The 47,097-nt window shown below is 42.3% G+C and carries 54 protein-coding genes; 20 read left to right on the top strand and 34 right to left on the bottom strand.

Going from position 1 to position 47,097, the window contains the following annotated elements:
* Nucleotides 1-83: 83 nt before the first annotated feature.
* The 12 genes from H6G79_RS30175 to H6G79_RS30120 all read right to left on the bottom strand — a co-directional run bounded on the left by H6G79_RS30175 (nt 84) and on the right by H6G79_RS30120 (nt 7,837).
* On the bottom strand, nt 84-422 hold the full coding sequence (locus H6G79_RS30175; protein WP_191049386.1) for a hypothetical protein: 339 nt from the start codon (nt 420-422) through the stop codon (nt 84-86).
* 5 nt (nt 423-427) lie between these two features.
* Nucleotides 428-1,042: a hypothetical protein gene (locus H6G79_RS30170; protein ID WP_190593800.1), complete on the bottom strand. Its 615-nt coding sequence runs from the start codon at nt 1,040-1,042 to the stop codon at nt 428-430.
* Nucleotides 1,039-1,512, bottom strand: a complete 474-nt coding sequence (locus H6G79_RS30165) for a hypothetical protein (RefSeq protein ID WP_190593802.1) — start codon at nt 1,510-1,512, stop codon at nt 1,039-1,041. The genes H6G79_RS30170 and H6G79_RS30165 overlap by 4 nt, the downstream gene beginning before the upstream one ends.
* Nucleotides 1,499-1,807, bottom strand: coding sequence for an HK97 gp10 family phage protein (locus H6G79_RS30160; RefSeq protein WP_190593804.1), 309 nt, complete (start codon nt 1,805-1,807; stop codon nt 1,499-1,501). Before H6G79_RS30160 ends, H6G79_RS30165 begins: the two co-directional genes overlap by 14 nt.
* Nucleotides 1,808-1,812: 5 nt before the next feature.
* Entirely contained in the window at nt 1,813-2,163 is a 351-nt protein-coding gene (locus H6G79_RS30155) for a hypothetical protein (protein ID WP_190593806.1), read from the bottom strand.
* Between the two features lie 4 nt (nt 2,164-2,167).
* On the bottom strand, nt 2,168-3,139 hold the full coding sequence (locus H6G79_RS30150) for a phage major capsid protein (RefSeq protein WP_190593808.1): 972 nt from the start codon (nt 3,137-3,139) through the stop codon (nt 2,168-2,170).
* Nucleotides 3,140-3,145: 6 nt separating this feature from the next.
* Nucleotides 3,146-3,739 carry a hypothetical protein gene (locus tag H6G79_RS30145; protein WP_190593809.1) on the bottom strand — a complete coding sequence of 198 codons (594 nt, stop codon included), beginning with the start codon at nt 3,737-3,739 and terminating at the stop codon, nt 3,146-3,148.
* A 105-nt stretch (nt 3,740-3,844) separates the two neighbouring features.
* Nucleotides 3,845-5,314 (bottom strand): hypothetical protein, encoded by a 1,470-nt coding sequence (locus tag H6G79_RS30140; protein WP_190593811.1) that lies wholly within the window; start codon nt 5,312-5,314, stop codon nt 3,845-3,847.
* A 1-nt stretch (nt 5,315) separates the two neighbouring features.
* Complete coding sequence (locus H6G79_RS30135) at nt 5,316-6,389, bottom strand: hypothetical protein (RefSeq protein WP_190593813.1); 1,074 nt, start codon at nt 6,387-6,389, stop codon at nt 5,316-5,318.
* 175 nt (nt 6,390-6,564) lie between these two features.
* On the bottom strand, nt 6,565-6,975 hold the full coding sequence (locus tag H6G79_RS30130) for a hypothetical protein (RefSeq protein ID WP_190593815.1): 411 nt from the start codon (nt 6,973-6,975) through the stop codon (nt 6,565-6,567).
* 105 nt (nt 6,976-7,080) lie between these two features.
* On the bottom strand, nt 7,081-7,281 hold the full coding sequence (locus H6G79_RS30125; protein WP_190593816.1) for a hypothetical protein: 201 nt from the start codon (nt 7,279-7,281) through the stop codon (nt 7,081-7,083).
* A 121-nt stretch (nt 7,282-7,402) separates the two neighbouring features.
* Nucleotides 7,403-7,837, bottom strand: coding sequence for a helix-turn-helix domain-containing protein (locus H6G79_RS30120; protein ID WP_190593818.1), 435 nt, complete (start codon nt 7,835-7,837; stop codon nt 7,403-7,405).
* 313 nt (nt 7,838-8,150) lie between these two features.
* Between H6G79_RS30120 and H6G79_RS37790 the strand changes: the two genes are divergently transcribed.
* Nucleotides 8,151-8,288 carry a ribbon-helix-helix protein, CopG family gene (locus H6G79_RS37790; protein ID WP_190593820.1) on the top strand — a complete coding sequence of 46 codons (138 nt, stop codon included), beginning with the start codon at nt 8,151-8,153 and terminating at the stop codon, nt 8,286-8,288.
* Between the two features lie 59 nt (nt 8,289-8,347).
* Here H6G79_RS37790 and H6G79_RS30110 read toward each other — a convergent pair whose 3' ends face one another.
* A complete protein-coding gene (locus H6G79_RS30110; protein WP_190593822.1) occupies nt 8,348-8,947 on the bottom strand; it encodes a hypothetical protein in 600 nt (199 codons plus the stop codon).
* A gap of 138 nt (nt 8,948-9,085) precedes the next feature.
* Between H6G79_RS30110 and H6G79_RS30105 the strand changes: the two genes are divergently transcribed.
* Together H6G79_RS30105 and H6G79_RS30100 are read left to right on the top strand one after the other, a co-directional pair.
* The gene (locus H6G79_RS30105) at nt 9,086-9,298 is read left to right on the top strand and encodes a hypothetical protein (protein ID WP_190593824.1); all 213 of its coding nucleotides are present in this window, start codon (nt 9,086-9,088) and stop codon (nt 9,296-9,298) included.
* Nucleotides 9,299-9,324: 26 nt separating this feature from the next.
* Nucleotides 9,325-9,720 carry a hypothetical protein gene (locus H6G79_RS30100; RefSeq protein WP_190593826.1) on the top strand — a complete coding sequence of 132 codons (396 nt, stop codon included), beginning with the start codon at nt 9,325-9,327 and terminating at the stop codon, nt 9,718-9,720.
* A 53-nt stretch (nt 9,721-9,773) separates the two neighbouring features.
* Here the strand turns inward: H6G79_RS30100 and H6G79_RS30095 are convergent, their stop codons facing one another.
* Together H6G79_RS30095 and H6G79_RS30090 are read right to left on the bottom strand one after the other, a co-directional pair.
* On the bottom strand, nt 9,774-12,176 hold the full coding sequence (locus tag H6G79_RS30095) for a hypothetical protein (RefSeq protein WP_190593828.1): 2,403 nt from the start codon (nt 12,174-12,176) through the stop codon (nt 9,774-9,776).
* Between the two features lie 536 nt (nt 12,177-12,712).
* Nucleotides 12,713-12,979, bottom strand: coding sequence for a GIY-YIG nuclease family protein (locus tag H6G79_RS30090; RefSeq protein ID WP_190593830.1), 267 nt, complete (start codon nt 12,977-12,979; stop codon nt 12,713-12,715).
* A 169-nt stretch (nt 12,980-13,148) separates the two neighbouring features.
* Between H6G79_RS30090 and H6G79_RS30085 the strand changes: the two genes are divergently transcribed.
* From H6G79_RS30085 to H6G79_RS37025, 9 genes are all read left to right on the top strand, one after another.
* Nucleotides 13,149-13,364, top strand: a complete 216-nt coding sequence (locus H6G79_RS30085; RefSeq protein ID WP_190593832.1) for a hypothetical protein — start codon at nt 13,149-13,151, stop codon at nt 13,362-13,364.
* A gap of 195 nt (nt 13,365-13,559) precedes the next feature.
* Nucleotides 13,560-14,357, top strand: coding sequence for a phage antirepressor KilAC domain-containing protein (locus H6G79_RS30080; RefSeq protein WP_190593834.1), 798 nt, complete (start codon nt 13,560-13,562; stop codon nt 14,355-14,357).
* Nucleotides 14,357-14,521 (top strand): hypothetical protein, encoded by a 165-nt coding sequence (locus tag H6G79_RS30075; protein WP_190593836.1) that lies wholly within the window; start codon nt 14,357-14,359, stop codon nt 14,519-14,521. The genes H6G79_RS30080 and H6G79_RS30075 overlap by 1 nt, the downstream gene beginning before the upstream one ends.
* Nucleotides 14,521-14,856, top strand: a complete 336-nt coding sequence (locus H6G79_RS30070; RefSeq protein ID WP_190593838.1) for a hypothetical protein — start codon at nt 14,521-14,523, stop codon at nt 14,854-14,856. Before H6G79_RS30075 ends, H6G79_RS30070 begins: the two co-directional genes overlap by 1 nt.
* A 67-nt stretch (nt 14,857-14,923) precedes the next feature.
* Complete coding sequence (locus tag H6G79_RS30065) at nt 14,924-15,202, top strand: hypothetical protein (RefSeq protein ID WP_190593840.1); 279 nt, start codon at nt 14,924-14,926, stop codon at nt 15,200-15,202.
* A 607-nt stretch (nt 15,203-15,809) separates the two neighbouring features.
* Nucleotides 15,810-16,415 carry a hypothetical protein gene (locus tag H6G79_RS30060; RefSeq protein ID WP_190593843.1) on the top strand — a complete coding sequence of 202 codons (606 nt, stop codon included), beginning with the start codon at nt 15,810-15,812 and terminating at the stop codon, nt 16,413-16,415.
* Nucleotides 16,416-16,567: 152 nt separating this feature from the next.
* Nucleotides 16,568-16,867 (top strand): hypothetical protein, encoded by a 300-nt coding sequence (locus H6G79_RS30055; RefSeq protein ID WP_190593845.1) that lies wholly within the window; start codon nt 16,568-16,570, stop codon nt 16,865-16,867.
* Entirely contained in the window at nt 16,864-17,523 is a 660-nt protein-coding gene (locus tag H6G79_RS30050; protein WP_190593847.1) for a hypothetical protein, read from the top strand. The genes H6G79_RS30055 and H6G79_RS30050 overlap by 4 nt, the downstream gene beginning before the upstream one ends.
* 54 nt (nt 17,524-17,577) lie before the next feature.
* Entirely contained in the window at nt 17,578-18,639 is a 1,062-nt protein-coding gene (locus tag H6G79_RS37025; RefSeq protein WP_242048625.1) for a hypothetical protein, read from the top strand.
* A gap of 424 nt (nt 18,640-19,063) precedes the next feature.
* Here H6G79_RS37025 and H6G79_RS30040 read toward each other — a convergent pair whose 3' ends face one another.
* From H6G79_RS30040 to H6G79_RS29995, 10 genes are all read right to left on the bottom strand, one after another.
* Nucleotides 19,064-19,633 carry a TIGR02281 family clan AA aspartic protease gene (locus H6G79_RS30040; protein ID WP_190593849.1) on the bottom strand — a complete coding sequence of 190 codons (570 nt, stop codon included), beginning with the start codon at nt 19,631-19,633 and terminating at the stop codon, nt 19,064-19,066.
* 252 nt (nt 19,634-19,885) lie between these two features.
* The gene (locus H6G79_RS30035) at nt 19,886-20,662 is read right to left on the bottom strand and encodes a nucleoside phosphorylase (RefSeq protein ID WP_190593851.1); all 777 of its coding nucleotides are present in this window, start codon (nt 20,660-20,662) and stop codon (nt 19,886-19,888) included.
* A 221-nt stretch (nt 20,663-20,883) separates the two neighbouring features.
* A complete protein-coding gene (locus H6G79_RS30030; protein ID WP_190593853.1) occupies nt 20,884-21,804 on the bottom strand; it encodes an NAD(+) kinase in 921 nt (306 codons plus the stop codon).
* Between the two features lie 6 nt (nt 21,805-21,810).
* Nucleotides 21,811-22,116: an NADH-quinone oxidoreductase subunit NuoK gene (gene nuoK / locus H6G79_RS30025; protein ID WP_006199065.1), complete on the bottom strand. Its 306-nt coding sequence runs from the start codon at nt 22,114-22,116 to the stop codon at nt 21,811-21,813.
* Between the two features lie 143 nt (nt 22,117-22,259).
* Entirely contained in the window at nt 22,260-22,859 is a 600-nt protein-coding gene (locus H6G79_RS30020; RefSeq protein ID WP_190593855.1) for an NADH-quinone oxidoreductase subunit J, read from the bottom strand.
* 237 nt (nt 22,860-23,096) lie between these two features.
* Nucleotides 23,097-23,672 (bottom strand): NAD(P)H-quinone oxidoreductase subunit I, encoded by a 576-nt coding sequence (gene ndhI, locus H6G79_RS30015; protein ID WP_190593857.1) that lies wholly within the window; start codon nt 23,670-23,672, stop codon nt 23,097-23,099.
* 93 nt (nt 23,673-23,765) lie between these two features.
* Nucleotides 23,766-24,884 (bottom strand): NADH-quinone oxidoreductase subunit NuoH, encoded by a 1,119-nt coding sequence (nuoH, locus tag H6G79_RS30010; protein ID WP_190593859.1) that lies wholly within the window; start codon nt 24,882-24,884, stop codon nt 23,766-23,768.
* A 610-nt stretch (nt 24,885-25,494) separates the two neighbouring features.
* Entirely contained in the window at nt 25,495-26,631 is a 1,137-nt protein-coding gene (locus H6G79_RS30005; RefSeq protein WP_190593861.1) for a citrate synthase, read from the bottom strand.
* A gap of 112 nt (nt 26,632-26,743) precedes the next feature.
* Nucleotides 26,744-27,238 (bottom strand): phosphohistidine phosphatase SixA, encoded by a 495-nt coding sequence (gene sixA / locus H6G79_RS30000; RefSeq protein WP_190593863.1) that lies wholly within the window; start codon nt 27,236-27,238, stop codon nt 26,744-26,746.
* A gap of 144 nt (nt 27,239-27,382) precedes the next feature.
* Nucleotides 27,383-29,824, bottom strand: a complete 2,442-nt coding sequence (locus H6G79_RS29995; protein ID WP_190593865.1) for a 26S protease regulatory subunit — start codon at nt 29,822-29,824, stop codon at nt 27,383-27,385.
* A gap of 159 nt (nt 29,825-29,983) precedes the next feature.
* On the opposite strand from H6G79_RS29995, the gene H6G79_RS29990 reads away from it, so the two are divergent.
* The 6 genes from H6G79_RS29990 (at nt 29,984) to petJ (ending at nt 34,105) form a co-directional block, all read left to right on the top strand.
* A complete protein-coding gene (locus H6G79_RS29990; protein WP_190593867.1) occupies nt 29,984-30,892 on the top strand; it encodes an ABC transporter permease subunit in 909 nt (302 codons plus the stop codon).
* 41 nt (nt 30,893-30,933) lie between these two features.
* Nucleotides 30,934-31,725: a carbohydrate ABC transporter permease gene (locus H6G79_RS29985; RefSeq protein ID WP_199334099.1), complete on the top strand. Its 792-nt coding sequence runs from the start codon at nt 30,934-30,936 to the stop codon at nt 31,723-31,725.
* 159 nt (nt 31,726-31,884) lie between these two features.
* Entirely contained in the window at nt 31,885-32,151 is a 267-nt protein-coding gene (locus tag H6G79_RS29980; protein WP_190593871.1) for a hypothetical protein, read from the top strand.
* A 64-nt stretch (nt 32,152-32,215) separates the two neighbouring features.
* The gene (psbV, locus tag H6G79_RS29975; protein ID WP_190593873.1) at nt 32,216-32,707 is read left to right on the top strand and encodes a photosystem II cytochrome c-550; all 492 of its coding nucleotides are present in this window, start codon (nt 32,216-32,218) and stop codon (nt 32,705-32,707) included.
* Between the two features lie 373 nt (nt 32,708-33,080).
* On the top strand, nt 33,081-33,497 hold the full coding sequence (gene petE / locus H6G79_RS29970) for a plastocyanin (protein WP_190593875.1): 417 nt from the start codon (nt 33,081-33,083) through the stop codon (nt 33,495-33,497).
* Between the two features lie 263 nt (nt 33,498-33,760).
* Nucleotides 33,761-34,105, top strand: coding sequence for a cytochrome c6 PetJ (petJ, locus tag H6G79_RS29965; RefSeq protein ID WP_190593877.1), 345 nt, complete (start codon nt 33,761-33,763; stop codon nt 34,103-34,105).
* A 126-nt stretch (nt 34,106-34,231) separates the two neighbouring features.
* On the opposite strand, the gene H6G79_RS29960 is transcribed toward petJ, so the two are convergent.
* The 3 genes from H6G79_RS29960 to H6G79_RS29950 form a co-directional block, all read right to left on the bottom strand.
* A complete protein-coding gene (locus tag H6G79_RS29960) occupies nt 34,232-36,934 on the bottom strand; it encodes a peptidase domain-containing ABC transporter (protein WP_190593879.1) in 2,703 nt (900 codons plus the stop codon).
* Nucleotides 36,883-37,641, bottom strand: a complete 759-nt coding sequence (locus H6G79_RS29955; RefSeq protein ID WP_190593880.1) for a peptidylprolyl isomerase — start codon at nt 37,639-37,641, stop codon at nt 36,883-36,885. The genes H6G79_RS29960 and H6G79_RS29955 overlap by 52 nt, the downstream gene beginning before the upstream one ends.
* Nucleotides 37,642-37,974: 333 nt before the next feature.
* Nucleotides 37,975-38,772: a TIGR00297 family protein gene (locus tag H6G79_RS29950; protein ID WP_190593882.1), complete on the bottom strand. Its 798-nt coding sequence runs from the start codon at nt 38,770-38,772 to the stop codon at nt 37,975-37,977.
* A gap of 511 nt (nt 38,773-39,283) precedes the next feature.
* On the opposite strand from H6G79_RS29950, the gene H6G79_RS29945 reads away from it, so the two are divergent.
* Nucleotides 39,284-39,718 carry a VOC family protein gene (locus tag H6G79_RS29945; RefSeq protein ID WP_190593884.1) on the top strand — a complete coding sequence of 145 codons (435 nt, stop codon included), beginning with the start codon at nt 39,284-39,286 and terminating at the stop codon, nt 39,716-39,718.
* A gap of 90 nt (nt 39,719-39,808) precedes the next feature.
* Here the strand turns inward: H6G79_RS29945 and H6G79_RS29940 are convergent, their stop codons facing one another.
* Nucleotides 39,809-40,465, bottom strand: a complete 657-nt coding sequence (locus H6G79_RS29940; protein WP_190593886.1) for a triacylglycerol lipase — start codon at nt 40,463-40,465, stop codon at nt 39,809-39,811.
* 637 nt (nt 40,466-41,102) lie between these two features.
* Here H6G79_RS29940 and H6G79_RS29935 point away from each other — a divergent pair.
* Nucleotides 41,103-41,540, top strand: a complete 438-nt coding sequence (locus H6G79_RS29935; protein WP_190593888.1) for a hypothetical protein — start codon at nt 41,103-41,105, stop codon at nt 41,538-41,540.
* 4 nt (nt 41,541-41,544) lie between these two features.
* Here H6G79_RS29935 and H6G79_RS29930 read toward each other — a convergent pair whose 3' ends face one another.
* The 5 genes from H6G79_RS29930 to cofG form a co-directional block, all read right to left on the bottom strand.
* On the bottom strand, nt 41,545-42,636 hold the full coding sequence (locus tag H6G79_RS29930) for a tol-pal system YbgF family protein (RefSeq protein ID WP_190593890.1): 1,092 nt from the start codon (nt 42,634-42,636) through the stop codon (nt 41,545-41,547).
* Between the two features lie 51 nt (nt 42,637-42,687).
* A complete protein-coding gene (locus H6G79_RS29925) occupies nt 42,688-43,407 on the bottom strand; it encodes a 16S rRNA (uracil(1498)-N(3))-methyltransferase (protein WP_190593892.1) in 720 nt (239 codons plus the stop codon).
* Between the two features lie 91 nt (nt 43,408-43,498).
* Complete coding sequence (locus H6G79_RS29920) at nt 43,499-44,866, bottom strand: cytochrome P450 (RefSeq protein ID WP_190593894.1); 1,368 nt, start codon at nt 44,864-44,866, stop codon at nt 43,499-43,501.
* Nucleotides 44,867-45,242: 376 nt separating this feature from the next.
* Nucleotides 45,243-45,737: a peptide-methionine (R)-S-oxide reductase MsrB gene (msrB, locus tag H6G79_RS29915; protein WP_190593896.1), complete on the bottom strand. Its 495-nt coding sequence runs from the start codon at nt 45,735-45,737 to the stop codon at nt 45,243-45,245.
* 224 nt (nt 45,738-45,961) lie between these two features.
* Nucleotides 45,962-46,927, bottom strand: a complete 966-nt coding sequence (gene cofG, locus H6G79_RS29910; protein ID WP_190593898.1) for a 7,8-didemethyl-8-hydroxy-5-deazariboflavin synthase subunit CofG — start codon at nt 46,925-46,927, stop codon at nt 45,962-45,964.
* Nucleotides 46,928-47,097: the final 170 nt, after the last annotated feature.

Genomic DNA, 47,097 nt, shown 5'->3' with positions numbered 1-47,097 from the left:
GGTCAAAAATTTTGAAAGAACTTTGGAGAATGCGACGACTAAAATTCATCTCTGTTTTGTCAGACTTATGCTCAAACGGTTAGCTACTTCATAGATCCCAAATGGGTTCTATAAGCACCAGCCGCCGCGCTACTAATAGTAATTTCATTTCGCTGGGCAATCTGTGTACGTACAAAGTACAGGATGCCCCGGCGGTTGTTTCTGAAGAATAGCTTTACTTCATCAGTACTAGGACTAGCCCCAAAAACATTGGTGAAGTCAGCCAGGCTAGTAACCTGAGTGGGGGTGTTGAAACTACCAGACGCACCAGAGCCAATCATGTATACGTGGCTGTGGCTGGCGATTTCTAAATTTCTGTATCCTTGGGCACTTTCACTTACCTTAACGCCCGGAGAAAGGAAGTTAGCAAAAACATTAACCATTATTTTTACGGTTCGATATTTATAGTGTTGTCGAGCTTGAACGTTGTGTTATTGGTGCGGTCAAAACCTTGCTCTGCCTTATGTACCTTAATGGAGATGTCGTTAACTACTGGCTCATCTCCTAAATCAAAGTAGCCGGGGGAGGTGAGGTCTGAGGTGTCCGCCAGCGTGGTAACCCTAAACGTGGCATCAAAGCTGAAGTTAGCACTCAATAACCAATCTTTAGATTCATCCTCTGTATTAGAGATGGTTACAGTGTCTGGTTCTTGGTAAGGAGTAAACTGTGTAAAGTCTGGGCTTGGTCTTCTGATGAGCGCCAGGACTTGAATATTAGCCACCACAGCTTCCACAGCTTTAAATGGCAGGGAGTTAATTGGCTGGTCACCGTTGAATATCCACGTAACGCGGTAAGGGAAGCGCACGCTGGCAACCACGCCGTTATTACCTTCCCTAACAGAAACTAACTCCTGCAAAGGTAACTCTATTGCCGTATTAGCAAAAATGTTGAAGCCACCACGGTTGTAGTAAAGTACATCCGGCACATCCATATCCCATCGGTAGATAGGGATGTTTGCATCAACGAAAGCTCTAATAGCCTCGCGGGCGGTGATAATATTCATCTCTTATCAGTCTCCTGCCTCAGCACCAAAAGCCACCTAGTAGGGTCATTGTCCGACAGGTAGATTAAGTTATGGAAATAACCATTAATGGTCTTAGTAGTTGGGTTTATATACGAAATTGCCCCGCCTGAAGTAAGTGGGGGGTCTATCATATATATTGTTTTTAATGACCCAACGGTAAGGAAGAAGTTTTTAGGATAGGTGCGGGGGATTTCAACCTGCGTGTCACTTGCGGCAATAAACACCTGATCAACACCCTCAGACGCTACCTGTAGGTTAACCAGCCGGGGCGCGACGTTAGTAATGTACGGCTTAGGCGTGATTAAGTGGTCTGTTATAACTGAGGTTTTGGCAATATGGTTGTTTACAATTTGGCGTACCAGCAGGTTCTTACGCTGTGGTAAGCCTAATTTTGTTTCTATTTGTCCAACCTTTGCCTCAACCTCAGCGAGTTTACTATAAAGAGTCATATATGCTTCTTAACTCCTGCCTCAGCCTTTGCTCAGCCATTGGTATGGTTTTGCCGTAGAGCCCGACGCGGCGTGAAACGATATCGGCATAAGGCACATTATTAGTAATAAACAACTCCCGGCGCTGAGGCGTGGCAGTCCAACCATCACGCATCCTTCCACTACGTACCGGAGTTGCAGATTTAAACCTATTCTGCGCCCAGTCTGCTGTGTTTTCTATCGCTTGCGTGATGGATTTATTGGTGATATCACGCTCAAAGATTTTGCCCCTGAACGTGACACTAGATGAAATCATCTTTGTTACCAGTAGGAGATGTTTGTGTAATCGCCGGGGAGGTAGCGATTCTTTAACAGAGTAATGCCGAGGATGCTGGCCAGTTCCTTCAATAAGTTAAGCCCGGACAACCTCAACTGCTTTGTGTGATAAGCATAGTTAAGCTTAGTACCCCGGCTCTCTGTTACATAGTTATCTTCTCTAACCTGAACCAACTGAGCATCAATAGTGTCAAGCTGGGAAAGGATTTCTGCCACGCGGTCAACCACAGACTGGGTGAAATCAAGCTGCAATTGTGATCTGGTTAATGATTGAAATTGAGCGTATCCACACAGTAGTTCAATACGCTCAATCTGGTCTTGACTGAGTACAGCCATATTATCAGGTGATGTCCGCTAATTGTGCGAGGTCTTTGGGACGGTTGAAAACCTGCAACTGGGGTTTGATGTAAACTGTGTAGCGCAGAGCGTCAGGGTTGTCGCTCGGAAGCTGCTCGAAGCAGAACTGGAACCCTTCTTGAGCCTGAGAGTTGCTTTGCCCGTAGGTATGTAAGAAGATATCGCGCTCATCAACCCAGAATAATCGGTTGGCTGGGCAATATGGGTCTTGGATGATCGGACGACCAGCGTAGGCTACACCCGTGTAACCTAAGTCAACAGTCATGGAAGGAATTGCAGCCGGTTGGACGTTAGCCTGTGCAGCAAACAATGCCTTATAAGTAGCTACGATGGCTGGAGTGGTATAAATTGCGGTGAAATTACCACCACGGTTATATATACCTACCTCCATACCTGTGAGTAGAGCTAAAGTGAGGGCGCGGTTTGTACCCGCGTTAGCACTGCGGAAGCTTGCCCAGCTTGTGTAGGTGGCGCTGTTAATGTTGGCATAAGTTGCAGCTGTGACAGCTTCTTGCAGTCCTACAACACCACCGTTGGCGGCTAAACCTGTACCAGTGTATATCTGTGTTTGAAGTGTTTCCAGACAGATTCTAATACCACTTCTGATGTCAGCAGTGAATAAATCGCGTAGAACTCCTTTACCGGCGGAGGCGGCCTCAGCAATCAACTCCTTTTGAATACTAAAGGAGTGCCGGATTCTATTCTCTCCGATCGCTAGAGTAGCAGGTACGTAAGTATCAGCACTGAATGCAGAAATAGACGCGCTAGTAGCTTCACCAGTTGCAGTTGCACCACCAGCATTAACATTCCATTTAATTTGGCGTTGGCGCGCAACACGTATATTACCAGCTGCACGGAGTCTGTCGAGCATCGGATACATATCCAATGGAGTTGAAGCCACCTCCTCCTGAACTAGAAGCTGAAGTGCATCAACTGGGGAAATAATCGTTGCCATATTTGTCTATGTAAAGTTTGAAAAAGCTTGGGGATTACTAAAAGCTTGAACCAGTAAATCTTCAGCTTTTGGTGATTCACTGGTAGCTGGGATGGGCTTACTCTCGGTAGCACCACTCCCGTTTATGCCAGAAGGAGGCACGAATAACTTGCCATCATCAGTCTTTAGGAAATCACTGAGAACAGTGGCTAATGGCTTCACGCCAACAGTGGGAGATTCTACATACCACACGCCGCTATCTTGCTTCAAAGCATCTCCATACTCTGTAAGGATTAACTTTTGGAGAATGCCGGGGGAGAGAGCTTTTAATTGTCCGATCGCCTCAGCAACCCCAGACCGCTTCATTGCATCAAGTGCTTGTCTATCTTTGGCAGCTAATTGCTCTTGCATATCTGACAACTGCTGCTTCAAAGACTTAAGGGTTAACGATTCCTTCTCAGGTTCTTCTTGGGTAGCAGGCGCGGGCTGCGAAAGCTTCTTAATCTCTTTGGTTAAGCTTGCGGCTAGACCTTGGTTAGCTGTGGTAATCTGTTGGGTGAGTTCAGCTTTAACTGCTTCGATTTGCTGACTAACTAAAGCTGTGATTTCTTCTGGTGTCATTGTTTAATTTATCCATTTAAATATATGGTTTCCGTTTTGCCCTACGGTACGGGTATCTGGTTTGTGGCTTATCCAGTTGCCCCTATAAATGTGGAAAACCAAAAATCAGGCGGGGGAAGTGATTCTTGCCTCAATCTCAGCATTAATTACCTGTTGCTGTTCTGCGGACAAGTTGCCTACCAGCAGTGAGACAAGCTGGCTATAAACCAACTTGTATGCTGTGGGTGGTAAATTATTAGCAAGCGTGGCAAAATCAATGCCTGATAATTCAGTTACTTTGGTAATGAGTGATTCCAACGTGTCAGTCTCAAAGTTTTGGAATCCCGTGACAGATATAAGTTCTGGATTAGCAATACCAGCTGACTTGGCAACCATCTGTAATAGAATCTGGTAGCCTTGCGTCAGGATTGAACCATACTGTCTCAAGATGGCTTCTTGCTTAACAAAGTCCATTGCCTTGGATTCACCAGATTGCCGGACGGCTTCATTAGTAGTTGAGCCACCGCCGAGGCTAACCAAATCACGCACCTCATCCTTAATAGACTGCAAGGTGTTGTTGATATGCTCAATAATGCCACCGTTCGGTTCGTTCCACTTGAAGTCTTCTAGTTCAAGGACGTGCTGCAAACCTGTCTTTATAGGTTCTACATCAGAGTAGGTTTCATCTAAATCCTGATCTGGAATCTGAACCTTCTTATATGTGCGCTGGAAGTAAGCCAACGTCAGCATGTCGTGTCTGGTGTGTTCGGTTTTTAAGTGTTCCAGGGCTTTGGGATAAGCTTGATCGGCAACCCAAAGCGTATCAGGTATCTCCAGCTTGATAACTGGAATCTCGCCTAAACCGTGCAGAACTTCAGGCTGCAAAGCCACGGGCGTATCATCGTTAACACCTTTGCCATTTAGCTCTTCAATCTCTCCACCCCTAAGCTTAACTACAGCAGAGTATGTAGCAATGCTGGTGTTGTCAATAAATACCCAGCGCGCGATTGTCTGTGGTTCTTTGGTGGGGTCGGGCTGCGCGGTAACTATCTGCCTAATCTTTATCCATTGCAGTTTACCAGCTTCCTCATGCCAGTTAGTTACCTGGAAGGGAGAATAAGCAACAACGTAAGGTCTTAATCCTAATGATTGTTCTTGCGCTCTGTTGAGTGGAGTAGCCGAGGCGCGTGGCTTATCAACGTGCAGGTAAATCTTCTTAAACTTGAGCAACTCTGCAAAAACATAAGATAGTAAATCACGTTCCGATCGCCCGGCACGGTCTGTATCTTCCCTAAACTCTTCCCAGAATGGTTCCTCACCAATACCTGACACACTAAGCGCGGCGCTTGATAACTTGGCTACTTGTTGATTGATTGCAGAACCAAGCAAGTTTAAATAGTTGTACTTGCGGCGGCGGGCTTCATAGACCACATTTTCTTCACCAGGACGCTGTGGTAGAAACTCCTCAATATTTTTCTCTAATTTATGACCGCCAGCCGTTAATAGGTCAATGCGGCGCAGCGTATCAGCAGTGTACAAGTATTCTTCATGGCAGGATTCTAATACCTTGAAGGTTAAACTAACTGGATAAGGCATATTAATATAAATTACGTTTTTGAATAGCGGCGTATAAGGTTGCAAGGACGTACATACTCGCATCTACAAGGTGGTCTTGTTGACCATCGGCTGGTTCATTAAGTATGTTTCCATTACGATCTTGCTTACGGTGGTAGGACTGGAATTGGTCTATCAGCGTGCGTTCTGAAGACTTAATAAATAGGTTGTCTTGATAGAATAGGTTGTTTGCTATCTGGCAACGCTCAACTACACCAATAGCCCGGCGGTCAACGCTAACCGCTTTCTCCATACCTCTAATATCTTGCTTCCGTCCATACTCACGGGCTGATTTAATAGAAGCCGGGCGGTCATCAGGCATGTAGCAGCGGAAGACATTGTATTTATTACAGTATTGGGCCAGCCGGGACATAAAGTCATCTTGAGTGATTGCTTGTCCGCTGGTATTAAGCCACGAATCCACTATATAGAATTTTCCATAGTCCTTAGACAGCCCTACAACCACGATGCCGGGATTGACATCACCCCAATCTACACCACAGTAGTAAGTAAGTTCGGCAGGGAAGTTGTTGATTAGATGTCTGTCATGTAGCTGGTCAAATATCTGACCCTCAAAATCTTCCCAGCCAGCTTTAAATTCTTGATTGTAAATCTTAGGTGGGAGGTTGCGTTTCGCTTCCCTTAGTTTAGCGATCGGAAAGAAAGGATTATCCCTCGTGCAAAAATGATAGTAAGCCCATTCTTCACTGGACAGGGCATCAAGGTGAAAATTATATAACGGGTGTGCCTTACCTTTTGGTGTTGCAGTTAGTATTGAGCTAGAGCCGGGGGTGTCACTAAGCGCGGGCAACAACACATCAGTCCATACACTTGGCTTTACATCCTGCCATTCATCACCAGCAACGTAATAGACCTTCAAGCCACGCATGGAGTCACCATTATCATCATTAGCGCCACGCACCAAGATGTCTGGTTTATTGCCCTTCAGTACTATGCGATTCTCACTACGGTTGATTGAATCTACAAATGGTGCATCTGACAATAAGTTAATCAGCGGGCGCCAGAAGATTTGCTTTGCCTGTTTTAACGTAGGCATTGTAATTAGTACAACCGGGGGTGAGGCGGGGTCATAGTGCTGGTCAAAGGATATAGCACGCTCTATTGTTCTGGTGAGCTGTAATCTGGACTTACCCCACCTTCTTCCGCAGACCAACAGCTTAAATGGCTTTGGATCTAAGAAAACCTGCATCTGTGAAGCGTGCAGGCTTAAATCAAAGGTCTTCGTCTTCTGGGGTGAGATCATCGTCTTGTTGTGGCGGGGGCGTGGCGGTGCCAATAACTAGTTGTACGCTGGGCGCTTCCTGTGCGATATTAAACTCTTCCTTAATAAGCTTAATGGCGGCAACCGCAGCAGCTTCGTGTCCATTATTGATTGAGTTCTCTACAATGCGTTCTAGTTGCTGGATGCGGTGAATCCTGTGTGAAATCTTAAAAAAACAACAATCTTTAGCTATCTGTAAGCAAAGATTGTCGTCGTTTTTTAGCCTCTCAATGATTGGCTTTATTTTCTCTTTAGCGGTAAGAAATTGCTTATAGGTTAGTTCTAATTGGAATTGCTCTTTAATGAGCTTGGTAATCTGCGGTCGAGTAAGGCTAGGATTTAGTACATAGTGAAGTGCCATGAAGTCGTACTCTGCCGACGTTAGGCATCTATTTCTTTCCATGAGTAACGGGGCTGAGGTAACTGAAGGTAATTTAAGCTCCTAATATAGTGGAAAACCAAATAGCTAAAGTAACTTCAGTATGATTTCACTGAGATTTTCTAAAGCCAGGCGCAATTCATTCGCTTGCCACTCATCTACTTTTAAGGTGCTAGAGGTTAATACATAGCAATCTACTATATATTGATATGCCTCATCACTTGGGCGATACTCTTGGGTAATTACAGCCCGGTGCAGATATGAAAGCTTATCAAGAGCTGCATACATATCATCGGCGCATAGAACACCCCATAAGCTGTTGCTTGGATGTAGTAAAACCAGGGGCAACGCCAAGCGACTTAAATCAGTGAAATAATCAAGCGTACCAGCAAAGTACTGAACGAGGCATTCATTTAAATCGGCTACGTTGATATAGCACGATCTGGTTAAAGGTGGATTGATCGTAGGCATTTTCTAATTCTCCTCGTGCGCTAATGGCACCTGCAATTAATTTGGCATTATCACGTTTAATGTTTTGATTTAACTTGTGTTCTACAAAAGCCGGGCGGGCGTTCCCTCTGCCTTCTGCCACCAAGTTAAATAGGTTTTGGCTGTACCATTCTTGAATAATCTGTTTATTCCTCTTGGAAACTGATCTACTAGCCAGGTACTCTTCAATTACCGGGCAGAGATTATTGTTTCTACCTTTTCGGTACCCAAAGTGACGGCGGAACCAATATTCAATAGTTTGGGGTTTGAGGTTGTGGCGGCGGGCGATAGCCGCAATAGACTCACCTCTTAAGTGAGCTTTGAATAATTCTTCTTTATTTATGGTGGTTATCATTGCTTTATATGGCTATATATCTATATTGTAATATATTTATCAATAAAATAGAAACAGCGCCCGCGCTACAAATTAAGTACATATACGCAGGATTTTAAGGCATTATTTCCTTTTGTGCCTTGCTGGGAATAGATAGTATTAAGGTATGAAACGTTAATCGAACAAAGGACGAATGTAATGGTTGAGGCAATTATGATTGGGTATGCCGTAAGTATGACCGCACACGTAGCATACAACTTGGGCAAAGCAATAGCTGAGGAAGATAATTCTAAATCTGAAAGTGACAATAAATCTAATTCTGAGGGCTCTAAGGATGCAAAGTAAGATCGAGATTTCCTTACCTGCCGAGCTACTGAAGGAAGTTAAGGCGGAGGCAGCACGCAGCGGGCGAACAATGGACAAACTAATACGCGCTAGTATCAGGGTTTATCTCTACAACAAAAATCTATAGTAACCAAATATATTTAATTACTCACAAATAGCCCCCGGCGTAATGCTGGGGGTTTTATTTTAATAACGTTCGGTATTTAAATAATGTTTTCTGCAGTACTCATCCCGGACTCGTATAGACTCCTCTAACCCACAGAACAGCCCAAGGTATTTGCCATTTACCGATACTTGATATCTGTTTTTCTTTAAGCTTATGAATTTACCATAAGGTGAGCGTTTCCTACTGGTTGGATTTGGTGTAGGTGCCAGGGCGCTCTCCGCGTATGTTAAGGACAAGTTTTTGGATCTGGCACCCTCTTTCTTTATTACATATTTATCCCTGTGAATAGCAGCTTCCTCTTCAGTTTTGAAAGTGCCCAGGTATAAACCTTTGTAGTAAGCACTCCATCTACCATATGAGTTTTGTACTCCTAAGTATTCTGATTTTTGTTGAACACGGGGAAGGCGGGATTTAGGTCTTGGCATCGGCACAGCACGCCAAGGGAAATTAGTAGTGAGATTTGCCTTGCGGGCGTGGTAATCATAGTGCAGTGCAGCTTCTAGGTCACTATTGAAGAATCCTAAATGCCTATCATTAATTACGGCTTCCCAGGCGTTGTATTGTATGTTCCAGTTGACTCCTTTGAACTGGTGGTGAGGGGTTGGTTGTTTATTTTTCATACTCGAAAAGTAATATATAATCTTATATTTTTACCTATGTAAAAAGAATAAATATACCAAACCAAGAAAAACAGGTAAGTGTTTATTGGCAATTTGTATTGTATGATTCTAACTTAGGAATTAAACAGGAGGTCAGCCGTGCGTAAGAGGCTTTCTAAGTTATGGGAAACAGTCGATGGTATTTTTGGTTGTTTTATCTTAGCTTTAAAGTTTTTTGCAATTACCATAGTTATTAGTAAGTCGATAGTATTTATTTTTCCTTTTGCAGAAGTATTCGGGTTATGGTTGGTTGGAACTGTAGCTGTGGTTTTGGCAGTTTCGTTCTATTTAACTATTACTAATAAGAGTTAATTAGCGCGTTTGGAGAGAGTCTGGTGATGTGTCATCAATCGGAGTTTAAAGTGGAGTTTCAATTGTTCGTAAATCGATTGGAGAAGGATATAAAAGGAATCTGGGATGCTTATAACGGTATAGAATCTGAGGAAAAGAGGGGAAAATTAAATCCAAGGCCAGCATTAGGCTCAAGTTGGATTAACAGTCAAGACCCTAATTCTAGTTACTACATTCAATACCAAGCCAAGGAAGTATTAAACAGGTACGGCATAAACGATAGTTGGGTGTTGGAGTGGGTAAGTGAAATAATTTTAGTAGCTAGGAACTCACCAACTAAAAATATAGTAGGGTTTGGAAGAGTGGGTACTTATGAAGAGGTTTTGGAAGTAGTCAGGGCTTGGGAACATTACTTTAATAAAGCCAATAAATTAAACCCCTAGTGATTAGCGTTGATGCCCCCAATGGCGGGGGCGTGAGCTTAAATTATAAGGGTTTAGATAAAAGATACAGGTTCAGTTTCAACCGAGGATTTTGGTTCCTTGAATGGTTTCTCAGACAAGCATCCCTGAACACCACTTCTTTCACTTGCTTTAGCAGAAATCTCCGCCAGCTTATATTCTAAGTTGCTGTCATCATCTACCAGGGCAATGAAACCATCGTGCATATTTAGCGAGATGTGAATACCATAATCCTTGGCAATAACTTCTGCTTCAGTGATGAATCTTGCCTCTGCACCTTGCAGTAAAAACGGAACTACTTCTCTAATAAGATTTCCACCTTTCAAGCCATCGATGTTATCTACACAGCCCATCTTGTTCCTGCAACTTGGCTTGCCGAGATTCTTATCCAATTGAGATTTTTGAACTGAATTTCTAATTAGCCAAGCCGGGGCGGCGACTTTACCAGCGACAGCAAGATTGATGTGTTTGTGCCATGCACTAATATCATTTATTAAAGGTAAGCAATGGCTGTACCAACGCGCGAATGCCTCATAAGCTTTAGAAAATGTATTGTACAAACTGAATAAGATATCTCTAATTGCGGAAGGGCGTACTGGCTTTTTATCTATGAATTTAGCTTTCCAAGCTTCTTCCCATTCAGTGCGGAGTTTATCACTTGGTGCGGTAACAGCAGCACCCATAAGGTAAGCATGTAAGCAATCTTTAAACGTCTTTACTCTTGCGTCGGAATCCGCATCAGGGAAGCAAGCCGCCGCGTGAACTTTCTTGGCGTTAGGATCATCAATGTAATTCTTAAGCCAAGCGGATTCCAGACCATCTTCCTTGAGCAATTGGTAAGCGATTTTGCTCTGTGCTGATACCATATCGAAGTTGCGATACTCGGTGAAGTAGAATGCAACGTCTTGCAGCTCACGAGGTAAGTTCTGGAAGCCTCCTCGGTACATTGTGATTCTTCCTGATTTTTGAGGTGAATAAGCCGGGCGAATCATAGCCATACCGTTTGGTAAATTAACAGCCCCAGCATCAACAGTTGCAGCCTTATAGGAATTAAAAGCAGATATAAATCTCTCTTTCTCTTTAAGCTTGGCAGTGCGTTGCTCCTCAGTATCCTCCGGCATAGCCTTGTATTTATATCTCCATTCCTTAAGAGCTTTACAGAGAAGTACTTTAGGGAATACGTTTGTGGTATTGCTATTGAATTTAATGTGGTTGTGCTGCAACTCGGCTATCTTCTGCCCATCCAATGTGTATTCACTGCGGGGAGCATCTTTAGCTTTGCGTTGCTTCATTAAGTCGTAGCGATCGGAATGCAACTCTACATCATCTGATAGTAAATCTTCAAGCGTAAGCTCTATAATGCGTTCCTGGATTTCAAATGGGATGCGATAACGTTTACTCTTTTCGCCTGGGATATAATCTTCTTGACACTCTAAAAGCCCGGCAGCGATGAGGTTTTTCTTGCCTTCCTTTGCGCCGGGGCACTTATCAGCAATGAAATCTCTACAAATTGGAACAAAGTAGTTTGCATCGTGGTATGTGTGAACCGTGCAGGCATTTAGCATGTGCAAGTAAAATCTAAGGCTGTCGTGATTCACACGAAGCGGCTCTAACAATGAATTGATGTATATAGCTACAGATTTGGTGCAGGCATATGTAGAAGCCATGTAAGCTGTGCCAAGGTAGTTGCGTTGCTTCTCATTACCTTTAACACCTCTCCTACGAAGCTTCATTATATATAAGTTACTTAGGTCTTTAGCCGGGGCGGGTGCAGCAACTTCATCATCTATATATATAGATGCAATTTCCTTGCCGAATGCTCTCTCAAGGTGGTTGATTGCTTGGGCCAGCTTCGCATTAGTCTTAGCTTTGTTCTCTACTGCTTCCCAGCCATCATCTGTAAGAGCAGCAAGTCCTTCTAAGGCTTCACGTAACTCTGGAGGGAACAGATTTAAGTATGGTATAGGTGGCTCCGCAACTGGTTGGGATTGCTCTGTTGCTATTTCTGCTTGAACTGGCTCTAGTGCGGCTTGTGGAGGCTCTACAGTAGCTTCTGGAGAGGCTTCTAAGAGTGCAGTTACATTAGCACCAACAGTATTAATACGTTCGAGATATTCAGGTACTAAGCCTTGCAAAATATCGAGACTGATTCTCTCATCCCAACCTATTTGCTGTTCGAGGGAAAAGGTGAGAGAAGTTAGACTAGCAACCTTCTTACACAGTTCATTGCTTCTGTATGAGAAGATTTCAAGCTTTTGTCTGTTGCGGGCGCGCTCTGCTAGGTAACTGATGTCTGTCTTGATGTCCCAGCCTTCCTGGGCTGATAGACATATCCATTGAAGCTCAGCGAGTTTGTTGAGGATCGAATGAAGCTGCTCCTGGATCTTGATGGATAATTCTTGGGTGGTTTGTACTGAAGCGGTGTTTTGTGTTATCATAGTTATATATGTAGGAAAGAAATTTTGTGTTATTGATTCCTTCTTGGCGGTGGGCGCTGGGGAGGAAATTTATTTTTGGGGGAAAATCGCAGTGGGTGGGACTTCCTATTTCTATACTAGCACAATACCAAAGAGTACGGTAGATATAAAGCCGCGTTTATGTTAGGGTATTACGCTTAATTTTTACCCTGCCAGGGAACAAGGGCTAACTAACCTATTACGGGTTTGCTGCTTCGCAGAAATATGGGACTGATTTCTAATTGCCGAAAAAGCTGAAATCAAAATTTTGCAGCTTCGCGGGGGCTCGCTCCTGTCCTGTTGGGTGGCTGGTTGGGTGGTTCTCTGCTTGGTGGTGGCTGGTTCTCCCTTCCCCTGGTGTGGGTGGTGCCCTCCGCCCTCTGGGCTTCCTCCTTCCCTGCTGCTTTCCCCTCCCTTGCCTCTCTTTATAAGTGGTAAGTACAGCCTCTACAAGCCATACATAGCAAGGGTTTCCAGCGTTCAATTTTTCGTCACCGGGAGAACTAAATTGAGTACATTTACTCACCCAAAAACCCCTCCAAGTTTTCCTTATCTAGCTCGATATCAGCGAGGTGCGCCCGTGGTTTATTATTTAATTCTGGTTTGAAAGCGCGTATGTAATAGTCTTCTAAAGCAGCCAATCTTGACTCCTGGCACCTCAGCCAAGCCAGGTATACGCCTTTGATAAAAACTATTTCATCCATCCGCTGATGACGTTGCCAGCGCCTCCGCAGATCAACCGTAGCCCCAATATATAAAAGGATATCGCCGCCTGGGTAAGGCATGTACACAAAGTACACGCAGCTTACGTTGGGGAAGTTCGCGCGTGCGCTTAAAGGCATTTGCCCGTCAAAAACAATATCCACTGCACCTTGATTACTAAGATGTAGTGGATACTAGCACGTTAACGTGTGCATTGGGTAGGATATTTATAGTTGATGGAGAAAAAATATTATGAGTACAAGATATGTAGGCAAGCTTGGTACCAGCGATAATCAGCGCCCGGTTGCGGTGAAGTTGCCGCCGCTTATGAACGAAAAGCTCAAACAATTACCCAATAAATCTGATTTCCTACGCAGGGTGATAGCTGAGGGGATGCAGCGCGCCGGTATGTTCACCGAAGAGGAAATATTACACCTGGTAAGTATTGGTGTATTGGATAAAAAATAAAGATTTCAAAATACCTATTGACAATTGCACAGTTCGCTGACTTGTGATACAATGGTACTATGAACAGCATAAATGCGCGACACTACCAATGCCGCACATTTAAAAATCCTTCTTATTAGTCTTTGACGGTCGCTGTTTATCTGTCCCTCATTTCTGAGGAATCTTCTAACTTACCCCAATCAACTGGAGTTTTTAATGTATACAGACAGTTTAGCACGTTCCGCACAATTTACTCAAACATTAGCAAATCAAATCTATCAATCGGCCGAGCAGTTCCCTGTAAGCTTCGATGATGCCTGGGTATGGCTCGGTTACAGCCGCAAGGACAACGCCAAATTAAACTTTTCCAAGTGCCAGTTCATTGAAGGTATTGACTATATAGTTCTCCTGAAGTCTCAGGAAAACCCCTATGGGGGTAGGCCTGCTGAGGATATTTATCTCGCTGCCGAGTGCTTAAAGCGGTGGGCCATGAGAGCTGGCACCACACAGGGCGAACAGGTAAGGAGCTACTTCCTGGAGTGTGAAAGAGTAGCCAAAGCTGCAATATCCCAACCCCAGCCCCAACTCCCAGGTAACTTTATAGAAGCTCTTGAATTTCTATTAGCTAGTGAGAAGCAGAAGCTTGCACTATCAGCCAAAGTTGAAGAACAAGAGGCTGAGATTGCTGTGCTGACGCCAAAGGCGGAAATCCATGATTTGCTTATTGAAGCCGCAGATAAAACATTTGATCTAAGCTCTGCCGCTAAACTAATGGGCTTTAAAGATTTAGGTCAAAAACGACTATTCAGCTTGCTGCGCGACCTTGATATCCTGATGTGGAATAACACACCTTTCCAGCAATATATGGAAAGTGGTTACTTCGTTGTTAAGGAATCACATAGTTGGGATGGTCGTCACATTTCATTGCAGCCACGACTCACACAAAAAGGATTAAGTTGGTTGACTCGTAAACTAATCAACCTCGGATATGAACAACGTGAGGCATCAGCATAATGGCAAGCACACGCGCTTATAGCGTAAGAATCCCTGATGGATTGATGGAGGAGTTCAATATTAATAGAGCAAAATTAGGCTTTAATCGCACAGATGCACTCCTCTCAGCAATCGCACTTTTCAATATTTACGTCACCTTAACAGAAACGCAGGAGCATCAATAATGAAAGTTCTTAAATTATCTTTCAATCCAGATAACTACATTATTAAGTTAGACCCCAATTATGAGCGCAACTTCCTCACTTTCTCAGGTGATGAACAAGAAGAAAATACCATTGAGTGGATAGGTAATGAAATCCCTCCATTGCCTGCCAGAAGAAGCCGCAAGCCCTCCCCGCTAGGCAAATACATCTATCCTGCCAGAGATAAATTCATGGTGCGTATATGGGATGAAGAAGCCCACCATTACGGCACGTTTGAGAAACTTGAAGAAGCTGTAGCAATTAGGGATTTAGCTTTGAAAGCACACCACCCACACTTATTGGAAAAGCTTTATTAGGCTTTACTGCCTCGCTATTTTTGATCAGACTGAATGTATAAACAAACCCCAACAAAGGATAACCACAATGCCTAAAACAACTGAACAACTTATTTCACCTGCTTCTGATTTTATGTATGCTTTAGAAGCGTACGGTACAGATGGGAAACGCATACCTGTAGGTGGTGTAATATTAGTAGCCGATAAAGAAGGTGCTGTACACCTACTCATCGAGACACCGGATATTAAAAAAGAGCTGAAAGAGAATCAAAAGATTAAAGCTCTTGCCGCGTTAGGTATTGATAGAGTTTGCTATATGAATTTTAATTTCCTTCTAAATACTGAAGAATTTTTCACTAGAAAATAACCAGATAAATAGTTCTGTATGAGCTCACGCCCTGGCACCACGCCGGGGTTTTTTATTGTCTATAAACGCCTCGTATAAGCTCCACCTTTATAGGTTGAAGAGTACCAAAAGATATTCATATGAAATTGGCTGAAAAATGGGGGTAAAAAGGGGTGTTTTTCCCTTTGTATTGCTATTTAGTGTAGTTACAATATAGATAGGTACAGATGAGCACGGCTAGAAATAGATGAATACAGTTGAGTAAATCTATTTGTCCCACTCCATCCATACCTATTCGTACCTATCCGTATCTATATATGATTCAAATAGAAGGTAATTCAGAAATAGATGTTTTATTAAGTCGACAGGAGGTTGCCAGGCAACTAGGCATCACTACCTCAGTGCTACACACGCTTTTAAACATAGTCTCTTTATATGTCCCTAGATTTAAGAGACTTCGCACAAAAGACAACACAGGTGTAAGCCGCAAGCGCCCGTTAACTGCGTGGGATGTTGAGCCCCTAAGAAAAGCACTAAATACTTACCGCTTGCATGGCAAAGTACAGACCCGCGTTTTAATCTCACAAGACCCAGACCTATACAACAACTAATTTAAGGAGAATCCAAAATGAAAGTATTTGAAGCCGCTGAGTATCTATCTTTATCCACTGGACAAGAAGTTAGCCCCAAGCAACTACTTGTTGAAGTTCAAACCAAGTTTCCTGGTCTTGATCTTTCTATTAATAGCGAACTACCTGAAGACTTTGTAGAACAAGTCGAGATGTTAGCCAACAAAGTTCAAGATAATAAGACTGCATCAAACAACAACGCACAAGCCCCTGCGGGCGGTATGGGAATGGCTACTGCTAGTAACGGAATAGAAGCTGTTAATAATGCCAAAGGGTCTGCTCTAGGCATCATTGATTGTGTGCAACAAGCATTATCAGAAAGTGATATCTTCCAAGCCGTGCAACTCGGACTGACTGATGGACTAGCTTACGTTAATACTTACCGCACTGCAAAAGAAAAAACCATTGCGAAAGCCTTTGACTCTATGGGTCATGAGACAGAATTAGCAACAGACGAGATAACTGCAAGACGTGAAGCTGAGTTAATCAAATTTGCTGAGGAGGGACAGCGCCGCCTGGGGGAGTGGTCAGTCAAAGCACACAACTCGCGTATGCGCCGACAACAGGCATTCGCAGAACTAGAAGCATATCTAGAAATCCTGTAGAGAAGTACCTCAGACGTAACGGCGTGCGCCTCAGTTTCTTTGCTGCTATTGGTTTATGCGTCCTTGGCAGCCTGGACAACATCAATCAAAATATGCGCGCCGCTTCAATCCTAAGAGAAGAAGTTTCTAGAAACTCACTAGTAGAGATGAAGATGCAAGCATCTAATGATCATGCCCAGGCACAAGCCGAAATCGCAAACCAACGTTACGCCGCCGGGTGCTTTATGGTTGATGGATTATTAATTCAAGGGAAGCCAATCTATGACCCCAAGACTCGTAAAGCCTTAGCCCGTGGCGTTGTGGTTTGTGACCGCTATGGCAACACCGGACGTTTAATACCAGCTGATTTTGACAAAGATGGCAAATTAAATGCCGTCGTGGGAGAGGTAGCATTCACGGGCAATCCCCCCATCGACGGCGTTGATACCAAACAGGTTAGGTACATACGATGAAGAAACAAGGTTCATTCACTGTAAGTTTCGTAAGCACTCTCTATTGGATTTTATTCGCGGTAGGTTTATATTTTGGCTACATGAATGTTCTTCCTTATAAATCAGCCGTCGAAGCCCTAACTACTGGTGGTATTTCTATTCTAACATTTCTACAAAATATACCTATAATAGGGGTTTTGTTCGGGCTTCTATCATTAGGCATTAACTGGATTCTAGGTTTTTTGTTGTGGGCTGCCTTGCAAACGATCCAATTATTTCCTATTGTTTTGCGACGTGATAAACGTTTTATGCGGGCAATTATTACAGCCGCAGATAGTCACAATAAATATCAGATTAGAGACACAGATGACCCCACACTTAAAATGCTCAAGCGGTGGTACAACAATTTCCCAGTGTTAACCATCAGTAGAGCACGTTTCGCCGCGTTATTCGCCTACGCTATTGACTTCTGTGTTTGTATTATTGTTTATCCCCCGGTTAATGGCAACTTCAATAGGCTTTGGTTCATTCTTACCACCGGGCAGATAAGCAAGATTAACTGGAACAACATTGTTCTGTTGTTGTTAACTATATTTGTTGTTGAGTTGATCGTGAGGCTCCTGTTCTGGTTAAACCAAGTAAAGTATTACCTCATGTTTGCCAAGCAAGAAGCTTAATTCATATAAACAGCCCTAGCAACTGCCGGGGCTTAACTAATTAAAGGAACTATTATGAACAGAGATTATTTTGAAGAGCTAACAGATGAAGAATGGCGAGCTCTTGCCTCAGAAGAAGTAGATGACAAAGGCTCACAATTGCTAGTTATTGGTGGGATTGTTGCTGGTATAGGTGTTGCGTCCTTGACAGCATTTCCCCCGGCTGGCTTTATAACAACAGGCTGGTTATTATATGAAGGCTGGAAGCGCACTGCTCAGACTAATCGTAATGAACAAGCCATTAAGCGTGGATTAATCGCCCATGTGCTAAAAGGCGACAAGTTGAAACACTATGAAGCACAGTATGGTACTGATGCTGTTGCTGGACAGATAGAGGCTGCATTAGAGCAGGGATACAACGCAACACCAGACGCTGAGGAATTACTCGACAGTGCGCCTATGCCTACCGCCCCTGCTAATACTGCCCCCAGCAACACCGACTGGGTACAAAATCTAGTTAAGCAAACTGCCCTGATTTGGGGCAACCAAGGCGGCGGTAAATCCTGGCTGGCTCGTTATGTCGTTAAACAGAAAAAACAGGCAGGCTACCGAGTTATCGTGCTTGACCCTGACAGTAATAAAGCTGAATGGCAGGGGGTTGAAAGTTATCACTCTTGGGAAGACATCGAGCAACAAATCCGCGATTATGTTGAAGAATTGGAACAACGGTTAAAAACCTTTAACAACTCCTCTTATAGCGAGGAGCAATGGCGGAAGAAACTTTGGAGTGAGGGGAAAGCAACATCCCTAATTTGTGAGGAAGCCACCACATACGGCGACTTCATTAAAGATAAAGTATTACTTGAGAAGTTTGGCAAGCTGGCTCTGACCAAAAGCCGCAAACAGGAAATGCCTTTGACAATAGTTAGCCACAATAACACGCAAAGCTGCATGTTTGGTATTAAGGGGCTTTACAACCTAGTTAGTAAGATGTTGCAGGTGCAGTGTTTAGCTGAGGTTGACGTGGCAACATTGCAGCCCCGGTCAACTGGCACCGCATCAATAAAGCTTGACAGTAGTAATGAATGGATTCCCGTTACACTGCCAAAAATAGATGAAAAGATTATTCAGTTTTAAACCACCCCACAAATGACAAAAACCGCCCCATTACTGAGGCGGTTTCTTTATGTCCTATGAACTGTCCTAAGATTTGCTGGTTTTACCCTCAAAGCCGCCCACAGCCTCAATTTAGGCTCTTGAATGACTATAGCAGTTCTTACTTGCTTGTAATACAGTTGGAACCCCACCCTGCATTTGCTGACGCAAACGCTCCCCTCCCCGCAAGCGGGGAGGGGTTGGGGGTGGGGTTGAAATGTACCTCATCCAACCGAGAACCGCTATATAGCGGGAATAATTCAAAATTCCAATTTCGGAGACTTAAATGCAAAGTTTCTCAAGTGTGTGCTGAGAGTTGCAGCAGAATAATTTATACCAGAAATTCCACAGTACATTTAAACCCTAAATGCAATCAGACAGGGTTAATAGAATAGAGCGACATCATCTAGCGCGTATGAAATTCCACGACTGTTTGTGAAATTTTGATGTCATAGTTACCAAAGAAATCGTGACCAAGTAAGCCGATACCTGCTTTAGATGCGATCGCCACTTCCAGATTATTTGCTACAATTCCACCCGCAGAGATAGACTGAACTTTGCCTGTAGAAAATTGTACTTGGCTACCATCAGCAGTTTGCGCTTGCAGTGTACCTGTGGGTTTAACTTGCAAAGCATTAGCCATTGCTTGGGTAATCAAAGTTCCGTTAGCACCTGTATCGACAATCATTTCAAAGGTTTTTTGGTTATTAAAGGTGACATCAATCACCGGAGTTCTACCAAAGTGACGTTTGATAGGTATCCGAAAAACCTTACCCCCAGAAGTTGCGTTGATTTTCTGAGCATCACTGCAAAGCTTGGTTAACTCCACCGTCATTCCAGAAGCAGTCACCATAAAACAAGTACCTTTATCTTCCGCTACTGCCCGGTGTGTAAATGCTGATAATATCAGCGTTGGCATTACTACAATCAACGCCACGTTAATATTAGTAATTGCCCGTTTCCAAGCGCAGTTCATTTGAGGATATTCTCCGATTGTTTATTAATATGAAAAATAAATTCTTTATTAAAATTTTAGATTGATGGTTTTAGTTACTAAATTTTACTGATTCCTCAATAAGTTTGCTGGTAAAATCCAGTATTTTTCAGGATTTATTAATGTGCAAAATATGAGTTTTTCACCTAATAAATCTATATTATCGAGATTGAGGAACAGCTAACTTAAAGATTAAATGAAGAGTCCATAAATCTACTGAGGTGATATTTAAAGCTAAACACAAGAATTTGTGATGGCGTGGATAGCAGTAGCGATCGCATTTCCCACAGCCACCTCTTTCTGTTCTAAAACTACCCTCTCATCAACGGTGCGTTGAGCTACCACACCACAAACAGCCGCCGCCGCAAATTTATACACACCCGCCATTTTGAACAATGTGCCGCATTCCATTTCGTAGTTCAAAATATTCAACCGCCGATACTCTTCCGTAATTCCCCGGAGCGATCGCATTAAATAGGGATTGGCTGAATCAGCGCGTTCCTGTCCTTCATAAAAAGTATCAACAGATGCCGTAATTCCTAAATAATGCTCAAATCCTAACTCTTGTGCAGCCTTGACTAAAGCCACGGTCAAAAACGGATCAGCCGCCGCCGGATATTCTATAGGTGCAATGTCATTAGCTGCACCTTGACGACACAAAGCCGCACTACTAATGACAATACTGCCGACTGGTACATGGGGTTGAATTGAGCCACAAGTCCCGATGCGAATAATTTGCCGGATTCCCACCTGTACCAATTCATTCACCACAATGCTTAAAGAAGGCGCACCCATCCCACTAGTTGCCGCTAAGATGGGGCGATGATTGGGTAAATAGCCTGAATAACTATCAAGTCCGCGATTTTGGGATAATAAACGCACATCTTGGAAATAATTTTCGGCAATCAGACGGCTGCGATCGCGATCGCCAGATAATAAAGCAATCTCAGGCGGCGATGTCCCTAAATCCTCTTGCCCAAAACCAATGTGATAAAAGCGTTTGTTTGTCATATAGCAGTCCGATTTGATTTTTGAACAAATACGTAGGGTGTGTTAGCGACAGCGTAACGCACCTACAGTTACGGCTTAATGCCTCCGCAGACTTTAAAAGTAATCAGCACAAAAAACCCCCGAATTTGATCAGGGGCTAAGAGTTCATAAAATTACTAACTTGATGCAATTACCTGTGATCAAAAGCTGAGAGTTACCCCCAGACAACTGGGGACTGTCAATCAATTACGATGATTGTTACTGTAGCGAACCCTTGTACCTGCCCAGAGTAACTTTTCGCGCAGTGTTTGATAGTAGGAATTGTTTTCGCGTAAGACAATAAATTTAGCTCGACACTCAGCCATTCGCACATCAACGCGATGTCCAGGCCAAATGGAAGTAGATAACACCCCATCCATCCACAATTTAGTACTTAAATCGTAATCGCCCAAAGGCCAAATACTCACCACCACCCCAGGCGGTAACACCAAGGGACGGCTAGAAAGACTCATCGGACAAATGGGAGTAATGGTGACAGCTTCCATCCCGTCGTGCATGATGGGGCCACTTGCCGAAACAGTGTAACCAGTAGAACCTGTAGGAGTAGAAATAATCAACCCGTCTCCTACATACTGATCGACTACTTCACCATCAATTTCCATTTCGAGGATAGAGGTGATCATGCGATCGGCAGAAGCGGGTTTAACACAAAATTCATTTAATGCTAGGTAGCGTTCGGTGACTGGTTCTAAATTCGTGCGATGACCTTCATACACTGCGGCTTGTAGCATCATTCGCCGTTGAATGGCATAACGATCCTCAAACAGCCGATCCCATACTTTTTCTGTATCTTGAAATTCATCTACAGACTCGGTTAAAAAGCCCAGATGACCGCCCACATTCACGCCAAGAATGGGGATACCAGCTGGGGCTAAATGTCTGGCACTAGTTAAAACAGTACCATCACCACCGAGTACTAAAGCCATGTCAATTGGTTGATTAGACGATGCCAAAAATACCGGGTAAGGGTTATCTTTTGGCCCGCTAGGCCCCATCAGTACATGACAACCGCGATTTTCTAGCTGCTTGGCACAAATTTCTGCCCAGCGTTTACTTTGAGAATCTCGCGCCTTATAAGCAATGATTACCTGCTTGAGTTGCACGCACAATTACCATTTCAGGAGATTAAACTGCTCCATATCGACGGTATCACGGTTGCGATAAATGGCCAAAACGATCGCCAAACCTACCGCCGCTTCGGCAGCAGCCACAGTAATGACAAATACGGTAAATACTTGGCCTTTAATTAATGTTGAGTCAAGAAAGTTGGAAAATGCCATTAAATTCAAATTAACAGCATTTAGCAGTAGCTCAATTGACATCAGCACCCGCACAGCATTACGACTGGTAATTAAACCATAAATGCCGATACAAAACAAAGCGGCGGCCAGTAATAAAAAGTACTGAAGTTGCATGAATCCTAGTATTCCTTGTAAAGTTTGCTGGCTGTAAATCTTTTGTTGAGGTTGGGTGTAAGGGTGTAAGGGTGTTGAATATTTACACCCTTACACCCCTGTACCCTTGGCCTAAACCATGATTTCTCGTTGTCATGGAAAATTTACTCTTGGCTGTCTCTACCTGCTGATACAAGTTCTCTGGGGCGTTCTGGCAAAGTTAGAACAGTTGATTGTGAAACTTGATCTGGCAGATACTCACGTCGCGCCAAAATAATTGCGCCTACCATTGCCATCAGCAACAAAATAGAAGCCAACTCAAAGGGTAATAAAAAGTCGCTGAAGAAATGCTCACCAATCAACACTATCGAACTTTCACCAGCTACGGGTGTAGTGGAGTATGCCCAAGGTGTTGCCAAAACCATTGCACTCAACAAGCCAAATAGCCCAATACTAACTACACCTGTGAGTACTTTCCGCACGCCAGCACTGGGAAATGGGGCAAAATCTTGGCGCTTGTTCACCAACATAATGGCGAACAAAATTAACACGTTAACCGCCCCAACATAAATCAGCACTTGGGCTGCGGCTACAAAGTCCGCATTCAGCAACAGGTACATTCCCGCAATGCTGATAAATACGCCTCCTAGCAAAAAGGCAGAATAAACAATGCTGGAAGACAACACTACACCCAGTGCTGCGCCAATCAGCATTACTGCTAGTACACCAAACGAAATAATCTGTACACCTTCCGCTAGATTCACTTTTTTATCCTCAGTCAAACAATTTTGGATTTTAGATTTGCGATTTTAGATTGATGATTTTAGATTTTTTCTGTTGAACCCTTATAGAGTAATTTCCCTACCGTAAGCACTTGCCATTGAGTGATCTGGGGGCTTGAACGGAAAATAATCCAAAATCCAAAATCCAAAATTTAAAATCTAAAATTGGTATGGTCATTGGTCATTAGTAAAAGACAAAGAACAAATGACTTATGACATTTATTTTTCTGCAAGGTCTTCTGGACGTGCGCCAGCGCGGGGTGCATCTGCGGGGACACCGTGGGGTTCAAGTACGCCTTTGGGTAGATAAACCAGTTCGCGTAGCGGTGTCACCATTGGATCATTAGTGACTTTGTAAGGCAGACGGCCGAGAGCTACACTGTCATAGTTCAGTTCATGGCGATCGTAGGTGGAAAGTTCGTATTCTTCTGTCATCGATAGACAGTTGGTGGGACAGTATTCCACACAGTTACCACAGAAGATACAAACCCCAAAGTCGATGCTGTAGTGTTTGAGCTTTTTCTTTTTGCTACCTTTGTCAAATTCCCAGTCAACTACAGGTAAGTTAATGGGACATACACGTACACAGACTTCGCAGGCGATACATTTATCAAATTCATAGTGAATCCTACCGCGAAACCTTTCGCCAGGAATGAGTTTCTCGTAAGGGTACTGTACGGTAATGGGTCGCCGCCGCATGTGGTCGAAGGTAACAGATAGCCCCTGACCGATGTAACGACCAGCTTGTACTGCTTCTTTGGCGTAATCACCAACTTGCTTCAGGAACTTTAGCATTGTGTTTCACTCTCTCTTTTTTGTCATTTGTCCTTTGTCATTGATCTTTGGTCATTTGTTCTTTGCTAATGACCAATGACTAATGACAATTGACTATCCACCAAAAGCGACGGGAAAGGCTAATTTCAGGGCGGCGGTTAATAGAAGATTCACCAAACCCACGGGTAATAAAAACTTCCATCCTAAATCTAAGAGTTGGTCAATGCGTACACGGGGTACTGTCCAGCGCAATAGGATGGCGAGGAAGACTAGGAAGTAGGCTTTGAGTACGGTCATTGTAATACCCACACCGGCAGTGACTACTTGTAAGACAGGATTAGTTTCACTGACACCTAACAAACTAGCGATGGTGTTGATGGGAAAGGGAAAATCCCAACCGCCTAAATATAAAACTGATACCAATAAAGCAGAAAGCACTAAGTTAACGTAGGAACTGAGGTAGAACAAAGCAAATTTCATGCCTGAGTACTCAGTTTGATAACCTGCTACGAGTTCTTCTTCTGCTTCGGGTAAGTCGAAGGGTAAGCGTTCACATTCTGCTAAAGCAGCAATCCAAAAGATGAGAAAGCCGACTGGTTGTCGCCAAATATTCCAGCCGAGGATACCGTAACCAGATTGTTGATTGACGATATCAACTGTGCTGAGGCTGTTAGACATCATAGCGATCGCCAGCACACTCAGCGCCAAGGGAATTTCATAACTAATAGATTGCGCTGCTGCTCGCAAGCCCCCTAAGAGGGAGTATTTATTATTGGATGCGTAGCCTGCCATTAACAAGCCAATTGGCTGAATGCTAGACAAGGCAATCCACAAAAAGACTCCCATACCCACGTTAGTAATTACAATATTCTGTCCAAATGGCACAATCAAATAAGACAGAAATACTGGCAGTACCACAATGATGGGGCCGAGAGTAAATAACCAGGGGTCAGCTTTACCTGGTACAATGTCTTCCTTAAACACCAGCTTTAAACCATCGGCAACTGGAGCAAGTAAGCCAAAAGCCCCAATAAATTCAGGGCCGATTCGCTGCTGTGCTGCTGCTGAAATCTTTCTTTCCAGCCACACACACACTAATACACCCACTGTTGCCCCAATCAGCATCAGGATCATTGGCAACGGCATCCAAAGTGCTTTGGCTGTGCCGTCTGATAGTCCTAAATCCGTTAGGGATTTAATAAACGTTCCTTGAAGGTCAATTCCTGAATTCATGTTTCCGCTCTTTAAGTCAGTTGAGGTATGAAGTGTGTAGACACCCTTTGGGTGGCTTCCCGGAGGGTAGTATGAAGTATGAAGTATGAATTTTCTACTTCAAACTTCAGCCTTCAGCCTTTCTGAGATGACTCCTGATTGAAGATTTATTGCCATATTCCCATGCCTAGTATATCGTTGCATGGTTTTCAGTCCCTGTAGCTATACAAGAACTTCTGCTTATAGGTAGGATTGAGATTTGCTATAGGGAGTAGGGAGTGGGGATTGAGTACTAGTAGTCCACCAACCCAATATTGCTGTGTAGACCCTGTAAGGGAGCAGGGGAGCAGGGGAGCAGGGGGGAATGAAGGTACTCTCTCCCCTGCCCCTCTGCCCCTCTGCCCCTCTGCCAGCCACCACACAAAGTTCTCTTGGCAGACTACTAGACAACTCTTTTCTAGTCTCTAGTCCCTAGCCCCTAGCCTCTAGCATAAGCAAACATCAAAAAACTGCCGCTTCCATGCTGGCAACGGTTATTTGCTGCTTATAGGATTTCTGATTCCCGAAATTGGGGGTTGATGCTGATATTTTTACTTGTAGGTAGGTGCTTGCTGAACGGACACACGGCTAGTTAACGTTGTTCGAGCGGGGTGTAAGGAACTTCGTGTTTACCGTTGTAAACCTGGGTGGGACGGAAAATCCGGTTTTCTGCTAGTTGTTCTTTCCAGTGAGCTAACCAACCAGCAACGCGGGCGATCGCAAATATTGGTGTAAACAAGTCTGTAGGAATGCCCATTTTCCTGTACACCAAACCAGAGTAAAAGTCAACATTGGGGTAGATGCCTTTATGACCGAGTTTTTCCTCAACTACCCGTTCCATTTCTTGGGCAATTTCGTAGTATTTATCTCCCCCGAACTTGTCAAACAGTTGCTCGGCAAGGTCTTGGAGAATGATGGCGCGTGGGTCTTTAACTTTGTAGACGCGATGTCCAAAGCCCATCAGTTTTTGTTTGTTTTGTAGGCGATCCTCAACATAAGGACGGACTTTTTCTACAGAACCGATTTCTTCCAACATCTGAATTACTTCTTCGTTGGCTCCACCGTGTAAAGGGCCGCCCAAGGTTCCCACAGCACTAGCAACTACAGCATAAGGGTCAGTCAAGGTTGAAGCTGTTACCCTAGCACTAAAGGTCGAAGCATTCATTGTATGCTCAACATGCAGAATTAAGCAGATGTCAAAGATTTTTGCCGCTAAAGCATCCGGTTCTTTCTCGTTGAGCATGTAGAGAAAATTGGCGGAATAATCTAAGTCATCGCGGGGTTTTACAGGGTCATTACCCTTACGCATTAACTGGAATGCAGCCACCATTGTGGGGATAGTTGCTATCAAGCGCACAACTGAATCCCGAATGTAGGCAGGGTTATGTAAATCGCGTAGGGAGTAAAACAAGCCTAACGCCGCCGCCGAGGCTTGCAGAGCATCCATTGGATGACCGCTTTCCGGGAAGGATTTCATCATGTCCCGAATCCGGTATTTAATCCGCCTGTGGAGGCGAACTTCTTCCTCAAATGCTTTGAGTTCTTCTTTACTTGGCAATTCGCCCCAGATCAGGAGATAAGCAGTTTCGAGAAAGGTACTTTTGGCGGCTAACTCCTCAATCCGGATGCCACGATATTCTAGTATTCCCTTCTGCCCATCCACGTAGCTGATACTCGATTGGGCTGCGGGAATGCCTTCTAAACCGGGCTTGTATTCGCACACCATCATGGCAACACCATTTGCTTTGTGAAATATTCGATCACGCTAACTTACCAGAAATTATTTTCGCCATAACAGTAGTCGCTATCACAACAATTCTTCGAGAAGAGTTGAAAAACTGTTATAGCAAGTACTTGGGTGGTGTCAACCAGAACATTTGACTACGACCCACAACAGTTCCTGCTTCTGGCAGTTTTACTCCGATCATACCTGCTTTTTTCAAGACTAAGCAGCCTTTTACCTCTCCCCAAAGAAGAATTTCTGCCCAGTTGCTTAAATCAGGTTCATGACCAACCAAGGCAAGTTGGATATTTGGCGAATAATTTTTCGGTTCTAACCAGTAAACTAACCAATTGGAAAAATGACCACCAGGAGCGAGGTGAGAAGATTCTTCTAATTGTGAACTGAGTCCGGTGGCGACAAGAATTTCTGCTGTTTGACGAGCGCGGACTAAGGGACTGGTGACAATTAAATTAAACTGCAAATCTAGCCGGAGTAGACGCTGGGCGACTTTCTCGGTTTTTTGCCTGCCTTCTTTGGTGAGTTGTCGTTCCTCATCTTTAATGCCAGCTTGTCGCTCTTGGGCGATGCCATGACGAATCAGATACAGTTCCACAATAATAGCCCTGATTGCTGAGTTAGGATTTACGCCTGATGTTATTTAACATATCCTAATTATTCTTGAATACTACAGGTGCAGTAGTGTTGGCGATCGCATTTGTGCCTACCTACTAAACATACTTTCCCAATAATTTGATGCCTAATCAATTTCCCATTCTAATCTCAAGGTTTCCAACTTAGGATTTTTAACACTCAATTGCTTGCATTCTTCCAAAAATTCCTTCACCTGTTCTTGAGTCAAACTTAAACCCCCATCTTGGAGATTATGAATAAAAGTCAGCACATCAGCAGTTGTCAAATATGAACTTATTTCTTCTAACAAAATCGCATTATTGACTTCTCGACAAACCAACTCAATATCAGATGAAGTAAATCGGATACTTTTCTCAGCTAACATTTCAAAATTAACTGATTGCTCTACATTGAGTTGTGATAGATAATGCTTAAATATTTCGACTCTCTCTGCTTGGCTTGGAGGGAAAATCGGCACTTTCCAATCTAATCTGCCAGAACGTTTTAAGGCATTATCAATGCCACTTAAATAATTAGTAGCAGCAATGACAATGACATCACTATTTTTAATATTATTTAGTTCAATCAATAATTGATTGATAGTGGCTCTTTGGTCAGTATGGGAGTTTTCATCATTACGATTGAAACCAATACTATCTAATTCATCGATGAATAATACAGAAGGAGCTTTTTTCTTAGCTTGGACAAAAATATCACGAATATTTTTCTGGCTTTGACCTATCCATACACTAATAATATCAGCCGGAGAAAACTTAAAGAAATATCGCCCTGACTCATTAGCAAAAGCATTAGCTAATAATGTTTTACCACATCCAGGTAATCCATAAAACAAAATGCCCCCAATTGCGCCTTTATGCCCTTTAGATTGTAATTTGAGTAGTTTATTGAGTTTTTCTTTTTCTTCATTGAGACCTTTGACTTGGCTAAAGTCAAGTTTGACTTGTTTAGTAACTGGGCTGATTTGTCTTGTGGCTTGTCTTTTAACTTTATATTCAAAGGTTGGATAATCAATGGTATCAAACGCCACAGGGACTAATTGATGTTTTTCATAATCTGGTGTCATCACTATAGTTTTAAAGTTGGCACCATAGTATTCTGAGAGTCTATACTCTAAAATCTCTTTGGTTTTTTTGAGTTGATAGTAATTGCGAGCAATTTCAAATCCAGGGACGACTAACCAAACACTCTCTAAATTATTTGGCCATACCTGAGATTTCCGCAAAATTCTCTTAATCATATCAAAAAAGAGATTATTATCGGAGAACTCGTTATATTTGAGAGTTTCTATTTCGACCACAATTTTATTTTTAATATATACTTCTACTTTTTCAGTTTGATATTCTTCATATTCGTATTCTTCCTCATCTTCTTTATTATCTTCATCTTGAGAAGTTAATTCAACTTCACAGCCAATGTGTGATAATTCATATCCAAGACTTTCTAGGGTTTTGATCGCAAAATACTTCAGGTAGATATATTCAGTACTTTCTTGTTGCCACTTTAGATGATAAAGATGTTCAGGCTTCATCTTGAGTAACAATTGTGATTCAGCTTGAATTTGAGCTTTTTGCAGTTCTAAGAAATAGTTGAGGAGAGATACATCATCTTCTTCTGTTTGATAATAAGGCAGTTCTAATAATAAACGGAAGTGAGCTAAAATCTCTTCCTTTCGCTCAATGGCAGCTTCATGAGAATATTTACATCTGAGGGTAAAAGTAAAGGGAATTTTACTAGCAACTGTATCTACTAAATGTCCTAAGCTATCTTCTTTTTGCTGGGCTTGAATTTCCAACACTGATGGACAGTGGAATAGAATAAATGATTGTGTAGAATTATACTTATTTAGAGATAAAGATATAGATTCAAACTGCTCATCAAATTTTTCCGAATCTAGTAACTCTAAGCCAGTGTCACCTAAGATGACACTTGTCATTGTTGAACGATAGAAGTGAAATATATTAGCGCCTTTGATAGAACTTTCTTTATCATTTTCGCAATCATCATCAGAGTCAATAATATTAGTTGTAAACTGGCGTACAGAAGAACTGGCAACCTCGCTTGAACCTTGATATTGAAATTTTCTAATCAGTTCATAATTGAAAATTTTGACAACGATATCAGAAAAGAAATCGACATCTTGAGGAACAAGAAAAATCCCCATAGGTTGATTAGAATCTAAACAAGCTTGAAAACGTTCGTATTCTTGCTCAGAGCCGAAGTCAAATAAATAGTAAAAGAAATCATGTTTAACTTGAATAGTTTCTTTCAGCTTTTGCGAAATTGCTGCTGAATTGAATTTTTCATCACTAATTTCTATACCTTTGAGAGAAATATCTATTTTTGTATCTAAAGGAATATATAAATCAAAAGCAGGTTCAGCATATAATCCTACACTTTCCAGAGCAGTATTAAAATCATCAATGAATGCCTGACTTCTGCGTTGATAGCCAAACTGTTCCATGATGGTTTTCACTCGTAAGCTTTTTTTTGCTTTACCAGTTCTTTGTAGTTCATTTTTAATCGAGCTTAAGTAGGCTGTATATAACATTCTGTTTCCTGACAATCACCAGATATATTCTTCCCAAAATGATATATACAGTAACTTTCGCCATCATTTCTGAAGAGATTTCGTCAAACGCTACCATAAATAATCATGTACCACCCATCGCTACAACCAGGTTGTACATAATTAAGCGGAGGTGAAATTGTGTGGCAAGTTAGCAAGCAACAGCAAAATATTAGGTGGAATCTGACGGAAAATCTAGCTGGATATCTTTTTCTTGCACCTACGCTGTTGGTTTTGGGTACTTTTGTTGTGTTACCCATTCTCTACGCCGTCTTTCTTTCGCTACATAAAGTACAGCTTCTCGGCGGGATTGAATATCAGTTCATCGGCTTTCGCAATTTCAGCCGCTTAGTTGAAGATGAACGAGTTTGGATAGCTTTGAAAAATACGGCTGAATATGTGGTTATTGTTGTACCGTCACAAACAATTTTGGCTTTAGTTTTGGCGGTAACTCTCAATTCTGGGATTCGGGGAAAAAATTGGTGGCGTATCCTTTATTTTTTACCCACAGTGACTTCTTCCGCAGTGCTGACGCTAATTTTTATGTGGATTTATAACACGGATGGGCTACTGAATGATGTTTTGGCTTTTATGGGTTTACCTACTTATAACTGGTTGGGTGATCCAAATGTGGCACTCAAAGGCATCATGATTATGAATATTTGGTCAACTGCGCCGTTTTATATGGTGATTTATTTGGCGGCGTTGCAAGATATCCCCCAAAAATTATACGAGGCGGCGGAACTGGATGGGGCAAATACTTGGCAGCAGTTTATCTATATCACTATTCCCATACTCCAGCCTGTAACCTTTTTTGTTGTGGCTATTGGCATAATTGGGACTTTTCAGTTATTTGACCAATCTTATATTTTCTCTGGTGGGACTGGCGGGCCGAATAATGCAACTCTGACTTTAGTGTTATTGATTTACCAAGCTGTATTTCGTAATTTACAGATGGGTTATGCTGCTGCGATCGCATTTTTACTGGCATTAGTCATCATCACCATAACTTTAATCCAACGGCGTTTATTTGGAGGCGAAAAAATGTGACTATAATTCCTCGCATTCCTTGGCTCAAATTATTGTTATACATGGTGTTGACACTGTATGCCGTTATTACCCTAATCCCGTTTCTCTGGGCGTTGTCAGCGTCATTTAAACCACTATCAGAGATTGTCAATGGCGGTCATAATTTTATCCCCAAAAATTTTACTTTAGATAATTACACGCAAATATTTTTACAAGAACCCTTATTTTGGCGTTGGTTATTCAACAGTGTGTTTATTGCTGTTAGCGTCACGCTCTTAAACTTGATATTCAACTCAATGGCTGGTTATGCCTTAGCTAGACTGCGCTTTGTTGGGAAAAATTTCTGGTTCTTTTTAATTTTGGCAATTTTAGCAGTACCAGCGCAAATTACCTTGATTCCCACATTTTTGATTTTAAAGGCGATCGCTTGGCTAAATTCTTATCAAGGTATGATTGTGCCGGGGATGGTAAACGCTACTTTTATCTTTATGATGCGGCAATTTTTCGTTAACTTTCCCAGGGAACTAGAAGAAGCCGCGCAATTAGATGGCTTAAATACCTGGGGAATTTTTAGATATATTGTTTTACCTTTAGCCAAACCAGCACTCGCAGCCCAAGCTGTTTTTGTCTTTATGGGTAGTTGGAATAATTTCTTGCTACCTGTCGTGATTTTATTTGACCCCGAAATGTTTACCTTACCTTTAGGCTTAAACACATTTAAAGGTCTATACATCAGCTATTGGAACTACATCATGGCAGCTTCGATGATTTTTACCCTACCAGCTTTAGGTATATATGCTTTCCTCAACCGCTACTTTATTCAAAGCGCCACCTTTACAGGCGGGAAAGGATAACCTGAGTCAATATACTCATAACTGTCTCCCTTGTCTCCCCTGTCCCCCTATCTCCCAAACATCCTCACCCTGCTCCAAATTTTGGGCAACAAATTGCACTCCTAACGTGATATTGGTATTACAGCGACTTAATCTCTATTTGTTAGTTAACCAAACATTATGGGTTTTGCAGGTCTACCGATCGCAGAGATAGCAACACACTACAGTATGACTGTGGGGCAAGTGTTTTCTCTGGATAACCAATTGAGAACTGCCTATAAATGCCACAAGGCTCATTGGGCGTTAGAAAATGCAAAAGCAATTATGGCGCAAACATCGTCTGAAATTCACCAGCAAGATATTAGCGACTCGGTGAGTGATACCAGAGTCACCTTGTGGGCGATTTCAGGCTGGAGCGAATTTTTAACAACATATAACAACCGTTAGCGACACAGAGATTGAGTATCGCATTATTTAGCTGTGTTGAGCGTCAAAATTTTTAAGGGGAAACATGTTTAGAAGATTAATTGGCGTTGTTGTGGTTACTGTTTTACTGACATTTCAGTTGATGGTCGGTGCTGCTTCAGCAGTGGAACTAGACGAAGCTACCAGAACAGTGCCATTAAATGACAAGGGTGATACCGTTGTTCTTAGCCTCAAACAAGTTAAAGAAGGCAAACGTTTATTTCAATACGCTTGCGCTCAATGTCATGTAGGTGGCGTTACCAAAACCAACCAAAACGTAGGTCTAGAACCAGAAGCACTAGCATTGGCTACACCAAACCGCAACAACATTGAAGGTTTGGTAGATTACATAAAAAATCCCACCACTTATGACGGGGAAGAGGAAATCTCTGAATTACACCCCAGTCTCAAGAGTGCAGATATTTTCACAACAATGCGAAATCTGACCGAAGACGATTTGGTAGCCATAGCTGGTCACATCCTCCTGCAACCTAAAGTCGTAGGTACCAAGTGGGGCGGTGGCAAAATATATTACTAAACCTCAGTCATAATTGCTGAGTATTGGGGAATTAGATACTGGGAAGAAACAAGCATGTAAGGATGAAGGATGAAGTATGAAATTTTACTTCTACTCTTTAAGCTTAATTCTGCAATCTTGATACTTCACAGTGACTAATTCCCAATCTCTATAATTTTTTAAGAATTAAAACTGATTTTTGGGATTTTTTTACTTGACGGAAAGGCTATTTAGTGTATAGAAATCAGAGTTATTTCTGATTTTGAGATTGCTGAATATTAATTTATGACCCGATAAATAAAATAAATTGGATCTACGACATATTGTCAAACTTTGGCGTTGATTTTATTTAAAATGAGATAGGGACTATAAAACCATCTGTTAGGAGAAAGTCATGAAATTGATTGCGGCAAGTCTGAGACGCTTGAGCCTAGCTGTGTTGACCATGATTTTAGTTGTCAGCAGCTTTGCTATTTTTACACCTTCAGCCTCTGCTGAAACCCACCAAATCAAGTTGGGTAGCGATAAAGGAATGCTGGCATTTGAACCCAGCAAGGTAACAGTGAAGCCCGGCGATACAATTGAATGGGTAAACAACAAAGTTCCTCCCCATAACGTTGTCTTTGATGCGGCTCTCAACCCTGCTAAGAGTGCAGATTTAGCTAAATCTCTGTCTCACAAACAGATGTTAATGAGTCCTGGTCAAACACAAACAACCACCATCCCAGCTGATGCACCTGCTGGTGATTACACCTTCTATTGCGAACCCCATCGTGGTGCCGGTATGGTTGGCCACATCATTGTTCAATAGTAGAAATAGCACTGGCGAAACTAGATAATTTTCTAGCTCTTCAGGAAAATTGACAAACTAAGAAACGCCACAGCCTGGCGCATACAACAAATCAACTAATAGCGGTGACGAGTTTGATTTCCACCCAAAATGCTCAACAGCGCCCAGCGATGTTTAGAGATTGACTCGTCACCGCTAATTTTATTTAAATGTAAAACTGATAAAATGTAGCAGTCAAAGTATAGATGAGAACTCTATTTAGGCGCTAGAGTCTGGAGAATAACTTGAGAAGACTGTTATTAATTTTATTTCTAGCGATCGCGCTCTTCCAATTAACATTTACTTATCCAGCACTAGCCGCCGAAACTTCCAACGGTGCCAAAATCTTTAGTGCCAATTGCGCTTCTTGTCACATAGGTGGCGGTAATATTCTCGTTTCCGAAAAAACCTTAAACAAAGAAGCACTATCAAAATACTTGGCAGACTATAACACCGACTCCCTTCAGGCAATTATTCATCAAATCCAAAATGGCAAAAATGCCATGCCATCCTTCAAAAACAAGTTAACACCTGAAGAAATTTTGGATGTCGCTGCTTACGTCTTTCAAAAAGCCGAACAAGGTTGGTAGATGTGAAAAAGAGGCTAGGGACTAGTACAACAAGGCAAAAGTAGAAAGAAAGAGTTTTTATACCACAAGATTTTTACTCTAGGAATTAAAATCTTTGCCTTTTACCTTTTGCCTTTTGCTTTTTACCTACACATTAGCCTGTTGACGCTGATAAAGAGACCAATACAAACCCTTCTGCTGTAAAAGTTGCGTGTGAGTACCCCTTTCCGCAATTACGCCTTTCTCCATTACCAAAATTAAATCAGCCCGCTTAAGTGGTGCAAAGCGATGAGCAATCAAAAACACTGTGCGATTTTCGGAAACTTTTTGGAGGTTTTGGAGTACTTGTTGTTCGGTTTCACTATCTAAAGCACTTGTCGCTTCATCCAAAATTAAAATTGGAGCATCGGATAAAAACAAGCGTGCTAAAGCAATCCTTTGGCGCTGTCCACCAGATAAAGCTGTACCTCTCTCTCCCACATTCGTCTCATAACCGAATGGCAATTGACTGATAAAATCATGGGCTACAGCTAATCTCGCAGCTTCTACTACCTGTTCCGCCGTAATATTGGGATTGCCCAAGGTAATATTTTCTAAAATCGAACCATTAAACAAAAAGTCCTCTTGCAAAACAACGCTAATTTGTTGCCTTAGTGATGCCAAATCAGCACTCTTAATATCAAAACCATCAATTAAGATGCGTCCCGATTCAATTTGATACAATCGCTGCAACAGCTTGGACAGGGTACTTTTACCCGAACCACTACGTCCGACTATGCCAATAAACTGCCCTGGCTGGACATCAAACGTAATGCCGCGTAACACTGGTTCAGTATGGGCTTGGTAACGGAAAAATACCTGTTCAAAATTTACTTGCCCTTTTAATGCGGGTAAAACTAATCCTGTGCCTGGTTCAGCTTCTGGGGCTGTGTTGAGAATATCACCAATTCTATCGACAGAGAGTAATACTTGTTGGAGATTTTGCCACAGTTGTACCAACCGCAATAGTGGTGCTGTCACCCGTCCCGATAACATTTGAAAAGCTACCAACTGACCAATTGTTAATTGTTGGTCAATTACCAATTTTGCGCCCACCCAAAGAATCAGTAAAGTCGAAAAATTCGTGAGAAAGTCACCAATATTACTACTGATATTTGATGTAGTCGAGGCTTTGAAACCAGTACGAATAAATCGGGCAAATAAACCTTCCCAACGTTCCCGCGCCACTGGTTCAGCCGCATGGGCTTTCACAGAATGAATGCCTGTAATTGTCTCTACCAAAAACGATTGACTGTCTGCACTGCGGTTAAAGGTTTCGTTTAGCCAGTTGCGTAAAATTGGCGTGGAAACAATTGTTAAAGTGGCAAACAATGGCAACACTGCCAAAGCGACAAAAGTTAAAGGGATGTTGTAGTAAAACATCAATGCCAAATAAACAACGGCAAAGATGCTGTCGAGAATTACTGTTAAAGCTGTACCTGTGAGAAATTGCCGGATTTGTTCGAGTTCTTGAACACGGGCAACAGTATCACCCACCCGCCGCGATTCAAAGTAAGCTAACGGCAAGCGCATCAGGTGGCGAAATAGCTGCGCCGACAAGCTTAAATCTAAGCGCCTAGCTGTATGGGTAAAGATGAAGAGGCGTAAAGTACCCAGCATCGCCTCAAAGCAAGCAATTAACAATAAAGCTATAGCCATCACATCCAAGGTGGGCAAGCTTTCTTGCACCATCACCTTATCGATGATGACTTGAGTAATGAGGGGTGTACCTAACCCAAACAGTTGTAATGTTAAGGATGCCAGTAAAACTTCCCCTAATAATCCCTTGTATTTCCAGACAGCCGGAATAAACCAACTGAGGTTGAACTTTTCATGTTTATTAATCAGTTCTACTTGCCACAGTTGCCCATCCCATACAGCTTCGACAATTGATTGGGGCAGAGTTTCACAGATTTGCCCTGGATTTAAGGGATTCGCCACAATTAAGCGGGAGCCTTTGATGGCGTAAACCACTACCCAACTTGCTTGGGATTGATTTTCGTTTTGCCATAACATCAAAGCCGGAAAGGAAAGTTTGGGTAGTTCTTCCCAACTCACTTGGAGTCGTCGCAATACTAGTCCGAGTTTTTCGCCAGCTTCGACGATTTGTTTGGGGTTTTGTCCGCGCAGTTGGCGCTGTACCCATTCTAGTTGCACTGGGTTGTCTAGGTGTTGCGCCACCATTGTCAGACAGGCGGCGGCGGTATTACCGTGGGCAATAAAAGGATAATTGGAGTTATCTGGAGTGCGGTTGAGTAATTCTTGGAGAGTTGGCGGCTGAGTTTCGGGACTAATAGTTGTGGCTGGTAGGGGCAGTTGTGGTTCGAGGCTGGGTTGGGGTTCAGAATTGCTGGGTGCGGCGGCGGCTGGGAAACCAGAGAAGAACTGTTCAATTTCGGGAGTGCTAAATTCTGTCCACAGCGAACTGTCCCAACAAGCCACGATGACTTCTTTACTGGCGGCTATGGCTTTGCAGTCTAATGCGATTTTGTAGAGGTCGCCGAACCAATCTCCTGTTTGTAAAGCAGCGATCGCTTTGCTATCTTGTTCTTGTCTGAGCCTGACTTTACCTGAGACTATGTAGTATTGGTAGCCGCGTTTTTGCGTTGACCAGATTTTTTCTCCTAATTGGTAACGATGGATAACTAACTGATTACGTAATCTGGCTTGTTGTTCGCTACTTAGCCAACATAAAGGCCCTTGCTGCCAAGGTATTTCTGCTATAGCGTTGATTTCTAAAGATTCATGATCCAGATTTGTTAACCCATCTGTAATTTCACTGTTAGCTTTTGAATTTTCTCTGCTAGCCATTTTTCAAATAACTCATTTTGTAATGCTTGTTGGAGTTGAGTATCTTCTAAAGACGCTGGCAGAAATTGTTCGACTCGAAACAAACCATAACGTCCTTCTAGTTCTATTGGCCCCACCAATTGTCCAGAACTAGCAACATCAATCGCTGCCCGCAATGTATCTGGCATGGTGCCACGGCTGATTGCTCCCATCATGCCGTTCATTATGCGATCGTCTGTTAGGGAATATTCTCTGGCTAGTTGTTCAAAGTTGGCTCCTTCTTCGATTTGGGTTCTGAGTTCTTCGCAAAGTTCTTGATTATCAACAATAATGCGAGAAATGACGACGCGATCTAAATAAATTTTTCTTTCAATAAAGTATTCGGGAATGTGAGGTTGTGTAACTAATGTTTTAAGTTTTTCTAATTTGAAACCTAATGTAATTGATCTATGAAATGTTTCATAATCTGTACCATTTGTTTGTAACCATTCTTGAAAAGTTTGGGGTTGCGTGAGTTGATTTTTTAAACGAAAGTCAATAACTGCTTGTTCGGTTAAGGCTGGATTGATATCTAAATCATCTCTAGTTTGGATTTCTTGCTCAATCACATACTGCCGGAGAATGTCGCCAATCAACTGGGATAATTTGCCGGAAGCTTGGAGATATTTTACTGCCTGTGTGATTGGGAGTGGATGATCATTTATTGACAGAAATGATAAAGATTCCATGAAATAACTCAAGAAAAACAGCTAAAAGTTCATAATTCCGAGAGATGGGAAACAAGATTCAGACCGATTGAGTGGCTGAAAGTTAGACAGAGACTACAATTCCCCATTCAAAATCTCAAATCCAAAATAGTATTGAAGAAGGCAGTGGTTCGGCTTCGCTCACCAACCGGAGGCAGGAGGCAGATTCAACCCGCCTCTCATCTTTCGTGTAACATCCCATAGGGGAGACCGCCAAATCTCAGATGATGGCGGGAGACTTAAACTCAAATGGGCGTGGCAAAAAGGCTTTACCTTTGATTAAAAATCTGCCCTTTTGCCTTTTTCCTTGTTGTACTAGCCGATCGCAATTTTCCACAACCAAGCAAAAATTATGGCAGCGATCGCACCAATTAATGTATTTAAAATATTGACCAGTTCATTTGTTAGCCAAGCATATTTAGATTGCAGTGTGGCTCCAATGACACTTTCTAAATTGGTAGCAATGAACGCTGCGAAGATGCACCAAACAACCCCTAATAAGTCTATTAATCCTACTGCCCAGCCTACCAAGGCGATCGCGATCGATGCCACCACACCCGCTAAGGTTCCTTCTAAACTAACTGCGCCTTCTGTACCACGGGGGACTGGTTGGAGTGTGGTAATCAAAAAAGTCCTTTGCCCATAAGCTTTCCCTACTTCGCTGGCGGATGTATCAGATAGCTTGGTGCTAAAACTTGCCACATAGCCCAACAACAGCAAAGATACAGGATTGGGAACTAAAGATTGGGGATCAGATATCAACCATCCCGAATTGATTACCCCTACACCCAAAGCACATAACGCCGCCGTTAAGGCTGAACCCCAGACATTTTCCGGGCCTCTGGCACCAGAACGCTTTTCGGCTATACCTTGGGCTTCTTTCTCTGCCATACCGATGCGCGTCACGCCTGAACCCACTAGGAAATAAAATCCCACTACTAAGTATCCTTGCCAACCCAACGTTCCCCAAACGATGACACCCAATATCCCAGCATGAAATATACCTGCTGGAGTCAGCAGCTTTTTAGGAGCGATCGCAACTAAACCCAATAAAACGGTGTTTAATCCTACTCCCACTAACCAGGGATTCGCAGAGTCAAGTAAAGGTAACATTAGCAGTGAATCACAAGTAATGTTGTCATTGCCAGCATACCAACAGAATAGCTAATTTTAAACCTGAGATGTTATACCTCATTCTGTAATTCTAAAAGTGCATAGATTCTCTTACTTTTACTATTAGGGAGAGAAAAAACAGGCAAGATTTTGAGCGAAAACAGGGGCTAGAGGCGAGAGGTTAGAGGCTAGTACAACAAGGCAAAAGTCAAAAGGCAAAAGTCAAAAGAAAGAATAACGATACCACAAGCCTTTTAGCAATTTCTTATGGTCACTGAGCGTACTTGTACTGAGCGCAGCCGAAGTAGCCGAAGTGTGGTCTGTTTATTTACGCCGACCTGTATTAGTAAATCATATTGAGGACTTACGCCTTACTTACCATTTTCTTGTTCCAGTCCATAAATATCGCTAACAGCATATAAGTAACAGCAATATAAAACTGTGTTCCAATTAACCACAAACAAGTTTTCAGGGCATAAATTGTAGATAGCAACTACAAACAATGCCTGTTATGAATAAACCTATATTTCATTTAGCTTTTCCTGTGAGTGATATCCAACAGGCAAAAGCCTATTATGTCGATGGTTTGGGCTGTATTCCGGGACGGGAAAACCCCCATGCTTTGATTCTCAATCTTTACGGACATCAACTGGTAGCACACACTACCAAGGAACCTTTAACAAGACAACGGACGATATATCCTAGACACTTTGGTTTAATCTTTCCCCAAGAAAGTGACTGGGAAAGTTTGTTAACAACAGCATACAAGCACCAACTATTTTTTCGAGAAGAAGCTAAAAATCGCTTTGTGGGTTCGCCTTTAGAACATCGGACTTTCTTTTTAGAAGATCCTTTTTATAATTTGCTGGAGTTTAAATATTACCGCTACCCAGAGGCGATTTTTGGGAGTTATGAGGAGTATACCCAAATTGGCGATCGCTCTTAAATTAGGACTTACGTATGAAAACGAAAATTCAAGGTTTGGTTCAGGGTGTAAGGGTGTAAGGGTGTAGGTATTCAAAACCACCCTTACACCCTATACCCTTTCACCCCTAAACCCAGTCTCCACCGACAATTTTTGTGAGTAATTCCTAATTGGTTCGGCTAAGGCTGTGGCGACGGCGGCTAAACTCCTAGAATCAGTTAACATCCAAGGATGAGATGCTGCGGGGATAATTACCTCTGTACCTACGGGCATTTGGGAACTGTTGGCTGGGACAATCATCAAATCATAAGGTGTCCAAATAGATGTAAAGTTCAACTGCTTTAACATCACAGCATCAGAATTTAAATCCTTGAGGAATTTACTGTGAGTACGCATTTGTACACAACCAGGCCGCCAAGAACCATAAGCAATATAAGTTCCATGATGAGGTGATGAGATAGTAATCAAGCGTTGCACGCGCTCAATACCTCCCAGTCGTTGGACATAATAACGACTGACAAGGCCTCCCATACTGAAACCGACTATATCTAGTTTCTGTTCTGGCTCAAAGGTCTCGGCTATGTAGTTAGCTACTTGCTGCGCTAACACATCAAGACCAACTACGCCATTATTCGGTACTAAATTCAGAGCATATACAGACCAACCTTTCGCCTGTAAATAACTTCTCATTTTGCGGAATACTGCTTCTGTATCTCCAATCCCGTGTATTAACAAAACTGGGTTGTATTGCTGATTAGTTGAGTTCATTGCCGGGTTTGCTTGCATAGTTCTGTCAAAAATCTAGCTAAGTTATGTTGCTATCTGTGAATTAGTTATGACACTCAGGTCACTGGCTAGAGGTTAGAGGCTGGGGGCTGGAGGTTAGGGGCTAGTACAACAAGGCAAAAGTAAAAGGTCAAAAGGAAAAAGAAAGAGTAGTGATACCACAAGCCTTTTAGCAATTCCTTATGGTCACTGAGCGCCGTCGAAGTGTGGTCTGTTTATTTCCGCCGACCTGTACTAGTGTTTTTAGCATTCGGTATTCATCAGACAATCTCAGAACCGAACATCACAAAAGAATATTCCCCACTCCCTATTCCCTATTCCCCACTCCCAACTCTCTATTCCCCACTCTCGCAGAGTACTATTAAATTTTATTAAGCAAGCTTTCATAATCTTGCTTATGGTAACGGTAAGATTTAATAATGAGTCTTGATAGATACAGGCTGCAAGTGCCTGTAAAATCAAGAACATTTGCTCTGTAGTCTTACGCCAGTGTTACTCAAACACTCAACTATCAAGCTAGTCAAAGTCATAGTACGGCGCAAAGAAATGTAGCATTAAGCTGCAATTTTTAACATTACGGTCAGATTTACAGAAATTATAGAAGGCAGGAGAAATTCTAATGTTCGGTTTTATCAAAAATTTAATCGCTGGGATTTTAGGTTTCTTTACAGGTTTGCTCGGTGGTAAGAAAAAAAATGGTGGCTACTACCTGCAATTAGATGAAAGTGGGGCAGAAGTCAAACCAACACCAAAACCCGCAGAATCACCAAAACCAGTAGCTACTTCCAACGGTAACAAAGCAACAGCAGCACCTGAGCCAGCCAAAAAACCTGCGGCTAAGGCGGTCAAAGCATCCCAAAATGGCAAAGCTGCACCTGCTGAACCAGAAAAAGCGCCTGCAACTGCTGTAGCTGCGAAGAAAGAACCAACAGAAACCACGTTTGCACCTAAATATCTAGCTCCTTCTGGTGCTTCTAATGGTCGTCGTCGTCCAGGGGCAAATATGAGTTCTTTCTTAGATATGGCCAGTCAAGTGAAAACTCCTAACCAAGCTTAGTGATTTAATTTTGACTGTCAGCGATCGCCAAGCATTTATTAAACACCAATCCGCTATACAACTGAAAAGCTGCATCCCAATTCGTCGGTTCTCGACGCATTAAATTGATATTGGGTGTGATATTGCGTAACATTTCCGTTTGATCTAGAATCGTCTCCGCAAAAGGTGTGAAATCTGACCAAAGCTTCACTTGTGGCAGATGCTGTTCTAGCCAGTTAATTACTTTATTCCAGTTAATGCGGATAGTATTTTGACTAGCTAGAGCAGCAATTTCTACACCTTGTTGGAAATCATAACTTTGATCAGACAGTCGCAGAATGCAACGCCGCCCAGGTAAATGTAGATCACAAAATTGAGCGTAATCTTGAGTTTGAGTTTTTCGCTCTAGCTTATGGCGTGCATTAACATCGACAACTTCTTCAAAAATTGGTAATAGTCCCGCGACTCTGGCTTGTACTTCTGACCAATTAAAAGTCAGAGAACCGAGTTGATGAGTTTGGTTACGACAAACAACCGTCGCTTGTGTACCAGATTCCGAAAAATATTCAACTTGATAAATTTGTATTTGTTGAACTGCACTAATTGTTGACCAAAAGCAAGGGATTCCGGCTTTTTGTAGCTGTTCACCATAAAATTTTAATTCTCCTACTCGGCCATAACGATAGACTCTCCAACTGCGGCTGGGGAGAATTAGTCTGGCTGTATAGGTGTCTAGCTGCATAATCTGAGCAAATTGCGCTGCAACTGTTGACTTTTCTTGACTAGTCAAAGGCTCTAAAACAAGTATCCCTGGCTCATTACTGTTGGGTTCGGCTGTGGCTTTAGCAATGGCGCGTTGTCGTTGTTCTTGTTCAACTTCTTTGAGGCGTTGTAAACCTTGGCGTGCTTGCGAAACTATTTTAGAGTTGGTTGTACTCCGCAATAACTGACGATAAATTTTTTCTGCATCTTGTTGTTTATGAGATACTTCGTAAAGTCTGGCAATGTAAAACTGCACCCAAGGATCATCCGGTGATTCCTTTGACAACTGCTGGAGTAGTTTAGCAGCAGTGTGATAATCTTTACGGTCAAAAGCGATCGCAACTCGCTCAATCATATTTTATTTCCCTGCATCCTGCGTTGAGTTTTGGAAGCGGCTTATTATCATTTATACTTCACAGGCTGCGGTAACTAAGGATAAAGCAACGATGGGTGCAGTGACGGCGCGGAGAACTCGACGACCGAGAGATACAGCTTGAAAACCAGAAGCGATCGCATTTGCAATTTCTGGTTCTGTCCATCCACCTTCGGGGCCTGTAGCAATAATTAGTTCGCTGTCATTTGTTCTTTGTTCTTTGTTTGGTAAGCAATGTAGAAGGTGAGGATAGTTACCCCGTGCTTCACAGATATACTTATGACCATTAACTGTTGACAAAGCCTCACTCAAAGCCACTGGTTCTAAAATTGTGGGGACAAAAGCGCGTTCCGATTGTTCAGCCGCTTCAGCTGCAATCCGCCGCCAACGTTCGAGTTTTTGCGGACTGGGGTGAAGAAGAGTGCGATCGCTAATCACCGGAGCAATACAAGTTACGCCAATTTCCGTACAGCAGCGTACAACTTCATCAAAACCACTACCTTTAGGCAATGCCATCATCAGTGTAATTGTTACAGGTAATTCTGTAGTTACGGAAAGAGTTTCTAAAACCTGGGCTTGTTTTCCTGTTAATTGTGTTAACCACCATTTACCCATACCATCCATCGCAATAAAGCGATCGCCCTCACGCAAACGCAAGACTCGCCCTAGATAATGTAGTTGTTGGGGTGTCAGTAAAATTTGGTCTTGTTGAAATTGAGCAGGTGCGATCGCTATTCTTTGTAGTTGAGCCATGCTATTTTGTGAACAGAGAAAACAGGCAACAATCTGTGTCATCCATTATTGATGCTAAACTTTTCCCTGAAAAGCAACTAACAATAAACTGTTACCTGTTACCTGTTACCTTTTCCCTCTCCCGAAGAGATTTGATTTCCACCTTCAGTCCATTTTCAGGACGTAACGTAATAGAAGGCTGCGGTACAATGGAGTGTCCTGGTACTAAATCTATTTGGAAGCTTTGAGCAATAGTCGCTAATAATAAAGCCGCTTCCATCTGCGCGAAACCTTTACCAATACAAATTCTCGGCCCATCACCAAAAGGAAAATATACTCCTTTGGGTAGTTGTTTGTCTAACTCTTCTGTCCAACGTTCGGGTTGGAAAGCTTCTGGATTCTCGAAATATTTTGGATGACGGTGCATTACCCATTGGCTAATCATAATTGATGTCCCTTGGGGAATTTCGTAATCGCCAATTTGAGTATCTACTGCGGCTTCTCGCCCCATCAGCGATACAGGAGGATATAACCGCATTGATTCTTTGATGACTTGCTGTGTATAAACCAACTTACTTAAGTCTTCTAATGTTGGTAACTTTCCTTGCAAAACTTGATCAAGTTCTGATTTTAATTTTTCTCGAACTTCAGGATTTTGTGCCAAAAGCATCCATGTCCAAGATAAAGTATTGGCTGTAGTTTCATGACCTGCCAACATTAAGGTAGCAACTTCATCCCGCAGTAATTTATCATCCATTTGTTGACCTGTTTGTTCATCTTTTGCTTCCATTAACATCGACAACAAATCATGAGTTTTTTTCTGGCTATGGCGACGTTCTTGAATCAGTTGATAAATCGCTTCATTCATTGCGGTAATAGCACGACGATAATTGATGTTTTCTGGTCTAGGAAACCACTCCCACACCAAAAAATTCTGCTTACGCTTACTCTCAAACCAGTTCATTGCGACATCTAGTGCATTAGCGACAACCTTAGCCTCGCCTGCATCCACCTCCGCACTAAATATGCACTTCATCACAATTTCTAACGTCAACTGCATCATCTCTGCATGAATATCACGAATTTCGCCATCATTCCAGGTTTGTAACATTTGGTTGGCGTAATCCACCATAATTTGGCTATATCCATTAATTCGTTTTTGGTGAAATACTGGTTGTGCAAGACGACGTTGCCAAAACCAAGATTCTCCTTCTGTTGTTAATAAACCTTCTCCTAAAAGAGTTTTTAAACTACGTAAGCCTCGGCTTTTAATAAAATCGTGACGATTTTTGAGAACTTCTTCTATGTAGTCAGGATTAGTTACTAAACAAGCAGGTGTTAACCCCAACTGTAGAGGAATAATATCACCATAATCACGACAACGGCTGAGAAAACCTAATGGGTCTTGTCCCAGTTCTAGTAAATGACCAACAATAGAATTAACTGGTGGTGCTGATAACTCAAATACATCTTTAGACATATAAAAAATCTCTGGCAGTTTGTATCTCTCCAAGAAGATTAGTACAGTTGCTGTATAAGAGTCTTCCTGATAAAGATAGATTTAGCTATATCTGTAGACAGAAAAATATCTCACTGCTGAGAAGTCTAAAATCTTGTTTTTTTAAGTACATTATAAATCTGTTAATTACTGCGCTTCGCGCACCACACAAATAGATTCATGAATTAAACAGTATTCCTATAGTTAGAGTTAGTATGAGACAGAAATACAATACATAAGTATAGTTTGAGAAAAAATCAAGTCATTTTTAATAATTTGTCAGAAAGAAGAAGCCCAGTTTTTCTGAAAACTGGGCTTTTGGGTTTTTAAATGATCAAAATGATCGCATCTTTACTAATTAAGCCGGAATAAATTTTAACGCCACACCATTCATACAATAACGTTGACCTGTAGGCGCAGGGCCATCAGGAAATACATGGCCTAAATGTCCACCACAGCGACGACAATGAACTTCTGTGCGGGTCATAAATAATGAACGATCTACAGTAGTGGCGATCGCTCCTTCAATTGGTTGAAAGAAACTTGGCCAGCCAGTACCACTATTAAATTTGGTATCAGATGTAAACAGTGGTAAGTCACAAGCCGCACACACATAAGTACCTTCTGCATACAGCTTATCCAGGGAACTAGTAAAAGCCCGTTCAGTTCCATGTTTACGCAAAACACGAAACTGTTCTGGTGTTAAAATACTGCGCCATTCATCTTCAGATTTGGTAATTTCAAATTCAGTGTTAGAACTTGTCACGATTTCTGTCCTCGGATTAATAAACTGGGATAATAAGGCTGCACCTGTTAATACGGCGCTTGCTTCTAAAAAATAGCGTTTTTTCATATATTTATTATTAGTTTTTGCTTAATTAACTTTTTGGATAGGAAATTTTTATTTGTAAAATAACTGATTACTGATGATATCCATCTGATTTAGATTTTTGGCTGTGACCTATTTTATGGACTAACAATATATTTTTAATACTATCGGAAAATTTACCATACTATGTCAAACTTTACCGAATAAATCGACAAATATTCACTTTTTTGTTCTTGTAAAAGAATAGCCTAGGCTAAAATCTTCCGCCAGTGATTCACAGCTATTTGCAATTCTTTCGCTAACCAACTATCAAACTGCGGATACACAGGTAAACGTGGTAATAACTCCCACCCCGTAGGTTGTAAAATTTCTGTCAACTCTTGTTCCTGAATATGTGGATAATCAGGATTCACTTCATCTATCGGCCCTATCCCACCTAAATCCCTCGCACCAGCTTCAATACAAGCCAGTAACCATTGCTCATCTTTAACTAAATTTGGCGGGATTTGAATTGTAATCTCTGGCGGTAAAATTTGACGTGCTTTGCTAATAACTGCTGGTAATTGATGGGGGTCAAATGGTGGTGCATCAAATATTTGCTGTTTCCCTGGACTATGAGGTTGCAAAATCACTTCTTGAATGTGATGGTAGCGTTGATGAATATGAGATATGGCTGCTAAGGTTGTCCACCAATCATCTGCGGTTTCGCCAATTCCTAAAAGTAAACCAGTGGTGAAGGGAATTTGCAATTCTCCCGCCCATTGTAATTGTTGCAGTCTCAGTTCTGCAACTTTACTAGGTGCGTAGCGATGTACAGTCTTCAACAAAGCTGGTGTTAACTGTTCCAACATCAAACCCATTGAGACATTAACATTTTTTAATTGTCGCATTTCTGCAAAACTCAGTGGCCCGGCGTTAGTGTGCGGTAAAAAACCCATCGCCAATGCTGATGCACACAAATCATAAATTCGTTGAAACCATGCCTGACGCTGTGGCGAATTGGGATGTACTTCACCACTAAGGATCAGAATTTCACAGACTTTCTCATTTTTAAGTCGTTTTAAGATTTCCTCTGCGGCTGATAGCGTTAGCCAAGGACTTTCGCCAGGGTTAGTACGAAAGTTGCAGTAGGCGCAGCGATTGAAGCACTCGTAGGTTGGAACGATTGTGTAAGCTGGGCTGTAGGTAACAATGGCAGAATTGGCATTGGTCATAAAATAGAATTTATTAAAGAATTGTAAACGTATCAATTTACCGCACAACCCTGACTGTAACTAGGTATCAGAGCTTTCTACAGGCTAAGTTAAAAATTTTTCCTCAGATTACTTTACAAAACGCAATGTTTACCTTTAAGATATGTAACAACAGGTAAAAACACCTGAAA

Source organism: Anabaena sp. FACHB-83, assembly GCF_014697485.1.
Classification (GTDB): domain Bacteria; phylum Cyanobacteriota; class Cyanobacteriia; order Cyanobacteriales; family Nostocaceae; genus Nostoc_B.
The sequence above is the reverse complement of the archived record's forward strand: the minus strand, read 5'-3'. Positions and strand labels throughout refer to the sequence as shown.

Excerpts from the sequence above, each read along its gene's own strand:
- H6G79_RS30175 (WP_191049386.1), bottom strand. The coding sequence starts at position 422 with ATGGTTAATGTTTTTGCTAACTTCCTTTCTCCGGGCGTTAAGGTAAGT.
- H6G79_RS30170 (WP_190593800.1), bottom strand. The coding sequence starts at position 1,042 with ATGAATATTATCACCGCCCGCGAGGCTATTAGAGCTTTCGTTGATGCA.
- H6G79_RS30165 (WP_190593802.1), bottom strand. The coding sequence starts at position 1,512 with ATGACTCTTTATAGTAAACTCGCTGAGGTTGAGGCAAAGGTTGGACAA.
- H6G79_RS30160 (WP_190593804.1), bottom strand. The coding sequence starts at position 1,807 with ATGATTTCATCTAGTGTCACGTTCAGGGGCAAAATCTTTGAGCGTGAT.
- H6G79_RS30155 (WP_190593806.1), bottom strand. The coding sequence starts at position 2,163 with ATGGCTGTACTCAGTCAAGACCAGATTGAGCGTATTGAACTACTGTGT.
- H6G79_RS30150 (WP_190593808.1), bottom strand. The coding sequence starts at position 3,139 with ATGGCAACGATTATTTCCCCAGTTGATGCACTTCAGCTTCTAGTTCAG.
- H6G79_RS30145 (WP_190593809.1), bottom strand. The coding sequence starts at position 3,739 with ATGACACCAGAAGAAATCACAGCTTTAGTTAGTCAGCAAATCGAAGCA.
- H6G79_RS30140 (WP_190593811.1), bottom strand. The coding sequence starts at position 5,314 with ATGCCTTATCCAGTTAGTTTAACCTTCAAGGTATTAGAATCCTGCCAT.
- H6G79_RS30135 (WP_190593813.1), bottom strand. The coding sequence starts at position 6,389 with ATGCCTACGTTAAAACAGGCAAAGCAAATCTTCTGGCGCCCGCTGATT.
- H6G79_RS30130 (WP_190593815.1), bottom strand. The coding sequence starts at position 6,975 with ATGGCACTTCACTATGTACTAAATCCTAGCCTTACTCGACCGCAGATT.
- H6G79_RS30125 (WP_190593816.1), bottom strand. The coding sequence starts at position 7,281 with ATGTATGCAGCTCTTGATAAGCTTTCATATCTGCACCGGGCTGTAATT.
- H6G79_RS30120 (WP_190593818.1), bottom strand. The coding sequence starts at position 7,837 with ATGATAACCACCATAAATAAAGAAGAATTATTCAAAGCTCACTTAAGA.
- H6G79_RS37790 (WP_190593820.1), top strand. The coding sequence starts at position 8,151 with ATGCAAAGTAAGATCGAGATTTCCTTACCTGCCGAGCTACTGAAGGAA.
- H6G79_RS30110 (WP_190593822.1), bottom strand. The coding sequence starts at position 8,947 with ATGAAAAATAAACAACCAACCCCTCACCACCAGTTCAAAGGAGTCAAC.
- H6G79_RS30100 (WP_190593826.1), top strand. The coding sequence starts at position 9,325 with ATGTGTCATCAATCGGAGTTTAAAGTGGAGTTTCAATTGTTCGTAAAT.
- H6G79_RS30095 (WP_190593828.1), bottom strand. The coding sequence starts at position 12,176 with ATGATAACACAAAACACCGCTTCAGTACAAACCACCCAAGAATTATCC.
- H6G79_RS30090 (WP_190593830.1), bottom strand. The coding sequence starts at position 12,979 with ATGCCTTACCCAGGCGGCGATATCCTTTTATATATTGGGGCTACGGTT.
- H6G79_RS30085 (WP_190593832.1), top strand. The coding sequence starts at position 13,149 with ATGAGTACAAGATATGTAGGCAAGCTTGGTACCAGCGATAATCAGCGC.
- H6G79_RS30080 (WP_190593834.1), top strand. The coding sequence starts at position 13,560 with ATGTATACAGACAGTTTAGCACGTTCCGCACAATTTACTCAAACATTA.
- H6G79_RS30075 (WP_190593836.1), top strand. The coding sequence starts at position 14,357 with ATGGCAAGCACACGCGCTTATAGCGTAAGAATCCCTGATGGATTGATG.
- H6G79_RS30070 (WP_190593838.1), top strand. The coding sequence starts at position 14,521 with ATGAAAGTTCTTAAATTATCTTTCAATCCAGATAACTACATTATTAAG.
- H6G79_RS30065 (WP_190593840.1), top strand. The coding sequence starts at position 14,924 with ATGCCTAAAACAACTGAACAACTTATTTCACCTGCTTCTGATTTTATG.
- H6G79_RS30060 (WP_190593843.1), top strand. The coding sequence starts at position 15,810 with ATGAAAGTATTTGAAGCCGCTGAGTATCTATCTTTATCCACTGGACAA.
- H6G79_RS30055 (WP_190593845.1), top strand. The coding sequence starts at position 16,568 with ATGCAAGCATCTAATGATCATGCCCAGGCACAAGCCGAAATCGCAAAC.
- H6G79_RS30050 (WP_190593847.1), top strand. The coding sequence starts at position 16,864 with ATGAAGAAACAAGGTTCATTCACTGTAAGTTTCGTAAGCACTCTCTAT.
- H6G79_RS37025 (WP_242048625.1), top strand. The coding sequence starts at position 17,578 with ATGAACAGAGATTATTTTGAAGAGCTAACAGATGAAGAATGGCGAGCT.
- H6G79_RS30040 (WP_190593849.1), bottom strand. The coding sequence starts at position 19,633 with ATGAACTGCGCTTGGAAACGGGCAATTACTAATATTAACGTGGCGTTG.
- H6G79_RS30035 (WP_190593851.1), bottom strand. The coding sequence starts at position 20,662 with ATGACAAACAAACGCTTTTATCACATTGGTTTTGGGCAAGAGGATTTA.
- nuoK (WP_006199065.1), bottom strand. The coding sequence starts at position 22,116 with ATGCAACTTCAGTACTTTTTATTACTGGCCGCCGCTTTGTTTTGTATC.
- ndhI (WP_190593857.1), bottom strand. The coding sequence starts at position 23,672 with ATGCTAAAGTTCCTGAAGCAAGTTGGTGATTACGCCAAAGAAGCAGTA.
- nuoH (WP_190593859.1), bottom strand. The coding sequence starts at position 24,884 with ATGAATTCAGGAATTGACCTTCAAGGAACGTTTATTAAATCCCTAACG.
- H6G79_RS30005 (WP_190593861.1), bottom strand. The coding sequence starts at position 26,631 with ATGATGGTGTGCGAATACAAGCCCGGTTTAGAAGGCATTCCCGCAGCC.
- H6G79_RS29995 (WP_190593865.1), bottom strand. The coding sequence starts at position 29,824 with ATGTTATATACAGCCTACTTAAGCTCGATTAAAAATGAACTACAAAGA.
- H6G79_RS29985 (WP_199334099.1), top strand. The coding sequence starts at position 30,934 with ATGGTGTTGACACTGTATGCCGTTATTACCCTAATCCCGTTTCTCTGG.
- H6G79_RS29980 (WP_190593871.1), top strand. The coding sequence starts at position 31,885 with ATGGGTTTTGCAGGTCTACCGATCGCAGAGATAGCAACACACTACAGT.
- psbV (WP_190593873.1), top strand. The coding sequence starts at position 32,216 with ATGTTTAGAAGATTAATTGGCGTTGTTGTGGTTACTGTTTTACTGACA.
- petE (WP_190593875.1), top strand. The coding sequence starts at position 33,081 with ATGAAATTGATTGCGGCAAGTCTGAGACGCTTGAGCCTAGCTGTGTTG.
- H6G79_RS29960 (WP_190593879.1), bottom strand. The coding sequence starts at position 36,934 with ATGGCTAGCAGAGAAAATTCAAAAGCTAACAGTGAAATTACAGATGGG.
- H6G79_RS29955 (WP_190593880.1), bottom strand. The coding sequence starts at position 37,641 with ATGGAATCTTTATCATTTCTGTCAATAAATGATCATCCACTCCCAATC.
- H6G79_RS29950 (WP_190593882.1), bottom strand. The coding sequence starts at position 38,772 with ATGTTACCTTTACTTGACTCTGCGAATCCCTGGTTAGTGGGAGTAGGA.
- H6G79_RS29945 (WP_190593884.1), top strand. The coding sequence starts at position 39,284 with ATGAATAAACCTATATTTCATTTAGCTTTTCCTGTGAGTGATATCCAA.
- H6G79_RS29940 (WP_190593886.1), bottom strand. The coding sequence starts at position 40,465 with ATGAACTCAACTAATCAGCAATACAACCCAGTTTTGTTAATACACGGG.
- H6G79_RS29935 (WP_190593888.1), top strand. The coding sequence starts at position 41,103 with ATGTTCGGTTTTATCAAAAATTTAATCGCTGGGATTTTAGGTTTCTTT.
- H6G79_RS29930 (WP_190593890.1), bottom strand. The coding sequence starts at position 42,636 with ATGATTGAGCGAGTTGCGATCGCTTTTGACCGTAAAGATTATCACACT.
- H6G79_RS29925 (WP_190593892.1), bottom strand. The coding sequence starts at position 43,407 with ATGGCTCAACTACAAAGAATAGCGATCGCACCTGCTCAATTTCAACAA.
- H6G79_RS29920 (WP_190593894.1), bottom strand. The coding sequence starts at position 44,866 with ATGTCTAAAGATGTATTTGAGTTATCAGCACCACCAGTTAATTCTATT.
- msrB (WP_190593896.1), bottom strand. The coding sequence starts at position 45,737 with ATGAAAAAACGCTATTTTTTAGAAGCAAGCGCCGTATTAACAGGTGCA.
- cofG (WP_190593898.1), bottom strand. The coding sequence starts at position 46,927 with ATGACCAATGCCAATTCTGCCATTGTTACCTACAGCCCAGCTTACACA.